General features: G+C 62.3%; 43 protein-coding genes (2 of these 43 cut by a window edge). 21 read left to right on the forward strand and 22 right to left on the reverse strand.

The genetic code is table 11. The features are described 5' to 3' along the window. Positions 1–121, reverse strand: partial view of an efflux RND transporter periplasmic adaptor subunit gene (locus ACR9Y2_RS00280; RefSeq protein ID WP_435039016.1) — the 5' end (the start) only. It extends 1142 nt beyond the left edge of the window; only the first 121 of its 1263 coding nucleotides appear in the window; the start codon lies at positions 119–121; the stop codon falls past the left edge of the window. Continuing rightward, positions 118–1353, reverse strand: a complete 1236-nt coding sequence (locus tag ACR9Y2_RS00285; protein WP_435039017.1) for a TolC family protein — start codon at positions 1351–1353, stop codon at positions 118–120. Before ACR9Y2_RS00285 ends, ACR9Y2_RS00280 begins: the two co-directional genes overlap by 4 nt. Positions 1354–1732: 379 nt before the next feature. On the opposite strand from ACR9Y2_RS00285, the gene ACR9Y2_RS00290 reads away from it, so the two are divergent. From ACR9Y2_RS00290 to ACR9Y2_RS00325, 8 genes are all read left to right on the forward strand, one after another. Next, entirely contained in the window at positions 1733–3904 is a 2172-nt protein-coding gene (locus ACR9Y2_RS00290; RefSeq protein WP_435039018.1) for an esterase/lipase family protein, read from the forward strand. Continuing rightward, positions 3901–5634, forward strand: a complete 1734-nt coding sequence (locus ACR9Y2_RS00295; RefSeq protein WP_435039019.1) for a choice-of-anchor D domain-containing protein — start codon at positions 3901–3903, stop codon at positions 5632–5634. The genes ACR9Y2_RS00290 and ACR9Y2_RS00295 overlap by 4 nt, the downstream gene beginning before the upstream one ends. Positions 5635–5715: 81 nt before the next feature. After that, complete coding sequence (locus tag ACR9Y2_RS00300) at positions 5716–7248, forward strand: acyl-CoA carboxylase subunit beta (protein WP_435039020.1); 1533 nt, start codon at positions 5716–5718, stop codon at positions 7246–7248. Between the two features lie 20 nt (positions 7249–7268). After that, complete coding sequence (accC, locus tag ACR9Y2_RS00305) at positions 7269–9257, forward strand: acetyl-CoA carboxylase biotin carboxylase subunit (protein WP_435039021.1); 1989 nt, start codon at positions 7269–7271, stop codon at positions 9255–9257. 124 nt (positions 9258–9381) lie between these two features. After that, positions 9382–12786: a carboxypeptidase regulatory-like domain-containing protein gene (locus tag ACR9Y2_RS00310; RefSeq protein WP_435039022.1), complete on the forward strand. Its 3405-nt coding sequence runs from the start codon at positions 9382–9384 to the stop codon at positions 12784–12786. Between the two features lie 200 nt (positions 12787–12986). Continuing rightward, on the forward strand, positions 12987–13337 hold the full coding sequence (locus ACR9Y2_RS00315; protein WP_435044806.1) for a PadR family transcriptional regulator: 351 nt from the start codon (positions 12987–12989) through the stop codon (positions 13335–13337). Then, complete coding sequence (locus tag ACR9Y2_RS00320; RefSeq protein WP_435039023.1) at positions 13337–15979, forward strand: ADOP family duplicated permease; 2643 nt, start codon at positions 13337–13339, stop codon at positions 15977–15979. Before ACR9Y2_RS00315 ends, ACR9Y2_RS00320 begins: the two co-directional genes overlap by 1 nt. A gap of 186 nt (positions 15980–16165) precedes the next feature. After that, on the forward strand, positions 16166–17170 hold the full coding sequence (locus ACR9Y2_RS00325) for a YncE family protein (protein ID WP_435039024.1): 1005 nt from the start codon (positions 16166–16168) through the stop codon (positions 17168–17170). Between the two features lie 3 nt (positions 17171–17173). On the opposite strand, the gene ACR9Y2_RS00330 is transcribed toward ACR9Y2_RS00325, so the two are convergent. The 5 genes from ACR9Y2_RS00330 to ACR9Y2_RS00350 form a co-directional block, all read right to left on the reverse strand. After that, positions 17174–17422, reverse strand: a complete 249-nt coding sequence (locus ACR9Y2_RS00330; protein WP_321476819.1) for a metal-sensitive transcriptional regulator — start codon at positions 17420–17422, stop codon at positions 17174–17176. Further along, positions 17419–19578 carry a heavy metal translocating P-type ATPase gene (locus tag ACR9Y2_RS00335; protein WP_435039025.1) on the reverse strand — a complete coding sequence of 720 codons (2160 nt, stop codon included), beginning with the start codon at positions 19576–19578 and terminating at the stop codon, positions 17419–17421. The genes ACR9Y2_RS00330 and ACR9Y2_RS00335 overlap by 4 nt, the downstream gene beginning before the upstream one ends. Position 19579: 1 nt before the next feature. Further along, complete coding sequence (locus ACR9Y2_RS00340) at positions 19580–19789, reverse strand: heavy-metal-associated domain-containing protein (protein ID WP_435039026.1); 210 nt, start codon at positions 19787–19789, stop codon at positions 19580–19582. A 136-nt stretch (positions 19790–19925) separates the two neighbouring features. Beyond that, the gene (locus ACR9Y2_RS00345) at positions 19926–23231 is read right to left on the reverse strand and encodes a TonB-dependent receptor (RefSeq protein ID WP_435039027.1); all 3306 of its coding nucleotides are present in this window, start codon (positions 23229–23231) and stop codon (positions 19926–19928) included. Positions 23232–23516: 285 nt separating this feature from the next. Next, positions 23517–24998, reverse strand: a complete 1482-nt coding sequence (locus tag ACR9Y2_RS00350; protein ID WP_435039028.1) for a tetratricopeptide repeat protein — start codon at positions 24996–24998, stop codon at positions 23517–23519. Between the two features lie 66 nt (positions 24999–25064). Here ACR9Y2_RS00350 and ACR9Y2_RS00355 point away from each other — a divergent pair, with 66 nt between their 5' ends. Genes ACR9Y2_RS00355 through rpiA form a run of 3 tightly spaced genes read left to right on the forward strand, consistent with a single transcriptional unit; the run spans position 25065 to position 30161 of the window. After that, the gene (locus ACR9Y2_RS00355) at positions 25065–26690 is read left to right on the forward strand and encodes a CRTAC1 family protein (protein WP_435039029.1); all 1626 of its coding nucleotides are present in this window, start codon (positions 25065–25067) and stop codon (positions 26688–26690) included. A gap of 41 nt (positions 26691–26731) precedes the next feature. Then, positions 26732–29425 carry a hypothetical protein gene (locus ACR9Y2_RS00360; RefSeq protein ID WP_435039030.1) on the forward strand — a complete coding sequence of 898 codons (2694 nt, stop codon included), beginning with the start codon at positions 26732–26734 and terminating at the stop codon, positions 29423–29425. Positions 29426–29456: 31 nt separating this feature from the next. Next, positions 29457–30161 carry a ribose 5-phosphate isomerase A gene (gene rpiA, locus ACR9Y2_RS00365; RefSeq protein WP_435039031.1) on the forward strand — a complete coding sequence of 235 codons (705 nt, stop codon included), beginning with the start codon at positions 29457–29459 and terminating at the stop codon, positions 30159–30161. On the opposite strand, the gene bshA is transcribed toward rpiA, so the two are convergent. The 5 genes from bshA to ACR9Y2_RS00390 all read right to left on the reverse strand — a co-directional run bounded on the left by bshA (position 30158) and on the right by ACR9Y2_RS00390 (position 35943). Then, positions 30158–31261 carry an N-acetyl-alpha-D-glucosaminyl L-malate synthase BshA gene (bshA, locus tag ACR9Y2_RS00370; RefSeq protein WP_435039032.1) on the reverse strand — a complete coding sequence of 368 codons (1104 nt, stop codon included), beginning with the start codon at positions 31259–31261 and terminating at the stop codon, positions 30158–30160. The two genes, rpiA and bshA, sit on opposite strands and share 4 nt — an antisense overlap. 10 nt (positions 31262–31271) lie before the next feature. Next, entirely contained in the window at positions 31272–32237 is a 966-nt protein-coding gene (locus ACR9Y2_RS00375; protein WP_435039033.1) for a hypothetical protein, read from the reverse strand. Further along, positions 32234–33391, reverse strand: coding sequence for a sensor histidine kinase (locus ACR9Y2_RS00380; protein WP_435039034.1), 1158 nt, complete (start codon positions 33389–33391; stop codon positions 32234–32236). The genes ACR9Y2_RS00375 and ACR9Y2_RS00380 overlap by 4 nt, the downstream gene beginning before the upstream one ends. A 22-nt stretch (positions 33392–33413) precedes the next feature. Beyond that, positions 33414–33962 carry an SAM-dependent methyltransferase gene (locus ACR9Y2_RS00385; RefSeq protein ID WP_435039035.1) on the reverse strand — a complete coding sequence of 183 codons (549 nt, stop codon included), beginning with the start codon at positions 33960–33962 and terminating at the stop codon, positions 33414–33416. A 61-nt stretch (positions 33963–34023) separates the two neighbouring features. After that, positions 34024–35943: a hypothetical protein gene (locus ACR9Y2_RS00390; protein ID WP_435039036.1), complete on the reverse strand. Its 1920-nt coding sequence runs from the start codon at positions 35941–35943 to the stop codon at positions 34024–34026. Between the two features lie 142 nt (positions 35944–36085). Here ACR9Y2_RS00390 and ACR9Y2_RS00395 point away from each other — a divergent pair, with 142 nt between their 5' ends. The 3 genes from ACR9Y2_RS00395 (at position 36086) to ACR9Y2_RS00405 (ending at position 38434) form a co-directional block, all read left to right on the forward strand. Beyond that, the gene (locus tag ACR9Y2_RS00395; protein ID WP_435039037.1) at positions 36086–36901 is read left to right on the forward strand and encodes a FecR family protein; all 816 of its coding nucleotides are present in this window, start codon (positions 36086–36088) and stop codon (positions 36899–36901) included. 101 nt (positions 36902–37002) lie between these two features. After that, on the forward strand, positions 37003–37482 hold the full coding sequence (locus ACR9Y2_RS00400) for a hypothetical protein (RefSeq protein WP_435039038.1): 480 nt from the start codon (positions 37003–37005) through the stop codon (positions 37480–37482). 181 nt (positions 37483–37663) lie between these two features. Beyond that, positions 37664–38434 carry a PIG-L deacetylase family protein gene (locus ACR9Y2_RS00405; protein ID WP_435039039.1) on the forward strand — a complete coding sequence of 257 codons (771 nt, stop codon included), beginning with the start codon at positions 37664–37666 and terminating at the stop codon, positions 38432–38434. A 10-nt stretch (positions 38435–38444) separates the two neighbouring features. Here the strand turns inward: ACR9Y2_RS00405 and ACR9Y2_RS00410 are convergent, their stop codons facing one another. Together ACR9Y2_RS00410 and ACR9Y2_RS00415 are read right to left on the reverse strand one after the other, a co-directional pair. Beyond that, complete coding sequence (locus ACR9Y2_RS00410) at positions 38445–41069, reverse strand: ADOP family duplicated permease (protein WP_435039040.1); 2625 nt, start codon at positions 41067–41069, stop codon at positions 38445–38447. A gap of 111 nt (positions 41070–41180) precedes the next feature. Next, a complete protein-coding gene (locus ACR9Y2_RS00415) occupies positions 41181–42440 on the reverse strand; it encodes an MFS transporter (protein WP_435039041.1) in 1260 nt (419 codons plus the stop codon). A 120-nt stretch (positions 42441–42560) separates the two neighbouring features. On the opposite strand from ACR9Y2_RS00415, the gene ACR9Y2_RS00420 reads away from it, so the two are divergent. From ACR9Y2_RS00420 to ACR9Y2_RS00430, 3 genes are read left to right on the forward strand one after another with little or no spacing between them, the layout of a single operon-like run. Beyond that, positions 42561–43265 carry a hypothetical protein gene (locus ACR9Y2_RS00420; RefSeq protein ID WP_435039042.1) on the forward strand — a complete coding sequence of 235 codons (705 nt, stop codon included), beginning with the start codon at positions 42561–42563 and terminating at the stop codon, positions 43263–43265. A 30-nt stretch (positions 43266–43295) separates the two neighbouring features. Beyond that, the gene (locus ACR9Y2_RS00425; RefSeq protein ID WP_435039043.1) at positions 43296–44378 is read left to right on the forward strand and encodes a sensor histidine kinase; all 1083 of its coding nucleotides are present in this window, start codon (positions 43296–43298) and stop codon (positions 44376–44378) included. Next, positions 44375–45145 carry a LytR/AlgR family response regulator transcription factor gene (locus tag ACR9Y2_RS00430; RefSeq protein WP_435039044.1) on the forward strand — a complete coding sequence of 257 codons (771 nt, stop codon included), beginning with the start codon at positions 44375–44377 and terminating at the stop codon, positions 45143–45145. The genes ACR9Y2_RS00425 and ACR9Y2_RS00430 overlap by 4 nt, the downstream gene beginning before the upstream one ends. A gap of 15 nt (positions 45146–45160) precedes the next feature. On the opposite strand, the gene ACR9Y2_RS00435 is transcribed toward ACR9Y2_RS00430, so the two are convergent. The 8 genes from ACR9Y2_RS00435 to ACR9Y2_RS00470 all read right to left on the reverse strand — a co-directional run bounded on the left by ACR9Y2_RS00435 (position 45161) and on the right by ACR9Y2_RS00470 (position 53354). Next, positions 45161–45880: a polysaccharide deacetylase family protein gene (locus ACR9Y2_RS00435; RefSeq protein WP_435039045.1), complete on the reverse strand. Its 720-nt coding sequence runs from the start codon at positions 45878–45880 to the stop codon at positions 45161–45163. Positions 45881–45905: 25 nt separating this feature from the next. Further along, entirely contained in the window at positions 45906–47153 is a 1248-nt protein-coding gene (locus ACR9Y2_RS00440; RefSeq protein WP_435039046.1) for a mandelate racemase/muconate lactonizing enzyme family protein, read from the reverse strand. Positions 47154–47291: 138 nt separating this feature from the next. Further along, complete coding sequence (locus ACR9Y2_RS00445) at positions 47292–48263, reverse strand: molybdopterin-binding protein (RefSeq protein ID WP_435039047.1); 972 nt, start codon at positions 48261–48263, stop codon at positions 47292–47294. 138 nt (positions 48264–48401) lie between these two features. Continuing rightward, positions 48402–48935 carry an N-acetyltransferase gene (locus tag ACR9Y2_RS00450; RefSeq protein WP_435039048.1) on the reverse strand — a complete coding sequence of 178 codons (534 nt, stop codon included), beginning with the start codon at positions 48933–48935 and terminating at the stop codon, positions 48402–48404. Beyond that, positions 48932–49714: an acetylglutamate kinase gene (argB, locus tag ACR9Y2_RS00455; protein WP_435039049.1), complete on the reverse strand. Its 783-nt coding sequence runs from the start codon at positions 49712–49714 to the stop codon at positions 48932–48934. The genes ACR9Y2_RS00450 and argB overlap by 4 nt, the downstream gene beginning before the upstream one ends. Then, positions 49711–50718: an N-acetyl-gamma-glutamyl-phosphate reductase gene (argC, locus tag ACR9Y2_RS00460; protein WP_435039050.1), complete on the reverse strand. Its 1008-nt coding sequence runs from the start codon at positions 50716–50718 to the stop codon at positions 49711–49713. The genes argB and argC overlap by 4 nt, the downstream gene beginning before the upstream one ends. A 108-nt stretch (positions 50719–50826) precedes the next feature. Continuing rightward, complete coding sequence (locus ACR9Y2_RS00465) at positions 50827–52719, reverse strand: hypothetical protein (protein WP_435039051.1); 1893 nt, start codon at positions 52717–52719, stop codon at positions 50827–50829. A gap of 134 nt (positions 52720–52853) precedes the next feature. Further along, on the reverse strand, positions 52854–53354 hold the full coding sequence (locus ACR9Y2_RS00470; protein WP_435039052.1) for a hypothetical protein: 501 nt from the start codon (positions 53352–53354) through the stop codon (positions 52854–52856). Positions 53355–53420: 66 nt separating this feature from the next. Between ACR9Y2_RS00470 and ACR9Y2_RS00475 the strand changes: the two genes are divergently transcribed. The 4 genes in view from ACR9Y2_RS00475 to ACR9Y2_RS00490 are tightly spaced (at most 54 nt apart) and all read left to right on the forward strand, a layout consistent with a single transcriptional unit that may run on beyond the window. After that, the gene (locus ACR9Y2_RS00475; protein WP_435039053.1) at positions 53421–54431 is read left to right on the forward strand and encodes a ComEC/Rec2 family competence protein; all 1011 of its coding nucleotides are present in this window, start codon (positions 53421–53423) and stop codon (positions 54429–54431) included. A gap of 54 nt (positions 54432–54485) precedes the next feature. Continuing rightward, positions 54486–55895 carry an MBOAT family O-acyltransferase gene (locus ACR9Y2_RS00480; protein WP_435039054.1) on the forward strand — a complete coding sequence of 470 codons (1410 nt, stop codon included), beginning with the start codon at positions 54486–54488 and terminating at the stop codon, positions 55893–55895. A 5-nt stretch (positions 55896–55900) separates the two neighbouring features. Next, positions 55901–57295, forward strand: coding sequence for a GDSL-type esterase/lipase family protein (locus tag ACR9Y2_RS00485; protein ID WP_435039055.1), 1395 nt, complete (start codon positions 55901–55903; stop codon positions 57293–57295). Further along, positions 57296–57671: the 5' portion of a GDSL-type esterase/lipase family protein gene (locus tag ACR9Y2_RS00490; protein ID WP_435039056.1), read on the forward strand. 989 nt of this gene lie beyond the right edge of the window; the window shows 376 of its 1365 coding nt (coding positions 1–376); its start codon is at positions 57296–57298; its stop codon lies off the right edge, out of view.

Below are 57671 nucleotides of genomic sequence, written 5' to 3' on the forward strand. Positions count from 1 at the left end.
GTGGGACTTCGCCTTTCCGCGCCAGGAGGATATACGCTGCCAGCGAGATCACCAGGGCAGTCAGCGCCACGGCGAGCATCTGCAGACGAGTTTTTTGCTCGACGAGTTCGTTTTCGGTCATGGATTCACTCCAGCGGCAACCTGCAAAGCTACGGTGCTCTGCTGGAAGTCGGTCAGCGAGCGGGTATACATCAACTGCGTCTCGATTCGGATTCGCTCGGCGTCGAGCAGGCGGAGCACGTCTACTCCACCCTCGCGAAACGCGAATTGAGCGATGCGAGCAGAGTCGCGGGCTCGCTGAACCATGCGGGGCAGGTCGCCACTCACCAGTTTTCGCTTCAGCTCGTAGTCGCGCAGCGCCGACTGCAGTTCGATGGCTACCTGCATTTCGACAGCGCGGGCGTTCTCTCGGGCGGCGCGCAATTCGGCTTCGGCAGCGGCTATATTGCCCTGGTTGCGATTCCGGACCGGCAGGTTCATTTGGACTCCAGCCACGATGGAGTCAAAGCCGGCGGTCCGCTTGTAGCCGAATATATAATCCGGATCGGGCTTGGCATTTGCTAGTTGGAGCTTCACTTGTGCCTCGGCCTGGGCTATCCCCCGACGGGCAAGAGTCACTTCCGGGCGCCGCTCCACCACATCGCCGGTATCGGGCGCGGCAACGTCTCGAAGGGCCTCAAGCTGGTCGCTGAATTCGACGGAAGGTGGCGGCCCCACGCCAATCTCACGGTACAGCTCAAGGCGGCTGCGGTCCACATCCTGCTGGGCGACGGCGAGCAACGCATCAACCCGCTGGGACTCCAATTGAATTCGCAGCAGGTCGGCGCCCGCAGCGGCGCCTTCCTTTACTCGCGCTTCCGTATATCGTACGACCTGGAGTAGATTTTGGCGCTCCTCGTTTAGCAAGTCGACGATTCGCACGGCTCCGGCAGCTGCCCAGTAGGCGGCGGCTACACGGGCGGCAACATGGCGTCTTAGCAGCGTCTGGTCGGCTTCGACACGAGCGGTGTTGGCCGCCGCATACTCTACGCGCTTCTCGCGCTTGCCGCCCCTCTCCACTGTGTAGCCCGCGTAGGCGAAAGTGTCGGTATCACGCCAGTAGACTAGGCCGGGGCTTTGCCAGAGACGGGCGTTTTCCTGCTGAAGATAGAGCCGCGGATTAGGCTTCAACCCAGCCTGCTGGCGAAGTCCCTGTGCCGCACCAATTAGTTCCTGCCCGGCTGAGAGGTGGGCGTTCCTGTCGAGCGCCAATCGGACCGCATCCTGCAGACCCAACCGGACCTGCGCGGCGGCCATCTGACAGGCGGCGGTAGCCAGCAGGACGGGCATTGTAAAGACTGTGGGCCATCTCATGATGTTGACCCTAGGATAGTTGAATCGAGTTAAACAGAAGATAAATGTTGGGGCGTGGCCCGACCCACCCATCACTTCGGCACGCCCTCTTCTAAATCATTGCCATTATTCGACTTACACCGCCAATCCTCCGACCCAGGCAACTCGATCGGCCGCGTGCTCGCGCCGGCCGCACGCCTTTGCGGCCGAAGTATGGTGGCGGGGCCATGCAACCGAGGGTCCGAATCGGGCAATTCGGAGCTACAATATGCGTGCCATGGGACGGCTCGGCCATCGCTCTGAACAAGAGAAATTCTTGCCAGTAAACATACTTTAGGGTCCGCTTGTCCCCTATATTGGAACACACAAGGGAGGAACCACTATGTCGTGGATCCCGATCGTGAGGCGAGTTGGAGCGCTTGTGTGGCTCTGCCTGCCGGCCTGGGCACAGGAGCCGGCAGGACGGCCAGCCCACCTCAAATTTGAGCGGTACATCATTAGTGTTTCCGGCAGCTGTTTCGATGCCGGCGGCAGTCTGAACTGGGGTTCGTTCTCGCGCAGCTACTCCCAGGTGACTACGGCATCCGGAGACTTCTCCGGAACGGCATCTACCTTCGTCGATTGCGGACACACCTCGATTGCATTGGACCGGTTCGTGTTGAATGCGATGCAGACAGAGGCCGAGGCTCGCATTCTGCCAGATAAGACCATCCAGGTGAAGAGTGTCCCACTGGTAACGGCGAGTTTCCGGGTGAAGTTTACCCATCCGGATTACGGCGATGATCGAATGGTCCAGGAGGATGCCACAGTCTTCACATCGCTGAACGGCGGAGGCGGATTCTGCGGCCAGAAGAATATCTCGGCGACTGGCAACATCAACAAACAGCCCCTGGATTACGAATGGACGACTTGCGGGGAGAATAGTCCCCAAGAAGTCTCGTCGACGATCCTGGCCGGGAGCTACCTCACCGCCAGCATGAACGCCATAACCGAGAAGAAGCATGGCGGCAGCGCCTCGTTCAGTGTGAGCGGATATGCGGTCTTCAATGTCACTGAGGACGATGAGCCGCCGCCGGATCCGTTCGATCCAGAGCCGGACACCGATTCGCGATTCAAAGGCGGCAGCCTGACGAAGTGCCTGAGAAGATCGGCTGGGCCGCACGTTGTGACCGTACCAATCGATCGTGTTGCCGGAGAGGTGGCGCCGAGCGGCGCCTTGCTGAGTGTGGCGGACCTGGTGAAGAACGGCGTGATCTCAGGCGAGGCCATTCTGCGGATCCCGGTGTTTTCCCGGGACTACAGCAACGGTGCGGCGCCCATTGAACACAAAATCCTGGTCAACGGCGAGGAGTTCCCGGACGCGGTAGTCGAAGGCGTTCCTGAGCAATGGCAGTTGCACGAGATCCGGATTCCGATCGCGCTGCTGCGCTTTGGAACAAGAGTGAAGGGCGGAAAGCCGCTTGCGGCGGATAACCTGATCGAATTGACGATCGACGCCGGAAGTCCAAAGGAGAGCGAGAACTCGTGCGCGGCGGTGGATTGGGCGCAACTGGAGTTTAAGGCGATGGCGCCAGTGCTATTGGTCCATGGGAACGGACAGGGGGACGACGGGCAAGGGGGAACATTCTGGGATGGCTTTGTGCTGGGGGAGAGCAACCGCCTGCAGATGGCAGGCGCGTTCACCCAGGAACTGAAAGACCAGTTCATCCCCCATAACAGCTCGATCAGCATGACGAGCGGGCCCACGAAGGAGCACGGCGACTACCTGGGCGGTGAGATTCCGAGGCTGGCCAGGGAGTTTGGGGCGCGGCACGTTCATCTCGTGGCGCACAGCAAGGGCGGTTTGGATTCGCGCGATTTCCTGGCGCGCACGGTGCCTGCCAATTTCGGCGTGCTGTCGTTGACCACGTTGAGCACGCCGCATCACGGATCCTCCGGTCCGGACTACCAGATCGACAGCGTGGGATCGAGCATTGTGCACAGCTCGGACAGCACACGTACAGCATTGGGAGGGATGGCGCCGCCCAATGCGGGCACATCCTCATTGCGGGTGTCGGCGGTGGAATCGTTCAATGCGGCGAATATGCCTCTGCTCCCGAAGTCGTTCCAGGTGGATGGCGAGGTGGCTCCGGTGGTGTACCAATCCATCTCGGCGGATGCCAATCTTGACGACAGCAACACGGTCTTCGGCAATCCGACGATCCAAATCGGGGAGACGAGAGGGATTCCGGGCCAGGGAGATCACTGGGATACGACCTGGGCCACAGTAATGGAGCAGATCTACCGGTTGATCGGGAACGTGGCCTCCACGCGCACGGAGGAAGTGGAGATCCCGGTGGGCAAGGATGGGCTGCAGACGGTGCGCGTGAAAGTTGTTCGAGAGGTGAATACATCGCGCTTTGAAGAGAACGACTTCGCCGTACAACGTGCGTCGGCGCGGCTGGACCCGGTGTTCACCGAGATCGGAGCCATCAAGGCGAACCACTCCACCGTGGCGTCGCCGGAGACAGCGAAGGTCGTACTGGACGCGATCAGAAAAGCACAGCCCGTGCAACTGGAGGAGGCACAATGAGCCGGCTGCTTGGCATCCTTATCATCTGCGGCGGTCTGCTGATTGCACAGATGCCGCTTTCGAACCGCGTATCGCAGGCAGTCACGGTGCCACCTGGGGCGACGGCAACCATTCCATTCACGGCCGATCCGTTGCCGGATGGCGGGGATCTCTTTGATGTGGCCTGCCAATACCCTGGTGCGGTGGTCAGCCTGCTATTGCCCAACGGGACGGAGATCAGCCCCGCGAACGCGGAGTCGCAGGGCATTGTCTATTCTGTACTAGGCAGTAGTACCGCCCTGCCAGGAATGTTCGCCGTCAGCGGGACACACACGCTGATCACGCTAGGCGCAGGTTCACTGCCGGGCGCATACGAAGTACGTGTGAACTCGGCCGGCGCCACGGCGGAGTTTGTGGTTGTCGCAACCTACCAATCCAGTTCGGCCGTGCGGGCTGGCGTGGCCGCCGGCGACCAGACAGTACAGGTGGGCCGCAGCGCGGTGTTCACCGGATTGGTGATAGATGGAACGAACCGGCTGATGGATGCCACGGTGGAACTGGCGCTGGTTCCAGAGGACGCGGGGATGACCATCGCCAAACTGCCTCTGATCGCGGACATCTTCGCGGATCAGGGAGCGGTTGGGATGTACGGCGCGGAATGGCTGCCTGACGCAATAGGACGATACACGGCAGTGCTCACGGCCAGCGGTGTCTCTCCGGCAGGTGTCCCTTATCTCCGGCAGGCTACGTCTTCGGTGCGGGTGATCCCGGCATTGGCGCAGCTGACGTCAATCTCGGATGCCGCCGTGGATGATACAGGCGACGGCATCCTGGAGCATTTGGACGTCAATGTGGGCCTGGATGTGACAACCGCGGGCCGGTACCGTGTGGCCGCCTCGCTGGTATCCACCTCGGGCAAGACGGTAACTTCGCAGAGGTCGCTGACCCTGAAGAGCGGCAGCCAGGTGGTAGCCTTGCCATTCCAGCCATCAACATTGGCTCTGCTTGGTGAAGACGGCCCATACTCGAGGAGCAATATTGCGGTCGTGTATGAGGACGATACCGAACCGCCCCTGGCTGATCGCAGGCTCAAGGGCGGAGATTCCGGCGGGTACGCATTGGCCATGTTCGCACCGGCAGGGAGCGATGCTTTCGTGCTGCCGGCGACCCGGCTGAGCTTCGGACCGGTTGCCGTGAATACCAGCAAGGATCTCGCCCTCCGCATTGCGAATCGGACGCCGGCTCCCATTACGCAGGGTCGCGCCAAGCCGAGTGATAGCGCCTTCTCCGTGGCCTCTCCGGCCGTACCCTTCACGGTACCGGCAGGTGGGGAACTGGAGCTGACAGTTCGGTTCAGTCCAACGTCTACTTCGGGCAGGAGCGGCGCGTTGGTGCTGGGCGGAAAGACTGTCTATCTGGATGGAGTGGGGGCCGCGGCGGCTCCCTCCATGAGGCTGGCGCCCACGTCGCTCGACTTCGGGACAGTGCCCTTGAATCAGGGTAAGGACCTTACATTCGTGATCCGCAATCTCGGTGGAAAAGTCCTGACAGTGAGTTCAGTAACATCGAACGCCACGCAGTTCACCTTACCGGCCCTGACGGCGCCCTTCACCGTCGAACCCGGCGCGCTGCGGAGCGTGACAGTGCGATTCTCGCCCACGGCCGCGGGGTCTCGCAGTGGGACGACCACCGTGAAAGGGGATGACCCCTCGACCGCGTCCGCCACCGTATCCCTCTCCGGCAAGAGCTGAGGACCACTTCGGAGCGCCCAGGGAATCTCCCGGTGAAAAGACGTGTGTGTGCCGCGTCTGTTTTTGGGGGAGAATTCCTGAATGGAAGATATCATTCGCCAGCTGGACCTGAAGCGGGCGGCGGCTCGACTGGGCGGCGGCGAGGCTCGGATTGCTGCGCAGCACGCAAAGGGCAAACTCACGGCCCGGGAGCGGATCGAACTGCTGCTGGATCCCGATTCCTTTGAGGAGTGGGATATGTTCGTGGAGCACCGCTGCACGGACTTCGGCATGGCCGAGCAGCGTGTGCCAGGCGATGGAGTGGTTACGGGCTACGGCACGGTCAACGGGCGCGTGGTATTCGTATTCAGCCAGGACTTTACGGTGTTTGGCGGATCGCTCTCGGAATCTCACGCGGAGAAGATCTGCAAGATCATGGACCACGCCATGAAGGCAGGGGCTCCAGTGATCGGCCTGAACGATTCCGGCGGGGCGCGCATCCAGGAAGGTGTGGCGGCGCTGGGCGGCTATGCGGATGTCTTTCAGAAAAATGTTTTGGCGTCAGGGGTGATCCCACAGATCTCGCTCATTATGGGACCTTGCGCGGGCGGTGCCGTGTATTCACCGGCGATCACGGACTTCCTGTTCATGGTGAAGGACAGCTCCTACATGTTCGTCACCGGCCCGGATGTGGTCAAGACGGTGACGCACGAAGAGGTGACGGCCGAGGAATTGGGCGGGGCGGTAACCCACACGTCCAAGTCTGGCGTGGCGGACCTGGCGTTCGAAAACGATGTCGAAGCCCTGATGATGGTGCGGAGGCTGATTGGGTTCATTCCGTCCAGCAACCGGGAGAAGCCCCCAACAGTCCCTCCCTTTGATCCGACAGATCGAGTGGACTACTCGCTGGATACGCTGGTGCCGGATAACCCAAACCAGCCGTACGACATGAAGGAACTGATTGAGAAGACCGTGGACGATGGGGACTTCTTCGAGCTGCAGCCGGATCACGCGAAGAACATCGTCATCTGCTTCGCGCGGATGGACGGGCAAACCGTGGGCATTGTCGCGAACCAGCCAATGGTGCTGGCGGGTTGCCTGGATATCAAGTCTTCGATCAAGGCGGCACGATTCATTCGCTTCTGCGATGCGTTCCAGATTCCGGTGATCACCTTTGTGGATGTGCCGGGATTCCTGCCGGGCACGGCGCAGGAGTTCGGCGGCATCATCAAGCACGGTGCGAAACTGCTCTATGCCTATGCGGAGTGCACTGTGCCCAAGGTGACGGTCATCACCAGGAAGGCCTATGGCGGCGCGTACGATGTGATGGCGTCGAAGCACCTGCGCGGCGACGTGAACTTCGCCTGGCCTTCAGCGGAGATCGCCGTGATGGGCCCCAAGGGAGCGGTTGAGATTATCTTCCGCAAGGACATCGGCGATACGGAAAAGATCGCGCGACGGACAGAGGAGTATCGCGAGAAGTTCGCAAACCCGTTCATCGCCGGCCGGCGCGGCTTCATCGACGACGTGATCATGCCGCATGAGACCAGGCGGCGCATCTGCCGCTCCCTGGCCATGTTGAAAGACAAGAAGCTGGAGAACCCGTGGCGGAAGCACGGCAACATTCCGCTGTAGTGAAAAGGACAACACCAGCCATGTTTCAAAAGATCCTGATTGCGAACCGCGGTGAGATTGCGTGCCGTGTGATGCGAACGGCGAAACGGATGGGCATCCGGACGGTGGCCGTGTACTCTGAGGCGGACCGGCGCGCCCTGCATGTCCGGATGGCCGACGAAGCCGTACTGATCGGGCCGGCGCCCTCCAAGCAGTCGTACTTGTGCATGGACCGGATCATTGCCGCCTGCAAGCAGACCGGCGCCGAGGCGGTGCACCCGGGTTATGGATTCCTATCTGAGAACGCGGAGTTCGCGCGCCGGCTGGAAGAAGAGGGCATCGTCTTCATCGGTCCGAAAGCGCCCTCGATCGAGGCGATGGGCGACAAGATTGCATCCAAGAAGCTGGCAATGAAGGCCGGCGTGAATACGATCCCAGGCTATGGGGGCGAGATCACGGATGAGAACGAGGCCGCGGAGATTGCGGAGCGGATCGGTTTTCCGGTGATGATCAAGGCCTCGGCCGGCGGCGGCGGCAAGGGACTGCGGGTGGCGTGGAACGCGAACGAGGCGCGAGATGGCTTCGTTTCGTGTACGACGGAAGCGCGCAATGCCTTTGGGGACGGCCGTGTGTTTCTCGAGAAGTTCATCGAAGATCCAAGGCATATCGAGATTCAGGTACTGGGCGACTCCAAGGGGCAACTCGTGTATCTGTGGGAGCGCGAGTGCTCCATTCAGAGAAGGCACCAGAAGCTGGTTGAGGAGGCTCCTTCGCCGTTCCTGGATGCGGCCACGCGGCAGGCTATGGGGGAGCAGGCCGTGGCACTGGCCAAGGCGGTGAACTACCAGAGTGCCGGGACGGTGGAGTTTGTCGTGGGGCGGGACAGGCAGTTCTATTTCCTGGAGATGAACACCCGCCTGCAGGTGGAGCACCCGGTGACGGAGAAACTAACTGGACTCGACCTGGTGGAATGGATGATCCGAATCGCCGCCGGGGAATCGTTGAGTTTTGGACAGGGCGAGATTCGGATGGATGGCTGGGCCATCGAGTGCCGGATCAACGCGGAGGATCCGTTCCGGAACTTCCTGCCATCGGCTGGACGGCTCGTCAAATACAGGCCCCCGGCGGATTCGGAAGGTGGTGTACGAGTGGACACCGGTGTCTATGAGGGTGGTGAGATACCGGTTCACTACGACTCGATGATCGCCAAACTCATCGTGCATGGCGCCACAAGGGACGAGGCCGTAGCGAAAATGCGGAATGCCCTCAACGCGTTCTATTTGCGGGGGGTCTCGACAAACATCGCGTTCCAGGCTGCCTTGATGCAGCATCCGCGGTTTCTCTCGGGCGAGTTCCACACGGGGTTTCTCGCCGAAGAGTATCCGCATGGCTTTCATCCGGCGGACGCCCGCCCGGAGGATCCCGCCTTCCTGGCGGTGATTGCGGCCGTGGCACGGCGACGCTACATTGACCGGGCGGTGCAGATCAGCGCTCAAACTCGTGGACTGCAGCGCCGGGTGGGTACGGACTGGGTGGTGCTCATCCAGAAGGAAAGCTATGCAATCCACCTGAAGCCAGTGGATGGTGGGTATGAAGGACGGCATCGGGACAAAACGTATGTCGTGCTCTCGGACTGGAGCTTCGGGAGTCCTCTCTTTCAGGGTGTCTGCAATGGCGTGGAGGTGTGCCTGCAACTGGAGCGGATCGGGCTCCGTTTTCACATTGCCTACAACGGGGCGGCAGTGGATGCGATCGTGATGACCGCGCGAGCGGCGCAACTGCTGTCGCTGATGCAGGCAAAACCCAAGCCCGACCTGTCGAAGTTTCTGATCTCGCCGATGCCGGGGCTGCTGACGCACCTGGCCGTGGAGGTGGGCCAGGAGGTGAAGGCAGGCGAGCGGCTCGCGGTGATCGAGGCGATGAAGATGGAGAACGTGATCAAGGCTGAACACGATGTAGTGGTAGATGAGATTCTGGCCCGCAACGGTGAAAGCGTGGCCGTGGACCAGCCCATCCTGAAGTTCCGCTGAGATTTTGCCTGGCGGCACCCACTCCATTGACACCGGCGTTGACTCCTGTTAGTTTCCGTGTCGGTTGAGTGGACCCGGCTCCACAATCCGGGGTTCGTACGGAGGCTCATCGCCCATGAGAATAATGAGCGCGCGTTTTCTCTTCTATTGGACACTGGCAGGCCTTGTTTTGCAGCCATCCACAGCGTCCGCACAAGTCACAGCGGGAACAGTCCTCGGCTCAGTCCGGGATGGGTCTGGTGCGGCCGTACCAGGAGCGACTGTCGTCGTGAAAGAGGTATCCAAGGGCACCAGCGTCGAGTACCAGACGAACGAAGATGGGGCCTACACCGCTCCATTCCTTTCTCCTGGCACCTACACCGTGAATGTACAAAAGGCGGGTTTCAAGCCCCAGGCCACACCGCCTTTCGAATTGCAGGTGGATCAGCGAGCCCGCATGGACTTTACCCTGAACGTGGGCGACGTCACGGCCACCGTTGAGGTGACGGCGGCGGCGCCGTTGGTGAAGTCAGATAGCGCCGAACTGGGCCAGGTGATCACGGAACGACCCATTAGGGAACTACCCTTGAATGGTCGCAATTTCGCGCAACTGGTGTATCTCGCCCCGAATGTAACGCCAGGACAGCAGGGAGAGAATCTCTCTGGCGCCAGTTCATTCAATCCGCGCGGAGCTTCGAATTTCAATGCCCTGGGTAGCCAGGCAAACATGAACGCCTGGTTGATCGATGGCATCGACAACAACGAGTACACGTTCAATACCGTAATCCTGCAGCCTTCTATTGAGTCCGTTCGGGAGTTTAAGGTCCTAACGGGTAGCTTCTCTGCGGAATTTGGCCGCGGCGCAGGTGTTGTATCGGTGTCGTCGAAGTCGGGCACCAATGAACTGCACGGCAACGCGTTCGAGTTCCTCAGAAACGACGTGTTGGACGCACGCAACTACTTCAACCCGAAATCGCAACTCAAGCCGCCGTACCGGCGCAATCAGTATGGCGTGGCCGCCGGCGGCCCCATCGTTCTGCCAAAAATCTATGACGGGAAGAATCGCAGCTTCTTCTACATGGACTACTTCGGAATGAAGGAGCGCAAGGGTCTTACCTTTGTGAACACCGTACCCACGGCGGCCAACCGCACGGGCGACTTCAGCGGCTTCACCGATACCAGCGGCAATCTCATCCGGATCTACGATCCGCTGACGACCCGCCTCAATCCTGCCTACGACTCAACGAAGCCCGTGAGCGCCACGAATTCGCAGTTTCTGCGCGATGCGTTCGCGGGGAACATCATTCCCTCGGCGCGAATCAATACAGTCAGCGCAAACGTGGCGAGCATATTCCCGCTCCCCAATGGCTCGGGCAACTTCAACAATTACACGTCCAGTGTGCCAAGATCGGTCAACGACGACGGCTTCAACGTTCGCGTCGACCATCAGATTACCGACAAAGACAATTTCTTCGCGCGGTACAGCTATGAGACATACCGCCTCAGCGCGCCACAAGGCCAGGCAAATTGCTGCCTCCCGACGCCCGCGGCCGCAGCCAGCAAATTTGAGCTCGGACCCTATGTGGCGGGCCTGCAGGTGACGGATCTCACCACGCAGGGTATGGCAATCAACGAGACGCACGTCTTCCGGCCTAACATCGTGAATGAGTTCAGGGGCGGGTTCGCGAAGACCAACCCGTTTACACGCCAGTCGGACTTCGGACGCAATGCGGCAACGTCGCTAGGCATCACGGGCGTGAATGTCAGTTCGTACAGCTCAGGTATCCCCAACATCAACATCACCGACTTCACAGGCCTCAGCGGCGGACCGTCCTTCCTGCCGGCCAATCCGCGGGAGACTCACTGGCAGGCCGAGGATGGCGTTTCGTGGACGCTCGGCCATCATCAGACGAAGTTCGGTTACCGCTATGTCCGGCGCATGACCTCCACTTATACGGGACCTCCCGGCGGCGGCCCGCGCGGCGACATGACTTTCGGTAAGAACTTTACAAACGATCCAGTTACCAATACGCAGGGTACGGGTCTGGCGACAATGCTGATTGGCTACATCAGCGGCGGCTCAGGCCGAAGCGTGCTATTGGAGCCGTATTATGCAACGGCCCAGGATCACAGCCTCTACTTCCAGGACGACTGGCGCATCAACTCTCGACTGACCGTCAACATGGGGCTCCGCTATGACGTATTTGTGCCGGATGTCGAGATCAGGAACCGGCTGGTGAACTTCGACTTCACCAATTTGAAACTGGCGTATGCAGGTGAAGATGGCATCTCTAAAGCCGTCGGCAAGGTAACACGCAAAGGCAACATCGGCCCGCGCGTCGGCGTGGCCTACAACCTGGGCGGAGGCAAAACGGTGATACGGGCGGGCTTTGGCCGCACTTACTTCCCCGTGAATCCGTCCGGCTCAAACATGCTGGGCGAGCAGGTGCCCTATACCATCTCGCAGGCGCCCTTCGGCAACATCGCCACCAATCCCGTGGATTACACAGTGATCCCGACAATCGCGAAGCCCTTCCCGGCAATCGCGGTAGTCAAGCCCAAGACCACGGCGGAACTGAATGCCGCGAATCCTGTGGTGCTCGGCCATGGCTTCGCCAATCAGACGCCTTCGATGAACACCTTCACCTTCAACATTGAGCGGCAGTTGACCAGCACGATGATGGCCGAGGTCGCCTATGCGGGCAGCGTCGGCTCACACATCACGTTCGGGTACAACGCCAACGAGATTCAGCCCGGCACGGGATCAAATGCGTCACGGCGGCTTCTGCAACCACTATCAAATGTGGCCACCATCAGCATGTTCGATCCTCGGAACTCGTCATCGTACAACGGACTTTCCGGCAAACTGGAGAAACATTTTTCCAGCGGGCTCCAGTTCCTGGCGGCTTACACGTTTGCCAAGAGCCTGGACTTCGGCGGGTCGGCTGCCAGTGGGGGAGGCTCGGTCGGCGGGCCGCAGACCATCACCAATATCAAAGCCGGTCACGGTCCTTCCGGCTTTGACGTCAAACACCGCCTCGTGGCGAACTACCTCTACGAGATGCCCTTCGGCAAAGGCAAGAAGTGGATCTCGAGCGGACCGCTGACGTGGCTGGTGGGCGGTTGGAACCTGGCCGGAATTACCACCATTTCGACGGGCCGGCCATTCTCTCTATCGCTGTCCAGCGGCGTGAACAATGGAGCACCCAGCTGGCCGAACCGCATCGGCAACGGCAAGCTCGACAACCCTGATCGTGCCAAGTGGTTCGACGCCACCGCCTTCGCCGCCCCATCGCCGAACACCTATGGCAATGCGGGCCGCGGCGCCTTGTATGCGCCCGGTCTCATCAACTGGGACATGTCGTTTATCAAACGCACCATGTTCAAGGAACGCTACGGCGTGACCTTCCAACTGGATGCGTTCAACCTCACCAATACGCCCGCCTTCGGTTTCCCGAACGCGAGCATCGGTTCGCCCACCGTGGCCCAGATCACGTCGACGAACTCCGACAACCGTGACCTGCAGTTTGGATTGAAGTTCCAGTTCTGACGTTCGACAGCCCGGCTCCGGGCACTGGACCGGAGCCGGGCGCCCTCGCTGCAGCCCGCCTGCGCCACATCTGTAAATTCTTGCCCGCCAGTCTGGATTCCCTGTTCACCTAGAGCGTCGAGTGGAGTATCCTCTCACATAGAACTTCTAGGTGAAGGAGAGCGCCATTGGGCCAAGGCAGGAAATCGGACAACCGGGAGATGGTGCAAGGGACGCTGGATATGCTGATCCTGCGCACGCTCATTGGTGGCCGCGCGCACGGGCACAGCATCGCCCAGATGATCGAGCAGTCGTCCGACGACGTACTGCAGGTGGAGCAGGGTTCCTTATACCCTGCCCTGCATCGCCTCGAAGATCGCGGCTGGGTCGCTTCATCCTGGGGCACGAGTGAGAACAATCGAACGGCTCGCTTTTACGAACTAACGAAGGCGGGGCGCGAGCAACTCTCGAAGGAAGCTGACCGCTGGCGCGCCATGGCCGATGCCATCGGCCGCGTTTTGGGGGATTTCGGCCAGCGGAACCGCAGGAAGCCGAAGGAGAGCGAAGGCTGATGTCACTCCGCAGGTTCATGCGTCGCGAGCGATGGGACGAGGAGCGGGCGCGGGAGCTTGCCGCTCACATCGACCATCTCACAGCCCTCAATGCCGCCAAGGGCATGAACCTCGACGAAGCAAGGCGGCAGGCGTACCTGCGGCTGGGCAATCCGACACGGATCCGGGAAGACCTTTACCAGATGAACACACTGACATTGATCGACTCCCTTTGGCGGGACCTCCGCTACGCGGTGCGCACCCTGGCGCGGACGCCGTTCTTCGCGGCGATCGCGATCCTGGTGATGGCCCTCGGCATCGGTGCCAACTCCTCTCTGTTCACGGTAGTCCGGTCTGTCCTCCTGAAGCCACTGCCCTTCCCTGATTCCGGGCGGCTCGTGTCGCTCTATGGCCGCAGTATCAAGGGAGAAACGATCTACAACGTCGTGGCATCCGGCGACTTCCGGTCGTGGCAGAAACAGACGCACGGCTTTGAGAGCATGGCGATCTGGAAAAACCAGCGCTTCAATCTCTCGAGCCAGGGGAACCAGATGCCGGAGGTGGTGGATGCCATCGCGAGTTCCTGGGAAATGCTGGGGACCCTGGGTGTGCAACCCGCGTTGGGGCGAAACTTCACGGCAGATGACGACCGGATGCAGGCGGCGCCGGCGGCCCTGCTCACCTGGAGCCTTTACGAGCGCCGCTTCGGCGCGGATCCGTCCATCCTCGGGCAGACCGTGCTGTTGGACGCGAAGCGGTACACGGTCATCGGTGTCCTGCCGAAGTGGCTTGCTTATCCGGACGCTCGCACACAGCTCTGGGTGCCCTACTACCACGTGGTCTCAGCGGAAGACGCGGAAAGCCACGGCAACCATATGTCCTCGGTAGTCGCGCGGCTGAAGCAGGGCGTTGCTCCGCAGGCAGCCATCCAGGAACTGAACGCACTGCAGGAACGAATCCACCAGCAGTACCTGACGATACCCGTGTCCAATGGCGCGGACATGCGTCCCCTGCTGGACGATCTCTCAGCGGACTTCAAGCAACCTCTCTATGTGCTGCTGGCGGCGGTGGGCTGTGTCCTCCTGATTGCTTGTCTGAACGTCGCCAGCCTGCTGGTGGCCCGAACAGCTTCACGACGACGGGAGGTGGCGATTCGGGCAGCGATGGGCGGCACGCGCTGGCGCCTGTTGCGGGAACACATGATGGAGAGCCTGGTGATCTGCGGAGCGGGCGGCGCCTTGGGACTCGTGCTCGGCAGTTGGGCGACAGCATGGCTTCAATCTGAAAGGAAGGACCTCCCGCGGATCAACGCCATTACTGTTGACGTTCCCGTGATCCTCTTTGTCCTGGGCATTACGGCCTTGACTGCCGTGATCGCAGGCCTGCTGCCGGCCCTTTCGGCCACCAGCGAGAAAGTGATGGATGCGCTGAAGGACGCTTCGCGATCAATGGGCGCCAGCCGTTCGCGAACCACGTTGCGCAAGTCGCTGCTCGCAATGGAGGTTGCGTTGACGGTGATACTACTGGTAGGCGCGGGCTTATTACTGAAGGGCTTTCTGCGGTTGCGTGGCGCCGAACTCGGCTGCGAAACGGACAACGTCCTGACGATGCGTTATGCCCTGCCAAAATCCGGCTATGCGGACCAGGACAGGTTGACGGCCTTTCATTCTTCCCTGGTGGAACGGGTACGGCAAGTGCCGGGCGTCGAGTCGGCCTCACTGGTTTCCGTTGTGCCGGGCGGTGGGTATTGGGGCGACAACATGTTCGAGATCCCCGAGCATCCTCCCTTGGCGCAAGGCGATCACGTCTTCGCACTCTTCCGCTCCATCGAGCCAACGTATTTTCAGACGATGCGGATTCCCTTGAAGAAGGGCCGTTTCTTCCGCGATGACGAACGTACCAGCCACACGCGGGTGGTGATCATCAGCGAGCAGATGGCCAGTCAACACTTCCCCGGGGAGAACCCACTGGGCAAGCACCTGCGCTTCCAGGAGGACTCAGAGCCTGGCGGCCACAAGGATTACGAGATCGTCGGCGTGGTGGGCAATACGCGGCACCGTCTCGGCGCCGATCCCAAATCCATGATGTTCTTCCCTGTCTACGCCGATACGCAGGGCGACAACCGGTCCCTTACCCTGGTGATCCGTGCCCGACATAACGTGGAAAGCCTGGCGTTGCCCGTGCAGAAAATCGTCACCCAGATCGACCCAAACCTGCCGGTGTCCGACGTACTGACCATGAAACAGATCATTGGTCAGTCGACGACGAGCGCCAGTTTCAACGCCATCCTGGTCCTGGCCTTCGCCGTGCTGTCGCTGCTCTTGGCAAGCGTCGGGCTATACGGCGTGCTGTCATACCTGGTGGCGCAGCGCAGTGGGGAAATTGGGATTCGGGTAGCCCTGGGCGCAGGCAGGCAGCAGGTGCTCGGCCTGGTGCTGCTGGATGGCTTGCGGCCCGCGGCCATGGGCCTGGCCATCGGGCTGGTAGGAAGCCTGGCCGGTGCACGACTTCTCCAATCGATGCTGTACGGCGTGAGCCCGTTTGATTCGGCCGTCTTCTCGGGAGTCGTACTGCTGCTCGCCGTAGTTTCCTTCGTGGCCAGTGCGGCTCCCGCCTGGCGAGCCTCGCGCCTGGATCCGCTCAGGGCCCTCCGTATGGAATAGCGCGGTCGCCACACGCGTGGTTTCTTCTTGCGATCGAAGAGGCAAGCCTGAAGCAATTCGACAGCGAGCACGGCGGCGCTGCCGGCAACCTTCCTCTTGATGGGATTGTCCCCGCTTGTCATTCCTGCCAAGGTCACTAAGGTGGCTGGCGTATGGAGCGCCCGCCGATCCAGAAGGGTGGTTCGCATGGGAGCAATGGCGATGCTGGCGTGCCTGGCAATGGCGGGTGGTTTGACCGCGGCCGACTATCGCATATTGGATCGGATTACGATCGGAGGCGAAGGCAGCTGGGACTACCTCACCGTTGACAGGGAGGGTCATCAGCTGTTCGTGTCGCATGGGACGCATGTGGCCGTCATCAACCTGGAAACCGGCAAGCCGGTAGCAGAGTTCCCGAATACGCCCGGAGTCCATGGGATCGCATTGGCCCAATCCCTACAGCGCGGCTTTATCAGTTGCGGCCGGGCGAATCACGTCCTGATCTTCGACCTAAAGACCCTCAAACCGCTGGGTGAAGTGGCCACGGGTGCAAATCCCGATGCGATCATCTTCGATGCGGCCTCGGGCCATGTGTTCACATTCAATGGCGGCTCGAAGAACTCCACGGTGATTGATGCGGCCAGCGGGAAGGTGATCGCGACCATTCCGCTGGGCGGTAAGCCCGAGTTCTCAGCAGTGGATGGACACGGCAGGTTGTGGGTGAATATCGAGGACACAAGCGAGATTGTGGAGTTGGATACAGCCAAGGCAACGGTCACCAGGCGCTATCCTCTCACTGGCTGCGAAGAGCCGTCGGGGCTCGCCCTCGATACTAAGAAGCGTCGGTTGTTCTCTGTGTGTGGCAATGAAGTGATGGTGGTATCCGATATCGCATCGGGTAAGGTAATCGCAAAACTGCCCATCGGGGAAGGGTCCGACGGCGTGGCGTTTGATGCCGTTCGCGGACTTGCCTTCAGCTCAAATGGAGCGGGCACGCTTACTATCGTCGCGGAGGCGGGCGCGGGCTATAAGGTGGCGGCCACGCTGCCCACTGAGCGCGGTGCTCGCACCATCACACTCGATCCCGACAGCCACAAGCTGTACACACCCACGGCCCGGTTCGGCCCCTTGCCGGCGGCAACTGCTCAGCAGCCGCATCCTCGGCCAACAGCCTTGCCGGGCTCGTTCCACTTACTGGTGATTGGCCGGTAGGCATCAGCGCCAGTGGCGCGTGATCAACTGGACCACATCATCAATGGCGTTGGGATCATGCTGCGCGCAATGCTGCAGATGGCTCGTCAACAGCACCTTGGAGACGCCCGAAAGGGCCTGCTCCACAGACGCCACCTGATTGATGATCTCCGCGCACGGCCGGTCTTCCTCCACCATTTTCTGGAGGCCGCGGACCTGGCCTTCGATACGGCGCAGACGCTGGATGGTGGACTTCTTCGTATCGCAATTCATGAGAGTTTTCTCCTGGTCAGGCGCAGGCTATTGGTGAGGACGCTCACAGAACTAAGGCTCATGGCGGCACTGGCCAGCACCGGATTCAACAGGCCCAAAGCAGCCACCGGGATTGAGACCGCATTATAGACCAGCGCCCAGAACAGGTTCTGGCGCATGGTTCGCACGGTGGCCCGGGCCAGCTTCAACGACGACGGGACCATCGACAGCCCTTCGCGCATGAGGGTGACATCGGCAGCCGCAATGGCCACATCGGCGCCCGACGCCATGGCGATGCCGGTCGCTGCGGCCAGGGCGGGTGCGTCGTTGATGCCGTCGCCAACCATGGCAACGTGGCGGCCCTCCGCACTGAGCCGCTGCAGTATTTCCAACTTACCGGCCGGTAGGACTCCTGCAATCACCTCGTCGATACCCAAGGCCGCCGCCACGGCGCGGGCGGCCGGCTCCTGATCGCCCGTCACCATCAGCAGGCGCAGCCCCATCTGCTTCAGCTCGCTCAGAACCGCCTTGGCTTCCGCGCGCGGCTTGTCGGCCAGAGCAAATCGCGCCGCGAACCGCCCATCGACAGCGGCCCATAACGTCGTATGCCCCTGCGACCCTTCCGTATCCTCGATGGGCACCTCGATGCCGCGCTCCGCCAAGAGCGACCGGCGCCCAATCAACACCGGATGACCCTCCACCGTTCCTTCGGCGCCCATGCCAGGCAGTGCCTGGAAGTTGACGACCGCAGCCGCTGACTCGCGGCCGGCGGAATATCGAACCAGCGCCTGCGCCAGCGGATGCTCGCTCGCGTGCTCCAACGCGGCGATCCAGGGCAAAGGGTCGGGCGAAACCGCGGGCTCGTACTTCACGACTTCCGGGTGGCCTTCCGTGAGTGTGCCGGTCTTGTCGAAAACAATAGTATCGACCTTGTCCAGCCGCTCAATCGCCTCGCCGCCCTTGAACAGCAGGCCCATGCCAGCGGCGCGTCCCGTGGCGACCATGATAGCGGCAGGCACAGCCAACCCCATGGCACAGGGGCACGCGATGATGAGCACCGCCACGGCGGCAGCGAACGAACTGGCAGCGGTCTGCCCGGCCGCGAAATACCAGGCAGCCATGGTGCATAGGGCGATCAGGACGACGACCGGAACGAAGACTGCGCTGACGCGGTCAGCCAATCTCTGCATGGGCGCCTTCTCCCCCTGCGCGTCGCGCAGCAGCCGCAGAACCTGTTCCAGTACGGTCTCTGCACCCAGGGCGCCGGCACGGTAACGGAGCAATCCCTGTTTGTTCAAAGTCCCACCGATGACCCTATCGCCTGTGGTCTTTTCCACAGGGATCGGCTCCCCGGTGAGCATCGATTCGTCCACGCTGCTCAGTCCGTCGAGGATCACACCGTCGGCCGCGATGCGTTCCCCAGGCCTGGCAATGAGAATGTCGCCCTGTTCCAGATCCTCCACCGGCAGGTCGAGTTCCTGGCCCAGGCGTTCGACGCGCGCCGTGGCCGGTTGGAGCTTCGCCAGTGCCTGCAGGGCAGCCGCGGTCTTCCGTTTAGCCCGGGCTTCCAGCGTGTTGCCGACCAGCACCAGGGCAAGGATGAAGACCACAGCTTCGTAGTAGACGTCGTGCGGCGAAAACGCGGAATAGAGGAACGCCGAGCCCGTGCCCAGCGCGATCAGCGTGTTCATGTCCGACGTCTTGTGGCGCAGCGCCGCCCAGGCCTTGCGGTAGAAGCGATGCCCCGCCCAGGTCATCACGAACAGGCTGGCGGCCATCTGGACCGCGTTCATCGCCGTGTGCGGCAGACTGTGCAGGAACGGCATGAGAGCCATCATCACGGCTCCGATGCCGAGACTCACACCGGCTCGCAGCCGCAGGCCGCGATACTCAGTCTCCGCCTCCCGATCGCGCTCCAACTGCTCGTCGGCAATCGATCGGCGCGCCACGGGCAAGGCCGCCTCGTAACCGGTATCGTTGACCGCATCCACCAAGGACTGGGGACTCACTGACGCGGGGTCGAACTCCACCGTCGCGTTGTGGAGCATCAGGTTGACGGTGGCATCACGCACGCCCGGCTGCGCCTGTAGTGTCTTCTGAACAAACGACTGGCAGGCAGCGCACGTCATGCCGCGTACCGGGAAGGTGAGCTTGTTCTCCACCGCCGTCGAAGCCATGTCAGTTCCTCCTGGCGCTGAAGCCGATCCGGTTCACTGATTCGACAATCTGCTCCGGATTCGCCTTCGCTTCGTCGTATTCGACCTCGGCGGAGCCGACGGAGACCTGTTTCACATCGACGCCCTCCACCTTTTTCAAAGCGTTGGTGACGCGGTTGACGCAGGAACCGCAGTGCATGCCGTCGATGGCGAGCTTGAGTGACTGGGACATGTTATATATACCCTCTGCCCCTATCATATATACCCCCACCCCCTATGTCAAGCCTGAAGAATCGATGCCCAGACGCACGAATGGCGGTGGAGCCTTGTGGGCCCCACCGCCATTCGATGTTCAATCTCGGATTCGATTAGAAGCCGAGGCGCAGGCCGAAGCGGATCTGGCGTTCGCCAGAGGAGCTCAGGATGCGCATGAAATTGCCGCTGGTCACGCTGCCGCTGGACACGCCACCAAAGTGGGACGTGTTCGGCAGGTTGTAGAACTCAGCGCGGAACGCCGTGGTGATCCGCTCAGTGATCTGGAAGGTCCGGTTGATCATCAAGTCGGTGTTCCACATGCCAGGAGCGCGCAGGATGTTGCGGCCCGAGGTGCCGAAGCGGTAGGCGCCGCCTGTGCGGGCCAGGGTGACGTCGGCGAAGGCGGCCGGATCGTAGTAGTACGAACCTGCGCCGATCGCGCCAATGCGGTTCACGGGACCAACCTGATCGGCGGTCGCCGTGTTGCTGGCGGCATTCAATGCGCCGCTGGAACCGGTGACGGTGAAAGGCGTGCCCGTGTAGTTGGACATGATGCCGTTGACCGACCATCCGCCCAGGATCTGGGCGCCGATGCCGCTGGTCACAAACTGCTTGCCCTTGCCCATCGGCAGTTCGTAGACCCAGCCCATCTGCAGGACGTGCGTGCGGTCATAGCCCGCCGCCGCACGGTTCCGGGAGAACGCCGGACCGTAGTTGAAGCCAACGCTGGCCCAGCCGTCTTCGTCGGTCATGTTGATGGCCTTGGACCAGGTGTAAGCACCCTGGATCATGAGGCCCTTGCTGAGCGACTTGCGAATGCTGGTCTGCAGCGAGTGGTAGTTGGAGCTCAGGTAACCGTCCCACATGTTGGTCGCCAGGTTGCGGCCGAACTTGTCGTAGTACGGGCGGCGCGAAGCGGCGCCGGCCGAAGGACCGGGCGTGCCAGAGTTGATGTCACGATCGGCCAGCAGGTGCACCGAGGAGGTGCCGACATAGGCGATCGTCGTCAGGATGTCCTGGGGCAGCTTGCGCTCGATCGTGAAGTTCCACGACTGGGTGTAGCCGCGGTGGATCTGGCCGAGGTAGGGACTGCGCATATCAGCGTTGCTGGGCAGGGTCAGCACGCCTGACGTCAGGTCGGGCAGCGGAGTGGCCGGGATGCCCTGGTCCAGAACGCCAGCGGTATCATACGTGCCCTTGCTGTTGTTGGCGATGTTGATCGTCAGCGGATAGAAGCCGCGCAGCGGACGCGAGAACGGCAGCGGATCGAAGTTGATGCCGTAGCCGGTGCGGATGACGGTCTTGTCGTCCAGGCGATAGGCGATACCCAGGGTGGGCGAGAAGAGCTTGTGGCTCACAGTCACACCAACGCCAGTGGGGTTGTTGCCGCGCCCACCGAGATACACCAGGTTGGTGTCGGGATCCAGCCGCTCGATGCCCTTGCCGGTGGCGCGGGTCATCAGCGGATACAACTCGTAACGCAGACCGAGGGTCATGGTCAGCTTGCGGCTGATCTGCCAGCGATCCTGCGCATACCAGCTGAACTGGAATTCGCGCGGCGTCATCGTGATGTACTGGAAGCTCTTCTGGATGCTGTTCGACTGGCCGAGCAGGAAAGCCGCATAGCCGTTGAACTGATTCACGGAAGCGCCCGTGATGGACGTGGGGCCGCCAGTGAAATCGAACGAACCGCGGGGACCGGCACCGAGTTCCGGCTGCCAGTGGGTCATGCGGTAGTTTACACCGTTGAACCCAAAGCGGAAGTTGTGCTTGCCCTTCGTCCAGGTCACGTTCGCACTGGCCGTGTAGTTTTCCTCAATGCGGGTCAAGGGCATCCAGCCAGGAACGCCAAAGCCGTTGTAGCCGTTGACGCTGATGTTCGGGAAGCCCTGCTGGCGCGGATCGGGACCGCCGATGCCGGGGATGCCCAGCGTCGTCGAGAAGTCCTTGCCGAAGTCAACACCGCGCACCGTCTGATCCTGGCGCTGGTAACCAATGACGCCGTCAAACAGCAGGTTGGTGGTGATGACACGGTTCGTGCCGATCGACATGTTCTGCACCTTGGTGTCGCCGGTGCCGGGGTCAGCGCCGGGAGCCGGGCCAACGCCATCGCCAAACAGCGCCTTGCCGACCACCAGGGCTTTCATGATGCCGTAGTGACCGAAGATCTGCTGCTTGTCGCTCATGTTGTAGTTGATCTTGATGTCGTTGTAGTCGCGGTTGAAGGCCGGGACTGCCGACGCGAAGTAGTTGCTCTGATAGCCGGTGAGATTGGTGTTCGGGCTCGGATAGTAGCCCTGAATCTTCTGCGCCGCCGAGCTCATCCGGGAGGTCGGGATCTTGTTCCCGGAAAAGGCCGTACGGCCGGTGCCATCAGCGGTGCCCGTCAGGGGGTCGTAAATGGTGGTGCCGGTGGCGCTAAAGTCGCCAGCCTTCATCGCGGCCGTCGGAACCGAATACAGGCCCTGCGCGCCATCACGCTGGCGGGTACCGTCAAAGCTATAGAAGTAGAACAGCTTGTTCTTCTTGATCGGTCCGCCAATGGTGCCGCCGTAGTTGTTGTAAATGCGCAACGGCTTCGTGATCGACGTCGGGCTGGAGGCAGTCGCCTTCGTGAAATAGTTGAAGGCCTTCAGGCGCTGATTGTCGTGGTATTCGAACAAGCTGCCATGGATCTGGTTCGTGCCCGACTTGGTGAGCACGGTGACGGCGGCGCCGCCTGCCATGCCCTGGTCGGAGTCGCCAGCAGCAGTGGTCACGTTAACGGTGTCAACCATTTCCGCGGGCATCACATAGCCGGCGTGGTGCGGCAGCCAGAGGTTCACGCTGGCCGCGCCGTCAATACGGGTGACGTTGTTGTTCTTGTTCGTGCCGTTGATATTGGTGGCCAGTGAACGGCCGGGCGAATCGGTGATCGAATTCTGGAAGCCGGCGGGCGTCGCGCCCGGGACCAGGTTGATCAGGCTCTGATAGTTGCGGAAACCGGGCAGCGGGAGATTGGCCACCTGCTTCGCGTTCAACTCAGTATGCGTATCGGCCTTGTCGGTCTGCAGCGCAGTGGCCGATGCTTCAACAGTGATCTGTTCGGCGATTGCGCCAACTTCCATGCGGAAGTCGGAACGGCTGACGGATGCGGCCGAAACGCGAATGTCAGTCCGGTTCTGGGTCCGGAAACCATTTGCGGTAACTTTCAAATCGTAGTCGCCGGGCAGGACGTTGGCGACCAGAAAACGGCCACCCTCATCTGCCTTGGCTTCGTAGATCTGTCCGGTACCTTTGTTTGTCAGGGTGATTGAGGCTTGAACGATCGCGGCGCCCGAAGGATCCTCGACCTGACCGACAACCGACCCATAAAGGGATTGAGCCCATGACGGCATGGACCAGCTGACGATCATGGCGATTACCAGGAGCGTCAACATAAATTTCGAAGAGTTTTTCATTCGTTACCCCCTGCTTGCCTGAACTAACTCGCCCAAGCCGGTCCCGGCAGGTATGCGCTCGGGTAAAAGCCGCTACTGCCATGGCCAGCAAATCTTTATCTATACGTAATTGGGCCGATAGTCCAAGACCCCACTTGGTTGAAACGGAGTAGGTTTAATCTAAAGCCATTAGGGGGCTCATGTCAAGAGGCCGGGGCATGCCCCCTGGAATCAGGCTTCCGGCGCAACCGCTTGCAAACAGGAAGGAAAATCGCTAATTCGCCCTCAAGGCTGCGGTGGCGCTATCTCAATCTCCCCTGTCGCAGTAGACTTTCGAATCGCCTGGTAGGCTTTCATCACTTCCGCCGCCTCCGACGCCTGCCCGGCGTCCTGGTAGGCTCGGCTCAAAAGAAAATGCAGGCTGCCATCCGTGTCTACCGGCAATGCGGAGCTGAGGTGCGAAATAGCGTCCTTCCCTCTCCCTAACTGCAACAAAATACGCCCCAGGACCGCATGTGCGGCGGCGTAGTCGGGTTTTAGCTCGACAGCCTTTTCCAGCGCCGGCAGCGCCTGTTCCAGGTGCTGCTGGTTCACCAGTGAGTCGCCCAGGATGAAGTGCAGTTCCGGCCACTCAGGGTGGCGGGCGAGCATTTCGCGAGCCTCGTGCTCCGCCGCCGGGTAATCGCGATTCACGTAAAGCGACGAGGTTACTTCCATCTCCAACCTTGGATCGCCAGGAGCCATAGCCAGTGCGGCCCGCCACTCGTTCAGCGAATCGGCGTTGCGCCCCTGGTTCCGGTAAAGTTCGGCCAGAACCTGGTGCGACTCGATGGACGGCGGCAGCTTCTCCAACTCCGCCAACGACATCCGGGCGAGTTCATTCGCCGCTTTCGACTGCCAGTACAGCGACTCGAGTGTCTTCCCCGCGGAAGCTAACGCGAGAGCCTGCTGGAAGCGCCCCTTGGCGAACTCACAGGCGCTCGAAGGCGCCGTACACGCTTGAGCAGGCAGGGCTTTCTCCTTCGCCAGCTCCGCCTCTGCCCAGTCGGCATGGTTCGTCCGCCGGTAAACTTCAGCCAGCCCCGCATGGGCGCCCCGGAACTGCGGTTGCTTCTCGATCACCGCCTTGTAGAGCGCATAGGCGGCCGTATTGCGGCCCAGCTTCAGCCGCACCTCAGCCGCCAGCATCAGCCACCAGGGCGAATCCAGCCCTTTCTTTTCAAGATCATCGAAGGCCTTCTGCGAGACGGCCTCGTACGCCTTGCCTAGGGCATACCAGGGCTTCGGATTCTGTGGAGCAGCCGTCGCCAACTTCCTCAGATGCGGGATCGCAGCACCGTACCGGTCAAGCATGATCAGCGCATCCGCCAGCATCGCCCGGCCCTCCAGGTCTTCCGGAGCCTGCGCCATCGCTTTCTCCAGTGGCCCCACCGCCTTTTCCGGATGGCCCAACCGCATCTGGGACGCGCCCAGCAGCATCAGGGCCGGCAGCGCGTTCGGTTGCTGTTTCAGCACCAACTCGAACTGCGGCACCGCCTTTTCGTCGTTGCCCGAGAGGTGCAGCGCCATCGCCAAGTTGAGGCGCAGCCCGGGGTTACCAGGCATCGCTTTCACCAGTTCTTCGTAGTAAGGCACAGCCGCCCCGTAACGTCCGGCGGCCATGTGATCCTTAGCTCGGCGCGAGAGTTCGGCGGGATCGGGCGGCTGGGCGAAGGCCAGGCCAGCCAGTAGGGCGGCCCACAACACGATGGCAGTCCTCGACGTCATCTCATCTACAGTCTGCCTCAGATCTCCTTCCAGCACCTACCGCCTGTCGTGCGCGATAGTAGAACCATGCGCCGTTCCGCCTGGGGCCTGCCGGCCTTCCTTCTGTTCGCCTCAGCGCAAACTCCGCCCATCCAGTTCCGGAACGTAGCCGAATCCGCCGGCCTCAGGTTCGTCCTCGAGAACGCCGTTTCGCCCGAGAAGCGGATGATCGAAACCATGGCCGGAGGGCTCGCTGCCTTCGACTACAACAGCGATGGCCGCACGGATATCTTCTTCACCAACGGCGCGGCGTACCCGTCGAACGAGAAAAACGGCCCCAAGTATCTCAACCGCATGTTCCGGAACGACGGCAACTTGAAATTTACGGATGTAACGGCGGAAACAGGTCTCGCGGGCGAGGGCTACGGCATGGGCGCCTCAGCCGCCGACTACGACAACGACGGGTTCGTCGACCTCTTTGTCGCCAGCGTGGGCACCAGCCGTCTCTACCGCAATCTCGGCAATGGCAAGTTTCAGGACGTCACCCGGGAGTCTGGCATTGTCGACAACGAGTGGGCCGTTGCCGCTGCCTGGTTCGACTATGACAATGACGGAAAGCTCGATCTGTGGGTCACGCACTACGCCAAGTGGCCGCCCTCCACCGACCGGTTCTGCGGCGACTCCCAGAAAAACATCCGCGTCTACTGTCATCCAAAATACTTTCAAGGGCTGCCCAACCGGCTCTTTCACAACCTGGGCAACGGGAAGTTTGAGGACGTCAGCAAAAGCGCCGGGCTCCTCGCTTCCCCCGGCCGCGGCATGGGCGTCGCCGTGGGTGATTACGATGCCGACGGTCGGCCCGATGTCTTTGTCACCAACGACAATGAGCCCAATTCTCTCTTCCACAATCTCGGCGGCGGCAAATTCGAGGAGGTCGCGCTCATCGCCGGTGTCGCCATGATGGATAGCGGTAAGCCCGTGGCCAGCATGGGCGCCGATTTCCGCGACTACGACAACGACGGCTGGCCTGATATCGTCGTGGTCGACCTCTACAACGAAACCTTCCCCCTGTTCCGCAATACCGGCAAAGGCGGTTTTCGCGACGCGACCTACGCCAGCGGACTAGCCCGCCTCAGCTCCAAATTCAGCGGTTGGGGCCCCGGCCTGGCCGACTTCAACCTCGACGGCTGGAAAGATCTCTTCGTCTCCAGTGCCCATGTCAACGATTTGGTGGAGCAGTTCGAGCGCACGGAATACCGGCAGCCAAACCGCATTCTGCTCAACGAAAAGGGCACGTTCCGCGATGTCTCCTCGACGGCCGGTCCGGACTTCCAGGTGGCCCGCGCACACCGCGGCCTCGCCTTCGCCGACTTCAACCAGGACGGCCTGCTGGATGCCGTCGTCTCTTCCCTCAACGATCCGGCGGAACTGTGGATCAACTCCACGGTCACCGACGGCGAATGGCTCATCGTCCAACTGGAGGGCGTCAAATCCAATCGCGACGGCATCGGCGCTCGCCTGCAGTGGGGCAGCCAATTCAATGTGATGACCACCGCCATGGGCTACTCTTCCTCCGCGCACTTCGGCGTCCATTTCGGAGCCCCCAGGGGGCAGGCGCCTGCAACGCTGGAGATCCTATGGCCGTCCGGCAAACGTCAGACCGTCGCCATTCCGAAAGCCCGGCAAGTGATCAAGGTGAAGGAAGAACAGTAACCACTCAGGGGGCAACCGACCCTTATACTGAGAGTTCTCCCTTGTCACGAATCAGAACCAATCTCCCCAGCCTTTTGCTTGCCCTGCCCCTTCTGTTGCCGGCGCAACAGCCTGCGCCAAAGCCGGAGGCACCCGGCAGCGCACAATCGGCCGCACCGGTAAATGGCGCCGCCCCGGCAGCAACCCCAGCGCCCGCGACATCCACCGCGACATCTACCGCACCGTCCCCGGCCGAGGACACGAAACGCGTCGAGCTCAATCTGCTGGGCAAAGTGAATAGCGCAGCAGGCGAAAGCCGCCGCAATGAAAACGTCCAGTTCAACCTCGTCGACAACAACGCCTTGAAGGAGCTGAATCTGCGCCTCGGCGTCGTCGCCACCATCGTCCAGGACTTTCGCGTCGACCGCGGCTACTTCGGCTCCGAGTTCGGCAATGCGCCCACCACGGTGCTGCACGTCGCTCCAGCTCGCTGGAACGGCTTCCACGGCAGCCTCTACTACACCCATCAGAACAGCATCTTCAGCGCCCGCTCGTTCTTCCAGGTAGGCGGAGTAAAGCCCGCCCGCGAGAACGATTACGGCTTCCGTTTCCAGGTGCGCCTGTGGCGCGGCGCTTTCCTGCAACTCGACGGCAGCCAGGACCGCATGCGCGGCAACGTGAACGGCAACGTGCTGGTGCCCAAGCCGGACGAACGCACTCCGCTGGCGACCGATCCAGCCGTGCGCGCCCTCGTCGCCCGCTTCCTCAGCGCCTACCCCACGGAACTGCCCAATCGCACCGACGTCAACGCCCGCGCGCTCAACACCAACTCACCGCAGGTGATCAACAACAACAACGGTGGCCTGCGGCTGGACCAGACCCTGGGCACCCGCGATCGCCTGGTGGCGCTCTATCAGTTCACCGCCCAGCACGTCGAGGCATTCGAATTGGTGGCCGGCCAGAATCCCAACACCGACACAAAGTCGCATCGCTCGCGCCTCACCTGGACTCGCACCTGGAACCCCTCCACCGTCAGCGAACTCTCCGGCGGCTTCGACCGCATCGGCTCCCTGCTGGTACCCGAGAAGAACGCCGTCGGCGTGATGGTTTCCATCTCGGGTCTCGAAACATTGGGTCCGCAAGGTTCCATCCCCATCGATCGCGGCAACAACATGTTTCGCTATGCGGGCGCACTCCGGCGGACCGCCGGCCAGCACCAGTGGTACACGGGTTTCGGAATTCTGCGGAGGCAGTTCAATGGCGTCGAATCCGACGCCCACCGCGGAGTCTTCTCCTTCGCCAACGACTTCGGCCGCGACGCCATCACGAACCTGCGGCTGGGCATCCCCACCCAGTACATTGTTTCCATCGGCGAAGTGAATCGCGGCTTCCGCAATTGGGATTTGCAGTTCTACGCCGGCGACAACTGGAAGGTCTCCAAGTCGCTGTCGCTGAACTACGGCCTGCGCTACACGCCCGCGCCAGCCCCCCACGAGGTCTTTCATCGCAACCCGGTGCCCTACTCCTGCGACTGCAACAATTTCGCGCCTGAGTTCGGTTTTGCCTGGAAGGCTCCGGGCCGCCTGGGCATCATCCGCAGCGCGTATGCGCTGCAATATGGCGAGATCTATCCAGTCACCTTCCAACAGACCCGCTTCAGCCCGCCGGGCAGCGAGAAGATCGTCGTCCCGTCACCGAACCTGCTCGATCCGCTCGGCGGCGTCACCTCCGTCGGCGGCCGGCCCAACGCCCTTGGCAACCTCTACCTGCTGGCCCCCGATCTCCGCACACCCTACTCGCATCAGTACAACTTCTCGTGGGAACCGGAGCTCAGCAGCAACTGGAAACTGCAGTTCGGCTATGTCGGCAGCCGTTCGCACAAGCTGCTCATCATGTGGTACCTCAACCGCGGGCAGGTGGTGCCGGGCATTCCCCAGACCTCCTCAACGTTGAACCAGCGCCGCGCCGACCCCACCCACGCCGAAATCCGCTATGTGACCAACGGCTCGCGCGGCTACTATGATGCCTTCCGCGCCTCGCTGTTTGCCCCGCGCTGGCATGGGCTCTCGATGGACATGCAGTATTGGTTCAGCAAGGCGATGGACCTGGGCGCCGCTTATTCCAACACCGCATACGACAACGATTCGCGCATCTCGCGCAGCCAGAATGAGCACGAGACGCACGCCGATATGCGCGGCCTCAGTGCGTTCGACCAGCCCCACGCGTTCCTGTGGCGCGGCTCCTACGCCCTGCCCGGCTGGAACCAGCGGCCGCTGCTCAAGAACACCGTAGCCGGCTGGAACCTCGCGGGCGTTGTGCTGATCAAGCAGGGTACCCCGTTCACCGTAATTACGGCCGACGGACCCGGTTTCGGCAATGTCGACGGCAATGGCAACGACCGTCCCAATCTGGTCGATCCCACCATCCTGGGCCGCACGGTCGGCAATCCGGATGAATCGCGCGCCCTCCTGCCGAAATCGGCGTTCTCGTTCATCCAGCCCACTGACCCCAGTGGCAACCTGGGCCGCAACACCTTCCGCAAAGGTGTAATTCACAACGTGAATGCATCCCTATGGCGCTCGTGGGTGGTCACCGGCGAAAAGCGCCTGACCCTGCGCGCCGAATCGGTGAATCTGTTCAACACGCCTCAGTTCGCTGACCCCGGCCTGGACGTCACAAATGCCAACTTCGCGCAGATCACCAACACGTTGAACGACGGCCGGACTTTCCGCTTCCAGTTGCAGTTCGGCTGGTAGCCGGGCGCATGATGGAAGCAAGGAGAGGGCCATGCAGCGCGAAAGCCAATTGCTGAAGCAGTTCCACTGGTCTGCGGAAATCGCCAACTACGACGCCAAACGCCGTACGGCGGAACGTATCGCCACCGAAGTGAAAGACGGCCAGGTGATCGGCGCCGGCAGCGGCTCCACCAGTTTCGTCGCGCTCACCACACTAGCCGAGCGTGCTCAGCGCGAAGGGCTCCGCTTCAGCGCCATTCCGACTTCCCACGAAGTCGCGATGGCTTGCGTCGCTTTGCGCATTCCCACCCTGCGCCCTGCAGATGCTGTCCCCGACTGGTATTTCGACGGCGCGGACGAAGTGGATCCGGCCGGCAACCTGATCAAGGGACGCGGCGGAGCCATGTATCAGGAGAAGCTCATCCTCCGCAGTAGCCCGAAGACGTTCATCCTGGTCGATCGCTCCAAACTCGTGGAGCGGCTGGGCACACGCTTCCCCGTGCCCGTGGAGGTGCATCCCATGTCGGTCCGGCTGGTGGAGGCGGAGTTGCTGCGCCTCGGCGCCACCGAGATCCGCATCCGCACTGGCTCCGGCAAGGACGGTCCGGTGATTACGGAAAACGGCAATATGATCTTCGACGTACGCTTCGCCGCCATCGGCGCGGGCCTCGAGAAGGAAATCAAGTCGATTACCGGAGTGCTGGAATCGGGCCTCTTCTGGGGTTACGGCGTCGAGATCGTCACCCCGGACACCTAACGCGCCAGTACCTCCCGGTAGAACGCCTCGTACCTCGGAATGATGTGCGAGGTGCAAAACCGTGATTCCGCCGCATCGCGTGCCGCCCACTTCATGCGGTTGCGCAGATCTGGATTGGTTAGCACTTCCACCACACGCTGCGCCTGCGAGGCAACGTCGGCCACCTCTTCCAGGAAGCCATCCACCCCGTGGGTGATCACCTCCGGCACTCCGCCCACCCGCGTAGCCACCGGAATGACGCCGCACGCCATGCCCTCCAGCGCCGCCAGTCCAAATGACTCCATCCGGCTGGGCAGAAGCATCATGTCGCACTGCGGGATCAGCCGCTCGATGTGGTCCTGTTTCCCCAGGAACTCGACATGCTCGTGGATGCCGAGCTCAAAGGCAAGCCGCTCCGCCGCACCCCGGTCGGGTCCGTCGCCGGCCATCCACAATTCGCAGTCCACATGCTCACGAACCAACTTCAAAACCCGCACACAATCCGTGATCCGCTTCACCTCCCGGAAATTCGAGATGTGCAGCAGCCTCGGCCGCCCCTCGTGCGGCGTCTTCGCCATGCGGTAGAGATCGCAGTTCACGAAGTTGTGGATGACTCGGACTTCATTCTTCACGCCGAACACATCCAGCGTCTGCTGCTTGAGGTGGTCGCTGATCGAGGTGACGCCGTCCGACTGCTCGATGGAGAACTTCGTGATGGGGAAGTAGGAACGATCCGTACCCACCAGCGTGATGTCGGTGCCATGCAGTGTCGTGATGTAGGGCAGCCTGCGCGTCGGCTGTGACATCGCTCGCGCCAGGTAGGCCGAAGCCGAATGCGGAATCGCATAGTGCACGTGCAGCAGGTCGAGGTTCTGCCATTCGGCAATCTCGGCCATGCGCGACGCCAGCGCCAGGTCGTAGGGCGGGTACTGGAAGAGCGGATAAGTCGACACTTCCACTTCGTGGTAGTGGATCCGCGGAGTGCCGGGGTCCAGCCGGATGGGATTCGCATAGGTGATGAAGTGGACTTCATGGCCGCGTACGGCCAGCTCCAGGCCCAACTCCGTGGCGACAATGCCCGACCCGCCGTAGGTGGGGTAGCAGGTGATTCCAATCCTCATGACGCTCCGTTCAGGGCTTCCAGATTAGTTCGCCATAGCCCAATTGGCCGTGGACATTCTCGGCCGGGTGGGCCACATCACCGCCACCGTACCAGACCCGGACGCGCTCCGGCTCGACGATCACCGTCGGGTCGCACACCACCTTGTTGTTCCAGGGCTCGGCGCCTTCGATGATCAGTCCAGTGCGTTTCCAATGCACCCCGTCGGCCGACCGGGCCAGCCCCAGGCGCCGCACCTCGTTCCGGGCGCGGCCGGTGTAAAGCATCCAGTAACTGCCGTGCGCCTGCCAGACCGCAGGCTCGCCCAGCCCGTTCTCATCAAATGCGTTTTCTTCGCCTAGCTCCAGAACTGGGCTGGAGCGCAGCTTGGTCCAGCGGGTACCGTCGTCACTCACCGCGACACCCAGCCGCTGGCGGCGCGCCCGATCCTCGCCGAGATAGTACAGATAGAGGCGGTCACCGGATACGAAGAGGTAAGGGTCGGCTGTGGCGCGCTCGTCCCAGGCGCCGCGTGGACCAAAGTCCACTACCGGAGCCGGCTCCTTTGTCCAGCGACTCGCATCGTCAGATCGCGATATGGCGATGCGTGGAGGGGATCCGGCCTGGTAGAGATACAGGAACTGGTTGCGCCAGGCGACTACCGCGCCGTTGGCGGCGATGTAGTCCCCTTCCCAGGTTTTGGGGTCGGGCGAGAGAATCCTTTGCGCACCCGTCCAGGCTAAACCATCAGAACTGTTGGCTTTAGCGGTATGCCAGGCTTTGCCGTCATACACCGAGTACAGATTCAGCAACGATCCATGCCACGCCAGGACACTGGGATTGAGTGTATCGACGGCTTGTTCACGATAGATCGGTCCAGAATGCGGAGCCCACTCGTAATGTCCTGTTTCCGGCGGTCCCACAGAGGTGAGTTGGAAATCGGAGTAGCGGCCGCAGGCGGCCAGGCCGAGGGCGGCCACAAGGAGGAGGCGCTTCATATCGGCAGTCGGATTTTGAGTTCCGAGCCGCGGCCCGGACGAGAGGAAAGCGCCAGGTCGCCGGACAATCCGCGGACCCTGCGCTGGATGCTAAGTGGCCCAATTCTAAGGAGTTCCAACTCCTCCAACGAAAACGTGCCGGCGAACGGGAAGCCCGTGCCGTCGTCTTCCACATCAATCAGCAGGGTGTTGTCGGCGCGGGCCAGGCCCACTGCAACCCGCGACGCTCCAGAGTGCTTCCGCACGTTGTTCAGCGCTTCCCGGACAATCTGTACGACTTCAGTGGAACTGTCGATGTCATCATGCATTGCGCCCGGGTCCACCTTAAACGTGGCGGGGATCCCGGAGTCTTTTTGGAAGAATCCAACCGTGGACCGCAGCGCGGCAGCCAACCCGGCCCCATCCACTTCCACGGGCCGCATACTGCGCACAAATGTCCGCACTTCCGTCACTTGTTGACCGCAGATTTCGCGCAGTTCTTTCAGCTCGGCCATGCCGGCGTCAAAGTTCCGCTCCAGCATCTTGCGGACGATTTCCAGACGCATCTGGATGCTGATGAAGCTCTGTAAGGGGCCGTCATGAAAGTCGGCGGCGATGCGCTCGCGCTCTGCCTCGCGCGCCTGCTGCGCTTCCTTACGGTAGAGTACGGCTTGCCGCGACGTGTTCGAAAGCCTGTCGATCAGGCTCTGTTTCTGGAGCGCCACCACGCACCCGAACATGCCTAGAATCAACAACAAAGGCTCCAGGGTGCCGGCATTGGGCGGCCGCGCGCTGATGACGAAAGCGAGTGAAAGGACCGTGGTCAGCAGGACATCCCGCCAATCCTGCAGTGTGGCCATGGCCAGGAACAGGTAAAGCGCAGCCACGGCGGCCAGCCACAAGCTATCGGCATCGCTGAGGGCGACACACAACAGGAACGTGACAACATCCAGGATCAGATTGAAGATGTCCAGCCGGTCGATGCGCTCCGGCCAACGCCAGAAGATCGACACCAGGCTGTAAATGGTGAGGACAACGACAAAGATGACCCAGGTGCCCGTCGCTACAGCTGTAGAAGCCAGCACGACCCAGAGACAGGCCGCCCCGACGAGCGCGCGCAGGAAACTCAGGTAGCGGCGCCAAAGGTACGGCAGGACAATCTGATCGGAAACCACGGTAGCGGACCTCGTCTACACCCTAGCGAATGTAGAGGTACAAAGTATGGCTGCGCCCTTCCCCGTCATCAGGGATGTGCTCTTCCTTGTCGGCCGTCCAGCCCTTGAACATGAAATCGTGCGCCACGACGCGCGTCCCCTTCTTGAGCTGCTTCTCCAGCATCGGCCGGATCTTCTCGTTCGAGTTCGGCAACAGATAGACCGTAAGGAGGTTAGCGCTGGAGAAGTCCTGCTGCGTAATGTCGCCGTTGATGATGCGGGCGTGTTTTTCCAGGCCCAGCGACTTGATGCGATCCGTCGACTGCTTGTAGAGATCCTGGTCGAGTTCGATGCCGACCGCCTCCGCCTTAAACTGCTGAGCCGCCATGATGACCACCCGCCCGTCGCCCGAGCCGAGATCGAAGATCTTCTCGCCCTTCTTCAGGCCGCCGAACTTCAGCATGCGGTCTACCACGCTTTCCGGCGTGGGGTAATAGGGCGCCAGCTTCTCACCCGACGGTTTGGGAGCGGGTTCCTGTGCCGAAACTGCCAGCATGAATAACGAGAGAACGAGGGGGAGTCGGCGGATCATGAGGGCTTCTCCTGATGCTATGGTACTTGCTTTCACGTGAGGCGCGCTTCGCATTTCAGCGTTACTGCGCAACGTATAAGCGCACTCGATTGCTGGCCTTACCGCCGGCTTCGATGGCCAGCTCGGAGGAGCCGGCGTCGACGAACTCAGGCAACTGCACCTCTACCAGGTAGTAGCCTATGTAGCCGGGCGCCAGTGTGGCCCGGACCACCTCAAGGGGTATGCCGTCCATGGAAGCCCGGATGCGGGCCACGACACGCGGAGCATCTTCCAGGGGCGCGGCCATGCCCGTCGGCCAGTCCGGCTGAACCCGGCCTAGGCCGCTCATCAGAATCTGTACCCGCATGCCTGGACGAGCCGGGTGCATCGCGTCCAGTTGGACACCGGAATCGGCATCGATCAGGACGGGCGTACCGTCACGGTCGATGAGCACGGCCGGAGCGGTGCTTTGCAGCGGGAGTCCAAAGACAACCGGGCCTTGCGCCGCGTTTAGAACGAGTTGCAGGGTGTCGCCGGAGACCTCATAGGGCACCTGGATCTGCGATTCGGCTTCGTTGGAGGAGAGTACGGGGACGGACGTCCGGTTGGCCGAAGCCGTGCCAACGCTGGCGCCAAGCACACTCAGCAGCGCACCTGGCGCGGCGGCCCGCTGGCCATAGTCAAACGTATGGACCACCCGCGGTTGCCGCAGCCGGTGCGGAGCTAAAGCCGCGTAGACACCGTAGCCATCCACGGCTGCAATCAGCAGGTTACCGTCGTCATCCAGGCGTACATCGCGCACCGCGGCGTCGGGCAACCCGGCGCTGAGCGGCTGCCACGCCGTGGGCATTGCTGGAGCACGTAAGTCCGCCATCGTGTAGAAGATACCGCGCGAGGTGGAGAGATAGAGGGCGCCGGTCGAGCGTTCTGCCGTCACACCATAGGCAGGGCCTTCAATCAGATTTGCGGAGAGGTCGTCCCAGTAGCCGCCGCCGTTCAAAGTCCTCAAAACACGGGGCCCGGAGCCTGCACTGGAGAGAGCGGCCAAGGCGAATGAGCGATCGGCCGGATCCAGCCAGAGCCGTTCGATGGCGCCTGAGCCCGGCAGCGCCGGAAAGAGCCGCCAGGAGCGGCCGGCATCGAGGCTCGACCAGAGGCGTCCGTCCGCGGCACCGGCGTAGACGGCATCGCCATAGGCGCTGGCGGCGGTGATTGTCGCATTCAAACTCGTGGAAAGACTGCGTTTGAGTTCGGTTTCCACCGTGGAAGCAGCATCCCTGACGGGCAGCCAGCCGCTGTTCTGGCCAGGCATCCACTCCAGGTCGCGGTGCGAGGAATCGGAGCCGGAGTCGACGGCGATACGAACACCGCGGCTGCCGGAAGCGGCCGAAAGGATGCGCCGCACAGGCAGGTTGGGCAGGGCTTCGTTCAATCCTTGCCACGAAAGTCCAGCATCAACCGAGTACCAGACGCCGGTCGCCGTGGCGGCCACCAGGCGCTGGTCATCAGACGGGTCGACGGCCAAATCGCGGACATCCGAGCCGAGCAGCGATTGAGTGCGGTACTGGGTGAGATTGTGCCAGTTCAGGCCGCCGTCTTCTGAGCGCCAGGCGTTGCGGCCGGCGGCGTAAACCACGGCGCGGTTGGAGTTTGCGGCGAGCAGGTGGGCGGAAACTTCCGGCGCGATGGCGCCCGCGGGAGGCGGCGTCAGCGCAGGTGGCTGGGCTGTGTCCAACTGCCACTGCTCCATGTCGGCTGTGGCATAGACGCGTCCGCTGGCCAGGCGGACCAGGATGCGGCCGTCCTGGCTGAACCACACACGGTCCGCCGCACCGCCGGCAGGTGAGGGCAAACCCAACAATTGACTGGAGTTACCAATCCTGCGCCAATCGAGAAGAGAACGGGAAGATTGAGCCGCGGCGGGCCAGGCAATGGCGGCACACGCCAGCACCGTGAAGGCGGTGGCGGTTCGCTTGGTGAGGATTGTGTACCGGCGACCCATGGCCTGCGTCTATTCTACCCTGAGAAGATCGACTACTCCTTGCAGTAAGTTCACGTACCCCACTGATTTTTCAACAGAATTCGCAATCGGGCCGCTACTTGCTTTGCATTTTTGGTGATAAAGTAGTGTTCTGTGGGTCTGTATGTTCGCTCGTAGTGGGTTTAGCTTCGGCAAGGTCATCACGGCGTTTCTGCTGGCAACCCTTTCTCTGCCTGTTCTCAGGGCACAATCCCTCTTCCAGACTGACACGGCCGCCAAGGCGATTACCGTACAGGGTAGCGTTTCGCTGGTTCGGGACACGGAACTCTGGGCAGTCAGCATGGGCGATTCCATACAGGCACGGCAAGTTATCGTGACTGGTCCAGACGGGTACGCGGCCTTCCGTGTGTCGGACGGCAGCACGTTCGAAGTCTTCTCCAATTCGCGAGTGACCTTCCGGGCCAATCCCGGCAACTGGCGCGACATGGTGGACGTTTGGCTGGGCCGCATCCGGGTTCACATCCAAAAGTTGGGCGGACAGCCGAATCCGAACCGGGTGCACACCCCCACGGCAGTCATCTCGGTGCGCGGCACGATTTTCGACATTAGTGTAGAAGACGACGACGAGACCACGCGGGTTGCCGTAGAAGAGGGATTGGTCGCCGTCGAACACCGGCTGATGCCGCGGGACGGTGATCCCCGGCTGGTAGCTGCCGGCGAGGAACTGGTGGTCTACCGCAACGCTCCGCTGGCGGCGGAGAAGCGGCTGGATCGCGGTCGCATGATGCAATATGTTGCGGACGCCCTATATCAGATCCTGATGCGCACGCCTCGACTGGGTGGCAGCGGCACTGGTGGTGTTCCCGGCGGGACCACCCCGCCCCCGACCTCTGGTGGTGGTGTACCTGGCGATACCGGCGCAACGCCGCCGCCGCCCCCTCCTCCTCCGCCGCCTCCGCCCGCCCCTCCGGGCGATTAACTTCGCTTATTCCCACGCCAACAGGCTGCTCCAGTTAAACTGTGTGTAGAGTGTCTCACGGCATAATCACACTGCTACTTGCGCTCCAGGCTGCTGCTCCCGTGCCGAGCATCGCACCGGATTGGGATTTGAAGCCGAAAGTGCAGAAAATCGGTCCCGAAGTAGAGAAACTGCGGCCCGTCCTGGTGCAGTTGCAACCCGAGAAGTGGACCGCTGCCGGGGCACCCGTCGCGTATGAGAAGCAGTACAAAGACTGCCTGACGGCGATCGGGTATGTGCAGAGCACCGCGGGGCGATTGGCTGAGCAACCGGCCAAGCTTTCCCTGGCCGTGGAAACCCTCGTGCGCCTGGAGAGCCTGGTGCAGATGGCGTCCAGTGTGAGCCAGGCAGTGCGGCGTTACCAGAATCCAGCCATTGCCGACCTTCTGGATGGCGAGATCAGTGCGGCCGGGGCCAGCCGGGACTGGCTGAGGCAGCACGTCTCCGATCTGTCCATACTGCGGGAAAAGGAGCTATTCGTGGCCGAACAAGAGGCGCAGAAGTGCCGCGCGCAGACGTTGCACCAAGGGAGCCGGAAGTGAGTCCACAGAGCCCGACGACGACGGCCAAAGCGCTCGTCTGCAACATTTGCCGGGAACCCTCCCAGCGGATATGTGTCTGGTGCACCAAGGACACCTGCAATAATCACCTGTGCGCCAAGTGCGGCCGGTGCAGCGACTGCTGCGAGTGTGAACAGATCAGGGAGCGCGGTACAAGCGAATCATGAAGAAGCGGATTCTTTGCCTTCACGCCCATCCGGATGATGCGGAATTGCTGGCTGGGGGCACCTTGGCGCTGCTTGCAGCGCGCGGCCACGATGTGGTGATTGCGACGATGACGGCAGGCGACTGCGGATCAGTGGAGTACGGCCCACAGGAGATCGCCAGCATTCGGCAGGTTGAGGCCGCCAACGCGGCGGCGATCATCGACGCAGAGTATCACTGGGTGGGCTTCGACGATCTGGCCATCTTTTCCGACGATGGGTCGCGACGGCGGGTGACGGCTGCGTTGCGGCGCCTGCGTCCTCACATTGTATTGACCTCGTCGCCGCGCGACTATCATTGCGACCATGAGGCCACCTCGAAGCTCGTCACCGATGCGTGTTTTGGTGCCTCGGCCCCAAACTATCTGACGCAGGCCTACGACCAATCCCCCGCCCTACCAGCGATTCCGCACCTTTATTATGTAGATCCGGCGGAAGGGATCGATCGGGAAGGCAACACGATCGCTCCGCAGTTCGCGATCGACGTGGCCAGCGTTATGGACGTGAAGCGCCGCATGCTGGAAGCGCACGAAAGCCAGCGGAACTGGCTGCGCAAGCAGCATGGGATGGACAATTTCGTGGAAACGATGGAGACCTGGTGCCGCTCGCGCGGGGCGCTGGCCGGAGTCGAGTTCGCGGAAGGCTTCCGGCAATATGGCGGCCACGCCTACCCGCGCACGCCGCTGCTGCAGGAACTGCTAGCCGACCTTGTGCTGACCGTGCGCCGCTAGACGGGGCCTTTCATTCCTGCCGCAGCACGACCAGGGGGTCGATGTGGGCCGCTACCCATGCGGGCCGCAGAACAGCAAGCAGACCTGCGGCCGACAGGACCACGCACGCTACAACCAGCACGGGCCAATCCAGAGGCAAGGGTGAGAAGACCATGGCACGCAGCGAGCGCATGAACGCATGGGCGCCCAGGAGCCCGCTCGCCAGCCCCAATAACAACAGACGGCCCGCCTGCCACAAGACGCCGGAGGCCGCCCGGCGCGAGGTTGCACCCAGAGCGAGGCGGATGCCCAACTCCCGCCGGCGTTGTTCGACCGAATAGGCGATAGCGCCATACAGACCCAGGCTCGCCAGCAACAGAGCCAGCACGCCGAACGCAGCCAGCAACGAGGCTCGGAACCTGGGCGTGGCCACGGAGCGCGCCAGCACTTCTTCGAACGTGGCGATCCTGTCCACCGCGATGTCGCGGTCGACGCCATTCACGGCTCGGCGCACCGCTCCGGTCAAGGTCAGCGGGTGTTCGGCGCGCACCACCAGAAAGGCGAAGGGCGGCGGCATGGACGGGTACATCTGGTAAACCTGCGGTTCGTCCTTGTCGTCCAGTCCACCATGACGCACATCGCCCACTACGGCGAGCACGGTTTGCCAGAGGCCATCGCCAGCTACCGAACCGAAGCGAAGACGTTTGCCAATGGCACTCTCTCCCGGCCACTGGCTCCGAGCCAACTGGCGATTCACGACGACGAACTGGTTGCCTTGCGCCAGATCCGCGGCCTCGGGCAACCGGCCCTCCAGCAAAGGGATTTCCAGAGTGCGGAAATACGCCGGACTCACTACATTCCAATTCGCGGTGGGCCGCTGGGCATCTGTGGCGGGCGGCCGATCCTGCAATATGAACGCATCGGAGAATCCGCTACCGCCCAACGGCAACGCCGTTACCAGAGCCGCCGAGCGCACGCCGGGCAGCAGGCTCACTTCCCGCAAGGCTCTCTCGTAAAAGGCGCTGCGCCGCTCCGGTTGCTGATAGCGTGCCATGGGCAGGCGCACCTGCGCGGTGAGCACGTGGCGCGGCTCAAACCCGGGGGCGACGCTGGTGAGGAGGGCGAAGCTCTTGAGCAGCAGGCCCGCCCCGGCCACAAGCACGAGACTGAGGGCGACCTGGGCAACCACGGCCAGCGACGACAGGCGACCCCGCGCGCGGTCCCCCGACAAGCCGCCGGCACCGGCTCGGATGTAGCTGCTGAGCTGGAGTTGTGAGTTCCTGAGGGCAGGCCATAGGCCGCACAACAGCGCGCTGGCGGTCGAGATGGAGAGGGTGAAGACCGCTATGCGCCAATCCAGCCGGATCTCGGCGAGGCGCGGAATCTCCGCCGGCAGCAGCGGCACAGCGGCGTGCAGCAGCAGGGCCGCCAGCACCCATCCAGCCAGCGCAGCCAGGACCGCGAGCAAACCGGTCTCGGTGAACAACTGTCCGGTGATGCGCCAGCGGCTTGCGCCCAGCGCCAGTCGAAGTGCGATTTCCGGACGTTGGGTCGAACCCCGCGCCAGCAGAAGCCCACCCACATTGACGCAGGCAATCAACAGGACCAGCAACACGGCGCCCAATAACAGCAGAAGCTGTCCTCTGACGGGCTGCGCGACCAGGTCGCCCCAACGTACGGCGCGGACAGCCAGGCCGCGCTCCGGCGGCATGGCCGACAGCCGTTGCCAGACCGAGTGCGGGGATCCGGAGTCCGACATCCGGCCTGACAGCGTGTAGAGACGGGCGTCGGCAAAACGTTCCTGCGATCGCACCAAAGGCAGCCATACGTCGATGGGCACGTGGCGCCGTAACCCTTCCGGATCGCGAAAATCCTCCGTCAACACACCCAGCACGGTGTAGGGCTTCAAGTTCAGTCGGACCACGCTTCCGACGACAGCCGGGTCGCCGGCGAAACGCCGCTTCCACAACGAGTAACTGAGGCAGGCCGCCGGCGGGGCTGAAGGCTCATCGTCGCCCGCCTGCAGGAGTCGTCCAAGGAGTGGCCTCGCCTGGAATAGTTGGAAATATCGGGCGCCGACGGCGACGGCGTCCAATCGCTCCGGCTCGCCGCCGGCCATCAAGGTGACACTTTCCCAACGGGACAGGCTCAGGTGGTCCAGGCCCGAATGGGATCTGGCGATGTGCGTGGCGTCGGCGAAAGAGACCCGTGGGCGCTGCGCGTCGCCGCCTTCCTCGACATACCCCACCAGGCACAAGCGATCCGGCTGAGGGTAAGGCAACGGCCGGAGCAGTGCCCAGTCGGCTACGGCGAAGGTGGCCGTTACCCCGCCAATAGCCAAGGCGAGCACGCTGACGACACTGGCCGCGAAGCCAGGGCGGCGGACACAGCCGCGCACGGTGAAGCGCAGGTTCTGACCAGCGAGCTCAAAGAATCCGAGGCCACAGGCGTCGCGGCACTCCTCCTTCACCTGCTCTACTCCACCCAACTGCAGCCGGGCGACCCGCTCCGCTTCTGCGCGGCTCATCCCGCCGTGCTGTAAGGACCGAGCCTGCTGCTCCAAATGGAAGCGCAATTCGTCGTCCAGTTCACGCTCCACCTGCCGCCGAAGCACGAGCGCGCGAATCCGGAAAACCAAATCTCTCCATACTGCCATGCGTCCACCTTCCGCCGTGGGCGGGCGCCCCCCCTACAGCTTCTACAGGAAAGTCTAACGGCACTTATGTCGAAGTGCAAGGGAAGGAGCACGCCGCTGCTGCAGGAACTGCTAGCCGACCTTGTGCTGACCGTGCGCCGCTAACGCCGCGTCGTTGGAGGCTCGATTGACCCACAACCAGCAGGAATAGCCCACCAGCGGAACCAGCGTGGCGCCGACGAAGGCCGCTTCCCATGAGCGGGCGTCCATCAGCCGCCCGAACCAGGGCATGGACAGCGCCACGAAAGCCGACCAGGAACCGGCGCCCAAGCCTGCGATCAGCCCGGCATTCGCCGTGGTGAAGGTGTGCGTCGCATAGCTGATGGCGACGATGACATTGCCGCCGGCGACGAACATCGTCCAGAACAACAGGAACAGCAGCACGGGGAACGACTGGATCCGCGCCCCGAGGGCAAGCGGCAGCGTCATGAGGAGGGCGGCCAGGGTGAGGGCGCGATAGACGGGCATGGGATCGGGCCTGTTCCGGCGCAGGCGGTCGGCAAACCAGCCCCACAGGAAGTAGCCGCACTCCCAACCAAGCGGCGGGATCCACAGCACATGGCCGATCTCGACCTGCGACTTGCCCAGCGCCCGGACGAAATAGATGGGCGCTTCGTAGAGAACGAACGCCAGCGGCAGGCAGCCCAGGGCGTAGGAAGCCATGAAACTCCAGAGGCGGGGATCGGTCCATTTCATAGCGGGCCGCGGCGCCGTGGACAAAGCGTGGGTGCCGGGCTGGACGGGCACAGGATGAGTTGCGCGGAGTTCGGGCCGGCGGCTGATGAGCAGCCAACTGGCCAGCCAGAGTGCTCCAGCAAAACCGGTAAAGAGGAAGGCCGCTCGCCAGCCATAGGCCTGGTAGATGGGTGTGACGATGAGCGGAGTGAGCACGGCGCCCAGCGAGCCGCCGCTATAGGCGAGAGCCACGCCTCGAGAACGCAGCCGGTCGGGCAGTGTCTGAACGACGGTCCGCAGGCCGCCCGGAAACGTGGCACCTTCGCCGAAGCCCAGGGCGGCGCGCGCTACGGCAAACCCGAGGAAGCCGGAGACGAAAGCATGGGCGGTGGAAGAGAGCGTCCAGAAAGCCACCGCGACGAACATGCCGACGCGGACGCCCCACCGATCGAGCCAGCGGCCCCAAAGCGGATTGCCCAGCATATAAGCGATGGAGAAGGAAGAGATGATCCAGCCGTACTGCTCCGCTGAGAGCTGGTTGTCGCGCAATATGGTGGGCGCCAGCAGGGCCAGCGTGTTGCGGTCGATGTAGCTGATGAGGGAGACCAGCAGCATCGAGACGGCGGGGACCCAGTGTCGCCAGGGCGTCGAAGGCATTCCCCGTAGTGTATCGACTCGTCCCACCGCAGCGCCGCTCTATCCGGTCATTCGCCGTTTCGTCCGATTCCGGGCAACCAGCCCCCGGCGCGGCCGCACACTGGCCTCATGAAGAAAACAATGTTGCTGGCATTCGCGGCGGGCTCATTTGTACTGGGGCTGATGACGGCGCCCGGCCGCGGGCAGGACACCAAACAGCATGGCAAGAAGATCCGCTTCGATCACATCGTGCGGAACGACTTCTTTGCCGGCCTTACCGGCGACCGGGAAGCGTTCGCGCGCGCCATGCGGGCGGCCGAGGAGACACTCAAGGAAGATCCGAAGCACGCCGAGGCACTGGTATGGCATGGCGCGGGGCTCTTCTCGCAGTCGGGCCAGGCATTTCAATCCGGCGACCTGCAGAGGGGGCAGGAGATGTGGGAGCAGGGACTGGCTGAAATGGACGAAGCCGTGAAGCTGCGCCCGGATACGCCGGCGACACGGATCCCGAGAGGCTCCTCGATGCTGGTTGCGTCGCGTTTCGTACCGCAGGAACGCAAAGCCGCCCTGCTGGAGCGGGCTGTGGCCGATTTCTCGCACATGTACGAGTTGCAGAAGGACTCGCTGGACAAGCTGGGCACACATCCGCGCGGCGAGCTGCTGATGGGACTGGCCGACGGTTACGACCGCACAGGCGATAAGGAGAAGGCGAAGGCGCTGCTGGCGAAAGTGGTGAGCGAGATGGGCGACACCGTATATGGCAAGCGCGCGCAGAAGTGGCTGGATACGGGTGAGCTGCCGCCGGCGCAGCGCAACTGTATCGGCTGCCATACGCCCGGTCATTGACCGGCGCCGTGAGTACACTGGAGATCTGAGATGCAGTGGGTTTATTCCGACAAACCGGGCCTGACGTGGCGGCATGTGGGTATGGTGCTGCTGTTCAACGCGGCGATCGGCCTGGTGCTGTGCCTGTTGAACTTCGCCTACAACCCCGGCGCGCGCAGTTCGCAGTTCGGACTCTACCTGCTGGCCAACATGATCTACGCGCAGCTCATCGGCTGCACCGCGGCGTTTAGCATTCCGTGGCTGGCTGTCCGCATCTGGCGGCTGCCGAAAGTGACGATGTGGCTCGTCTACATTGCTTCGCTGGTGGCGGTCGCAGCCATAGGCACCCTGCTGGCCGTGGGCGGGCTGTTGGCGGTGGGCATTATTTCCAGCCGTGAGTTCTGGCCGCAGTTTGTCGGCAGCGTGCGCACGGCTACCCTGATCACAATCATCGTGGGCATTGCCAGCTTTGTCATCGAGACCCTGCGGCACCGCGTGGAGCACACCACCCTGGAGTTGAAGCAGCAGCAACTGGAACGCGAGAGAGCGCAGAAGCTGATGCTGGAGGCGCGGCTGAGCTCACTGCAGTCCCGCCTGCAGCCCCACTTTCTCTTCAACACGATCAATTCCATCCTGTCGATGATCCGCGACGAACCAAAGGGTGCGGAGGAGATGCTGCAGCGCCTGGCGCGGCTGCTGCGGTTCGCCCTGGACTCGCAGGAGCGGAGCACTGTCTCGCTGGGCGAAGAGATGAAGCTGGTGAGCGACTACCTGGAGATCGAACGCACCCGGTTTGGCCAGCGCCTGACGTTCTCGATTGATATGGATCACGAGGCGATGAATTGCGAGCTGCCGCCCTATGCGCTGCAGACACTGGTGGAGAACTCGATGAAATATGCCATAGCACCGAAGCGCGAGGGCGGCCGCATCGGCATTATTGTGCAGCGGGAGAATGGCTGGCTGGAAGTAATCGTGGAAGACGACGGGCCGGGCTTCAGCCGTGACGAATTGAGCGAGGGACATGGCCTGGACACGCTGGAAAAGAGGCTGGCGCTGCTCTATGGCGGGTCCGGCCTGCTCTCGATCGAGGGCAACAAGGTGAGGCTGCGACTGCCGGTGGGGGTGCCGGCATGAGCTTGCGGGTCTATCTGGTCGACGATGAAGAACTGGCTGTACGACGCCTGGACCGGATGCTGCGGGAGACGGGCCGGGTGGAGGTGGTGGGCAGCTCCACGGATGCCGTTCGGGCCCAGCAGGAGATCGAGCTACTGGTGCCGGATGCGTTGTTTCTGGATATCCAGATGCCGGGCATGACGGGCTTCGACCTGCTTGCCAGCCTGAGCTTCCAGCCGCTGGTGGTGTTTGCCACAGCCTACGACCAGTATGCTTTGCGAGCCTTTGAGGTGAATTCGCTCGATTACCTTTTGAAGCCGGTGGAAGAGGCTCAGCTCGACCGTGCGTTGGGGAGGCTGGAGCGGCTGGCGGGAGGCGAAATGCCGCGGCCGGCGCTGAAATCGCTGATCGACCAGGTGCAGGCGGCGCTGCTGGGGCAGTCCCGCCAGGAGAGCCTGCGGCGCATCCCTTCGCGCATCGGAGAACGCGTCCACTTCATTGAACTTTCCCGGGTGACGCACTTCTTCGCGGAAGACAAGCTGACGTACGCCGCCACTCCGGAGAAGAATTGGGTGGTGGACAAGACCATTGCTGAGCTGGAGCAGAAGCTGGACGCGCAGCAGTTCGTGCGGGTGCACCGTTCGACGCTGGTCAACCTCAGCTTCGCCGACGAACTCTATCCCTGGTTTGGCGGCAAGATGATCCTGCGGTTGAAGGACCCGAAGAAGACGGAGATTACCGTGGCGCGGGACCGGCTGAAGGATCTCAAGGACCGCCTGGGGATCTGATGAGGCGGACTTGGCTCACTCCGGGCGCGGCGCGGCGGGCCGGTTCAACAGCTCACTGACCGTGACAAACTCATAACCGGCCTCGGCCCACTTGGGCAACAGCAGGCGGAGCGACTCCAGGGTCGATTCGATGTTGGGATGGTGAGTGAGTTCGCGGCCGTCGTGGAAGCAGAGGATCGCGCCGGGATGGGCGCTGGTTTCCATTCGGGCGGTAATGCCCTCGGCGGAGAGCCGCCAGTCGCGGGCCAGGCTCGTCCACATGACGCCAAGCAGGTTGAGCCGTTTCTGCGCGGGCCGCAGTCCGAACCAGCGGGCGCCGAAGGTGGGGCGCACGAGGGTGGGTGTCACGCCGCAGGTGTCGGCGATGGCCTGCTGGGCGCGCTCCAACTGATCGTAAATAAACTGCGAAGAGCGCAGGTACAGCGCGGGGTGTGTGTCGGTGTGATTGCCGATCTCGTGTCCATCGGAGGCGCAGCGGACGGCGACGCGCGGCAGGCGGCGGACGTGGTGGCCGCACTGGAAGAAGGTCGCACGGGCGCCGTAGTCGTACAGCAGGCTCAACAGGTCAGGTGTCGATTCGCTGGGTCCGTCGTCGAAGGTCAGGGCGATGGCGCGCCGGTGGACGGGGCCTTTCCAGACCGAAGGTCCAAACAACTGCGCCGAGCGGCCGCGCACACCATAAGCAGTGACGCCGGCCGCCGCCAGACCAGCGGCGCCGAGAACTTCGAGGACCATTGAAGGGGAGTGTATCAAAATAGGGTCAGGCGCCGGTGGGCGCCCAACGCTGGCTATGATCCCCGGTGACGGCCCAGGTCTCGGCGGGCGAATGGAACTTGAAGAAGGACCACGGGCCCGGGATCCACGGAAAGCGGTCGAGGACTGAGAGATTCACTTCAATGCCGAAGCCGGGGCGAGTCAAGTCCATCTCCAGGACGCCCTTACGGATGGGCAGCGGCTCCGACAGAATCTCTTCCGCCAGCGGGAAGGGGTACATCCCGGGCTGGGTGATGGAGCGGTAGCAGGGGTATTCCAGCCAGGGCACCACGGTATCCGGCCAGCAGATGCCCAGATGGGCGGCGGCGAGGATTTCGAGGTTGGTGCCCCAGGAATGGAAAGCGAAGGAGAGCCCGGCGCGGGCGAGTGAAGCGAGCAGGCGCCGGCCCAGGTAATAGCCGCCCTGGCAGACGAGATCGGCTTGCACGTAGTCGACGCAGCGGGTGGCGATGAGGTCGTCGAAACCGTCTTCGTTGGGCTCGTGTTCGCCGGTCGCGAGAGGAACCTCGTCGAGGTCTTTCAAACGCGAATAGGCGGCATGGTCGTGCGGCGGCAGGGGCTCTTCCAGCCAGGTGACCTGCAGGCGGCCCATCTCGCGGGCCAGGCGGTGGACGGTCTCTTCGGAGTAGCTCTGATCCCCCATACGCCACCAGGTATGGGCGTCGACCATGATTTCGAAGCCGGGGCCGGTGGCCTCGCGAATGCGGCGGATGGTTTCGAGATCGGCTTCCGGACCCAGCGCGGGACGGAACTTGTAGGCGGAAAAGCCGTGGGCTGCCAGTTGGGCAGCTTCATCAGCGTAGCCCTGTGGACTCTGGTACATACCGGCGCTGGCGTAGAGGCGGATCTCGTCCCGCACATGTCCGCCGAGGAGGGCACAGACCGGGACGTCGAAAGAGCAGGCGGTGAGGTCAAAGAGGGCAATCTCGACGGCGTCGTAATACCGCGACAGCGCAGGGGTGACGCCGGGCAACTGATGGAACAGGATGCGCACGGCGTCGGGGTCGAGCAGGTTGCGTCCAACCAGAAAGGGCGCGATGAAATCGCGAATACCCGCCAATGCTTCCTCATGGGCCGGTCCTGGCGCGTAGCCGCGGATTCCGTGTTCGCCTTCGACACAGATCAACATGGCGTCGCGCTTGACGATGGTGCGTTCGCCGCCCAGATAAGGGAGGACGAGCGGCTCTGCTAGTGGCGAGGACAGCAGGAAAGCCTGCACGGAACGAATCTGCATTCGACCTTCAGGGTTCCGCAATTGCCGGGCGAAGTCAACTCACAAGGTGGGCAGTGGAAAAAGAGGGCCGGCGCTGGTCATGCGTCCGGCCCTGAGTATTGCGTACCCGATGATGGGTAGCGTTTGGAGGAGATCAAATCAGCCCAAAAGTCCGCCGTGCCCGAGGCAGGCGATCTCCCAGCCGGAGACCCGGTAACGGGCCAGCATCGGGGGGAGTACCAGATCGACAACATTGCGCTTGGCCGAACGGAAGCAGCCTGGCGCCGAGACGACAGGGACGTCGTCCTTGTACCCGAGCAGGAGGAGGTTGCCGGGTTCGACTGGCGCCAGAAAGCGCTCGAGGTGGCAGCCGCAGTCCATCATGGCGCGGCCGATGACGTCATCAGGGCCGGCCGGCGCTGTGGTGGAAGCCACGAGGATCGCGGTCGGCTTGGCGCGCAACAGGTGGCCCAGCGCCTTGGTCACGGTCGCTTCATCTTCCACGCAGGCCAATGAGAAGCGGCAACTGAGCCCGAACTGGTCGAGCCGCTGGCGCATAACGCTCTCGAAAAGCTGGCGAGCGCGGTCGCCGGAACACGGATCGGTATAGAGGACAGCGACCGCGGGGTCGCGAATGGGGCGCGCCTGGAGGATGGGGCCGCGTTCGTTCAGGATGGACAGGACGGCATCGAGCTGTTGCTGGGTGACCGCAAACGGCGAGCTCTTCACTGTCGCGACACGGTCGCCGGTGCGGGCGAAGCTGAAGTTCTGCGCCGTGGCAATTACGACGCTGGCGGTACAGTTGATCTGCTTGAGCAACTCGTCATCCACCAGGATGCTGGTGTTTTCAGTGGCTATGAGGTTCGCACGGCCGCCGGCCGCCAGCCGGATCTCCAGGGAACCGCAACCGATGAGGGAACCGACCTGCGCCACCGCATCGTCTTCGCCCACCTCACCTTCGTCCAGTTGAGTGACCCAGACTTTGCGCATGCCCTCGGTTTCCAGCAGGCGCACGTCTTCTTCACTGATCAGATGACCTTTGGCGAGCAGTTTCTTACCGCCGGGCCGGAAGATGGTGCAGCAAAGCACTCGGCCGTTGGCTTCTTGTACGTCGATGGTCAGGGCGCGCATGGGACTCCTATGCCAGGGAGACTTCAGACTGGAGTTCGCAGCCCGCGGGCGACCGGTTCGGCTCACCCGGCTGCGATCTTCACAGGAGTAGTGCGCGGCCAGTGGAGAATCTCTCCACCGAATATTGGGATAAAAGAATCAGTTGTGCCGAAAAACCGGAATCTGAATCAGCGTCTCGTCGACCACCGAACGGCTGATGGAAGGGAGTGTCGTTTCCGGCTTGAGTCCCTTGAAGACGGCGATTTCGTCGCATGCCTGGAACTTGGGACAGCGCAGGCAGTCCTTCCAGGCCTTCAGCGGGAGGTCTCCGCGATCCACTTCGTGGTAGCCCATCTTGTCGAAGAAGCGTGGGACGTAAGTGAATGCAAATAAAGCGTCCAGATCATATTCGCGGGCTTCGTTCTCGAGCGCATCCATCAACGCGCGGCCGGCACCGGTGCCCTTGGATTCGGGCGAGACGGCAAGCGAACGGACCTCGGCCATGGTGGGGCCGTAGAAATGGAGCGCGGCGCAGCCCAGCAGGCCCTCGCCCTCGTAGAGAACCGTGAAATCGCGGATGCCTTCCGAGAGTTCGAATTCGTTACGCGGCAGCATAATGCCTTGCCGGGCGTAGTCATTAATGAGCTTCAATATGGCGGGAATATCCACCATTCTGGCTTTACGGAGAGTCATTGTTGAGCCTCCTTCACGATCCGCGTTCCGAGCACTTCCCCGTTCAACAGCCGCTCAATCACCCGCGGCGCCGAACCCGGCGCGATGATAACTTCACCGACACCCTGGGCCAGCGCGGCGCAGGCGGAGTTCAGTTTGGCCTGCATGCCGCCGGTGGCCACGCCCTGGGCGATTAATTCCTGGCAACCGGGCACATCCAGGACGGGCACGGTGGTGCCATCGGCCACCCTCACGCCGTCGACATCGGTCAGGAATAGCAACCGGGCCGCCTGGTAGCCGGCAGCGCAGGCGACGGCCATCTGGTCTGCGTTCACGTTGTAAATGGCCCCCGCGCGGTCGCCCGCCACACAGGCGACGACGGGGATAAATCCATGCTCCACCAAGGCGTTGAGCACCGCTGGGTTCGTTTGGAAAATCTCGCCCACCGCACCCAGTTCCGGGTTGAGCTGGCGCGCTTCGGCCAAGGCTCCGTCGATGCCGCTCAAACCGACAGCGGGAGCTCCGGCGGCAATGAGCGACGACACCAGTTCTTTATTGACGCTGCCGGCAAAGACCTTCAGGACGGCGTCGATGACGTCCGGAGAAGTCACGCGCAGTCCATTCACAAAGCGGCTTTCGACGCCTCGTTCCTTCAGAAACCGGGTCATCTGCTTTCCGCCGCCATGAACGACGACCAATTCCACACCGGTGGAGGGCAGGGCCGCGATCTGGGCCGCCAGGCCGGCGCGCGAATCCGGACTGTCGAGCAAGGTACCGCCCAGCTTGACGAGGACTCTCATAGCAAACCTTCGGTTTCCTGGAACCCGAGCATCAGGTTCATGTTTTGAATGGCTTGGCCAGCTGCGCCCTTGCCGAGATTATCGATGCAGGACACCACCACGGCGCGGCCGGTCTTCGAATCCAGCTTCACGCCGATGTCGCAGAAGTTCGTGCGGTTGACCCCGCGCAGATCGGGCACTGCCCCAGCCGGGTAGAGCCGCACAAAGGGCTCATTCCGGTAGGCATTCAGGTAAATATCGAGCAGTTCGGCGGACGTGGTCACGCCCTTTGCGCGGAAGTAGATCGTCTCCAGGATGCCGCGATGGATCGGGATCAGCTGGGCAGTGAAGCTGAAATCCTCATCCTGGAGTCCGGAGTTCATCAGGACCTCGGGTACGTGCCGGTGGTCGAGCAGGGAATAGGCCGAGAAGTTCTCAGTCACTTCGGAGAAGGACGTCTTGAGGCTGGCTTTGCGGCCGGCACCACTGACTCCACTCTTCGCGTCGCAGACGATGCCGCGGGCCGTGTCGACTACACGGGCCTGGACCAGCGGGCGCAGGGCGAGATTGGCGGCCGTCGGATAGCAACCGGGGTTCGACAGCAGGCGGGCCTGGGGCACCGCCGCACGGTTGAACTCGGGCAGCCCATAAACTGCTTCCCGCAGAAGTTCCGGCTGCGTGTGGTCCGACTTATACCAATGCTTATAGTTCTCGGGGGTGACCAGACGGAAGGCGCCGCTGAGGTCCACAACACGGATGCCGGCCGGCAAAAAGGCCGCGGCCAATTCCATGGAAACTTCAGGCGGCGTGGCGAGAAAGACAATTTGAAGGCCGGCCTCGCGAGCGGCTTCGGCGGTGCACGGAATGCGCTGCGGTCCCGAGTGGCCGATCGGCTGGGGATCCTGCGTCGAATCGGCGCGGTGCTCCAGCAGCCACGGGGTCACACCTGTGTGCGCCGTGAGAATCCGTTCCAACTCCATTCCGCTGTAGCCGCGGAAACCGACAATACCGACATTCGTGGTCATGAGTCTGTCCTGGCCTCGGCGATGGTTAATTATGCATCGCTATGTATAAATATACCAAATCGAGCAGGGCGTGGGGTGCCGGCGCTGACTGGACTTCCAAGTGTAGTTTCAATCGTCCGCAGGCTTCAAGGTAAGGAACTGCACATGGGCGGAAGGGCGGTAGTAGGCAAGTCCGGGCCCTGTGAGGGTGAACCGGGTCAGTTGGGGAATCTCCGCGGGCTGGCCGTCGAAGAGCTTGGCCGCGGCGGCTAAGTTCGTGGGTAAGTTGCTGATCAGAAGGGGCGTAGCGAGCGATTCGGGGATGACACGGTAGTCGGCTTCGGGGGCAGCGGCAGGCGTGACGGCCATCCGCACCTCGGGCACGTGGTAGAGCAGCTTAGCCAGTTTGCCCATGGTGGTGAGTTCCAGCTCAGCACGGACAAAGACGGGCCGGGAGGCCGCGGGAATGGGGACGCCTGATGCGAGCTCGAGCGATGCGGCGCTCAGTGGTTCCAGTTTCACGGTGCGGGCCGCGGTCCGGCGGCGCAGCAGCAGGTGCCGCGATTCCAGCAGTTCGGGCTCATACCATTGGTACAGGGCGAGCAAGGTCGCCGGGTTCTCGCCCAGGGGGTGGCGGCCATCGACACCAAACCACTCCAGCAGGACCTTCTCCGTGCCCTGGCTGGACAGCCACGCGGCGTTGAACTCGTCGAGCTTACGTGAACATTGATAGCCCTGCGGAACGGGCATGGGGCGGAACTCCAGGTTGTACCAGGCGGCCTGGATCAACACGGGACTGACGATGGTGACGGTGTGGCGGCCGATCGCCTGGAGCAACGGGGGGTCGAATGGGAAGTCGCGGATATAGCGGGGCGGTTGCTCGTGCGCCAGTTCCTGGCGGGTGCGTGGCAGGTCCAGTACACCGGCGAGGGTCCGTAAATTGCTCCAGCCCGAGACATCCTCGAGGTAGGACCAACCCAGACGCCACTGGACAGATTGGAACGAGATCACAACCAGGAGCATGAGCAGGATGGGCAGGTTCCGGTTGAACCGCCACGATTCCGTGAAGAGCAGCAGCAGGCCGAGTAGCAGCAAGGCCATGCAGAAGAAGTTGATGACGTGAGCGTCCTGGCGGACGAACCCGTGCTTCACCGAAACCAGTAGCGGCAGGGCGAATGGAAGTGCTAGAATCCATTGCTTTTGTCGGCCTAGATAGGTCATCAGGAAGATGCCGGCGAGGCAGGCAAACACAGCCGCGGCGCGCATCTTCTCGTCCCAGAGACCATCGGAGGCCAGCAGGATGCTGTACTCCGACGAAACATCCACCAGCCCCTGGAGATAGGGGCCAATCGACCAACTGCCGGTGGTGAGCCGGAAGGCGAGCAGGGTCAGGGTGGGAAGCAACAGGGTCGCGAGTGCGGCCGCGGTGATGGCCCGTCGCCAGTCGCGGCGAAGGGCCAAGGCGGCGAGCATCCCGCCAAGAATGCCTACGGCGATCGCCGCCCCGGTACCCTTGATCAGGACAATGGGCGGCGTCAAACAGACGATCAAAGCGAAGCGGCGCCACAGGAAAGGCCTGAGCAGGAGCAGGGCGGCCTGGAGCAGGATCGCCAGCAGCAGCAGGTTCTCGACGCCTACGAAATTGAAGTGGAACAACGGAGCGGCCAGCGCGGTGCAAGCCGCGAATGCGACGAGGTTCCGAATGGAAACGTCCGCGAAGTAGCAGAGGTCCACCAATACCGACAGCAGAACCAGCCACACCAGCGCCTGCGCGGCGAGCCCGTGGATGAGGTTTTGGCCCATGTCGAACGGCTGGAACAGGTAAGCGAGCGGCCCGGTGGTCCAAATCATGTCGACACCGAAGCGCAGGCCGTGGACGGCGGCCAGATTCATGGCGTAGACCCACGAGGTGTCGAGTACGTTGTCGTGGGCGAGGGAGAAATAGCGGAGCGGGCACACCAGCAGCGCCAGGAACAGGAAGGCCAGCAGGCGCGGCAAAGCGCGGAGTGTACCGGATGGCATCAAAAGGACCCGAGGGGCGGCTCCGAACTGGTACCGGGGGCGATCCCCCGTGCGTGTTCTCGCATTTCCAGCTATCGACGGAAGGGCGAGGCGCGCTTTAGGCCCCAGGGCAGGCCTGCTGCTCCATGGCGGGGTTATTTCTGTTCGGAAACGCTGCGGTCGGCCAGTTCGCCAAGGATCGGGAGACGGAAGTTATCACCCTGATTGGTCTTTATCATCATAAAGATCCAGGCGCCGAAGACGACGGCCTTCAAGGCCTTGGCGATGTAGTGCGGGGCTTCGATGGAGTCCGAGAACGGACCGAACACCCAGTCGACAAATAACCACAGGACAAAGAGATACAGTCCCTGGAAGGCGTGGAAGCGGACCTCCCGTTCAGCCCGGAAGCGGTCGGAGGCGAGAATGATGATCGACACAATCCAGCCGGCCACCGGGATGTAGCACATCAGGGAGGCGTTCCGGGCGGTCATGGTCTTCAGGAAGTCGTTGGCCGGGTTGGGCGGGGGCGGAGGGGCGGTGAAAGGGCGCGCCGTGGAGTCGGATGTTCCGGCGGCCTGCGCCTGCCGGGCTCCGCAGGAACCGCAGAAGATATCGGCCGGTTGGACTACCGTGCCGCATTGAGTGCAAAAAGGCATTGCTGACTTCCCCGTAGTTTACTACGACGGTTCAACACCTTCTGTTCCCTATGATAGGATCACGCCATGCGCTGGACGCTTGTCTTCCTCATGGCTGGAGCTTTGTCGCTGCCGGCGGCGAACCGCAAGAACCTGGAAATCTCATTCATCGACACCGAGGGCGGACAGGCGACCCTGTTGGTGACGCCTTCCGGCGAGTCGCTGCTGGTGGATGCGGGCTGGCCTGGGAATAACGGCCGTGACGCCGACCGCATCATCGCGGCGGCGAAGAAAGCGGGCCTGAAGAAGATCGACTACCTGCTGGTCACCCACTACCACCTGGATCACGTGGGTGGGGTCCCGGATCTGGCTGCGAAGTTTCCGGTAGGCACCGTAGTCGACCACGGCGCCAACATTGAGACGGGCCGCGGCGCCGAAGCACTCAATGCCGGCTACCAGAAGGTAATCGCGGCGGGCTCCAAGCAGTTATCGGTCAAGCCGGGCGATGTACTGCCGATGAAAGACCTGCGTGTGGAAGTGGTTACGGCCAACGGGGAGAGGATCCCCAAGGCCCTGAAAGGTGGGGGCCAGAAGAACGCGGTGTGCGCGACCGAGCAGCGCCGGGCGGATGACCCATCTGAGAATGCCCGGTCGATCGGCGTGCTGATCAGCTTCGGGAAATTCCGCTTCGTCGATCTGGGCGATCTCACCTGGAATAAGGAGTTGGACGCGGCCTGCCCTGAACACCTGATTGGACCAATCGACCTGTTCCTCACGACGCACCATGGCCTGGACCAGTCGAACTCAGCTTCGATGGTGCACGGTCTGCGCCCGCGGGTGGCGATCATGAACAACGGCGCCAAGAAAGGCGGTTCACCTGCCGCGTGGACTACCATTTCGGCTTCGCCGGGTTTGCAGGATCTGTGGCAGATTCACTACGCCGTGGCCGGCGGCAAGGACCACAACGTGGCGGAGGACCGGATCGCGAATCCGGAGGAGAAGTGCCAGGGTGTTGGGCTGGAGGTATCCGCTACCAAAGGCGGTAGTTTCACGGTCACGAATCCGCGCAACGGCTTCAATAAATCGTACAAACCCTGAGGGCGGACCCGCGCGCGGCAAGTATAATGGACTTTTCGTTCCGCGTGCGCCTGCATGCTCCTCTCCAGTTCTGTTTATTACTTATTCCTGACGGGCAACTTTCTGCTCTACTGGCCGCTCCAGCGCTGGCGCCTGGCCGGTCTCTCGGTATTGCTGTTCGCGAACTACTACTTCTACGCGAAGTGGGATCTGTTCTACCTCGTGCTCATTCCAGGCGCCTCCCTGATCGACTACCTGATCGGCCGGGGGCTGGGGGCCTGGAGCGATAAACGACTCCGGCAGTTGCTGGTATCCACCAGCGTTCTCATGAACTTGGGCATCCTGGCGACGTTCAAGTACATGCCGTTCTTCCTATCCTCCTGGGCCGACTTCAGGCACGTGAAACCGGCCGAATGGCACTGGACCTTCCCGTTGGGGATCTCGTTCTACTGTTTCCAGTCGCTGACGTACACGATCGACCTGTACAGAAAAGACGGCAAACCCGTGAAGAGCCTGCTGACGCACATGACGGCCGTCAGCTTCTTCCCAACGACGTTGAGCGGGCCCATCACGCGAGTGCTGTCCCTGGCTCCGCAACTGGAGAAGAAAGACAAGCAGCTCTCCATCGACGATAGCGGCAAGGCCTTGTTCCGCATTGCTTTAGGGTTGATGAAGAAGTTTCTCATCGCCGATTACCTGGCTGAGAATCTGGTCAACCGGGTGTTTGACACCCCGAATCTATACACAGGCGTCGAAGTGCTGATCGGGGTGTACGCCTACGGTCTGCAGCTCTACTACGACTTCTCCGGCTATTCAGACCTGGCCATCGGCAGCGCCCAGTTGCTGGGCCTGAAGCTGCCCGAGAACTTCAACCGGCCATACCAGGCGTTGAACATCAGCGAATTCTGGCGGCGCTGGCACATTTCGCTGTCCAACTGGCTGCGTGACTATCTGTACTTTTCCCTCCCCGGACTGCGGTCGAAGTGGAAGATCTTCACGTACACCAACCTGTTCCTGACCATGCTGCTGGGCGGACTGTGGCACGGGGCAAGCTGGAACTACATCATTTGGGGCGCTTTGCACGGCGGCGCCCTGGCTGTACACCACGGGTTCCGGACCTGGCGCGGCAACCCGAAGCCCTCGACAAATCCCTGGATCAGGATTGCTTCGCAGTTGGCAACCGCCCATTTCGTTGTCTTTGCCTGGGTATTCTTCCGGGCCACGACGTTGAGCAACGCCTGGGAAGTGCTGGGGCGCATCGCGTCGTTGACTGCCAGCCTGGCCAACATTTCGATGCCGATCGCGGTGGTCCTGCTGATCGCGGTGACCATGCACTACCTGCCACGCAAAGTGTACGACCTGTCCACAAAGACATTCATCAGGGCGCCGTTCTACGCCCAGGCAACCGCCTTGGTTCTGCTGGTGCTGGCCATTGAATACATTGCGGTGACAGGCGCCGCGCCGTTCCTGTACACGAAATTCTGAGAGTCATGATGAAGTCGCCCTGGCCATTGAAACCGTTCCTCGTCATCGCGACGTTCGCGCTGGGTATTACGCTGCCTCAATACATTCCGCAGTGGTACAACTGGCGGATCTATGAGTGGAGTGCGGCACCGGCGGTTCTGGACTTTCAGCCAAGGTCGCGGGCAGCGGCGCCGATACAGGAAGAGATGGAGCGGCTGCGCCCGGATACTGTACCGGTCAAGGCAGATGACTCAAAAATCCACGACCCGAACGGAGCGATGGACAACTTCTACGCTGCATTGCTGAAGACGGAGCGCAAGCAGGGCAACGCAGTGACGCGGATCCTGCATTACGGCGATTCGCCCACCACAGCCGACCTGATCACGGCCGATGTCCGGAATTTCCTGCAAACCCGCTTTGGCGACGCCGGACACGGCACCTACCTGATTGCGAAGCCCTGGGCCTGGTATGCGCATCGCGGGTTGGACGTCAGCGCATCGGGCTGGAAGATGGATCCGGCGACGCTGCACGGGCAGAGGGACGGCCGGTACGGCCTGGGCGGAGTGAGTTTCACCGGCGGTGTGGGGGCCGAAAGCAAGATCACGCTGCGCAACTCCGGCCACACGAAGCTGTCGCTTTCCTATTTCGCGCAGCCGGATGGCGGCGAAGTCTCCATCGACGCCGATGATGTGCACATTGCGACGCTGGACACCTCGTCTCCGGACGCGGCGGCGGTGGAACAGACCTGGCCGATTCCGGCAGAGGCGCAGAAATTCCAGATCAAAGTGACGCGAGGGACGGCGCGACTGTTCGGCGTCACGTTCCGCAAGGACGCTCCGGGAGTCATGTACGACAGCATCGGCCTGAACGGCACCTGGGCGGGCGTGCTGGCCTCGCATGTGAACGGCCAGCATTGGATCGAGGAATTGCGGATGGCGAAGCCGAATCTGGTGGTGATCAATTACGGCACCAACGAGAGCGGCTACAGGAACTATGTCGACACCACGTATCCCAAAGATGTGAAAGAGATTCTGCGCCGGGTGAAGACGGCAGTACCCGAGGCGTCGATTTTGATGATGAGTCCAATGGATCGTGGTGCGCGGGAACAGGGCGGCACGATTGGCACGATGCCGACGCTGCCGCAACTCGTCTCAGTCCAGGCCAGGCTGGCGGCCGAGAACGGCTGTGCCTTCTTCAATACTTTCCAGGCCATGGGCGGACCCGGGACTATGGGAAAGTGGTATATGGCGGAACCGAGACTGGTGAGTGCGGATTTCATTCATCCCCTGCCCTCGGGGGCGCGCATCGTAGGAACCCTGCTGTATCAGGCACTTGTGGACGGCTACAACAGTTACAAGCTGAAGCAACTGCGGCAGAATCTGGCGGCAGTGCCAAAGCAAACGTTGGGTTCGAAACCATAAATGAGGACTTGGGAACTTATCTTCGCGGCGGTGCTGGTGTTCGTACCCGCACTGACGGCTGTGGCACCGGCGCCGACGGCCAGCGCGAAAAAGAAAGCCAAGACGCCCACGAAAAAGAGCGCCGCCAGGCGCCGCGCGGTTCCCAAGCCGCCTCCGGCCACGGCCGAGCAGAAGGCGGAAGCGACCGAATCCGTCCAAACCCACATGTCCGAAGCGATGGAACTGGGCATCCAGAATGCCGCGGCCATGGTCCCGTTCTATGAGTTGTTGTTCCGCCAACAGCAGCAACCCGCTGGCGAACCGTTGAGGGTGCTGCACTTCGGAGATTCCCACACTGCTTCGGACGATTGGGCCGGCGAATTGCGGGTTCGGTTCC

Source organism: Paludibaculum fermentans, from assembly GCF_051172195.1.
Taxonomy (GTDB): Bacteria; Acidobacteriota; Terriglobia; order Bryobacterales; family Bryobacteraceae; genus Paludibaculum; species Paludibaculum fermentans_A.

Excerpts from the sequence above, each read along its gene's own strand:
- ACR9Y2_RS00300 (WP_435039020.1), top strand. The coding sequence starts at position 5,716 with ATGGAAGATATCATTCGCCAGCTGGACCTGAAGCGGGCGGCGGCTCGA.
- ACR9Y2_RS00465 (WP_435039051.1), bottom strand. The coding sequence starts at position 52,719 with ATGCCATCCGGTACACTCCGCGCTTTGCCGCGCCTGCTGGCCTTCCTG.
- ACR9Y2_RS00435 (WP_435039045.1), bottom strand. The coding sequence starts at position 45,880 with ATGGTCCTCGAAGTTCTCGGCGCCGCTGGTCTGGCGGCGGCCGGCGTC.
- ACR9Y2_RS00410 (WP_435039040.1), bottom strand. The coding sequence starts at position 41,069 with ATGGCAGTATGGAGAGATTTGGTTTTCCGGATTCGCGCGCTCGTGCTT.
- ACR9Y2_RS00415 (WP_435039041.1), bottom strand. The coding sequence starts at position 42,440 with ATGCCTTCGACGCCCTGGCGACACTGGGTCCCCGCCGTCTCGATGCTG.
- ACR9Y2_RS00340 (WP_435039026.1), bottom strand. The coding sequence starts at position 19,789 with ATGTCCCAGTCACTCAAGCTCGCCATCGACGGCATGCACTGCGGTTCC.
- ACR9Y2_RS00325 (WP_435039024.1), top strand. The coding sequence starts at position 16,166 with ATGGGAGCAATGGCGATGCTGGCGTGCCTGGCAATGGCGGGTGGTTTG.
- ACR9Y2_RS00295 (WP_435039019.1), top strand. The coding sequence starts at position 3,901 with ATGAGCCGGCTGCTTGGCATCCTTATCATCTGCGGCGGTCTGCTGATT.
- accC (WP_435039021.1), top strand. The coding sequence starts at position 7,269 with ATGTTTCAAAAGATCCTGATTGCGAACCGCGGTGAGATTGCGTGCCGT.
- ACR9Y2_RS00285 (WP_435039017.1), bottom strand. The coding sequence starts at position 1,353 with ATGAGATGGCCCACAGTCTTTACAATGCCCGTCCTGCTGGCTACCGCC.
- ACR9Y2_RS00310 (WP_435039022.1), top strand. The coding sequence starts at position 9,382 with ATGAGCGCGCGTTTTCTCTTCTATTGGACACTGGCAGGCCTTGTTTTG.
- rpiA (WP_435039031.1), top strand. The coding sequence starts at position 29,457 with ATGCAGCGCGAAAGCCAATTGCTGAAGCAGTTCCACTGGTCTGCGGAA.
- ACR9Y2_RS00315 (WP_435044806.1), top strand. The coding sequence starts at position 12,987 with ATGGTGCAAGGGACGCTGGATATGCTGATCCTGCGCACGCTCATTGGT.
- ACR9Y2_RS00450 (WP_435039048.1), bottom strand. The coding sequence starts at position 48,935 with ATGACTCTCCGTAAAGCCAGAATGGTGGATATTCCCGCCATATTGAAG.
- ACR9Y2_RS00385 (WP_435039035.1), bottom strand. The coding sequence starts at position 33,962 with ATGATCCGCCGACTCCCCCTCGTTCTCTCGTTATTCATGCTGGCAGTT.
- ACR9Y2_RS00440 (WP_435039046.1), bottom strand. The coding sequence starts at position 47,153 with ATGCAGATTCGTTCCGTGCAGGCTTTCCTGCTGTCCTCGCCACTAGCA.
- ACR9Y2_RS00480 (WP_435039054.1), top strand. The coding sequence starts at position 54,486 with ATGCTCCTCTCCAGTTCTGTTTATTACTTATTCCTGACGGGCAACTTT.
- ACR9Y2_RS00420 (WP_435039042.1), top strand. The coding sequence starts at position 42,561 with ATGTTGCTGGCATTCGCGGCGGGCTCATTTGTACTGGGGCTGATGACG.
- ACR9Y2_RS00395 (WP_435039037.1), top strand. The coding sequence starts at position 36,086 with ATGTTCGCTCGTAGTGGGTTTAGCTTCGGCAAGGTCATCACGGCGTTT.
- ACR9Y2_RS00355 (WP_435039029.1), top strand. The coding sequence starts at position 25,065 with ATGCGCCGTTCCGCCTGGGGCCTGCCGGCCTTCCTTCTGTTCGCCTCA.
- ACR9Y2_RS00405 (WP_435039039.1), top strand. The coding sequence starts at position 37,664 with ATGAAGAAGCGGATTCTTTGCCTTCACGCCCATCCGGATGATGCGGAA.
- ACR9Y2_RS00320 (WP_435039023.1), top strand. The coding sequence starts at position 13,337 with ATGTCACTCCGCAGGTTCATGCGTCGCGAGCGATGGGACGAGGAGCGG.
- ACR9Y2_RS00390 (WP_435039036.1), bottom strand. The coding sequence starts at position 35,943 with ATGGGTCGCCGGTACACAATCCTCACCAAGCGAACCGCCACCGCCTTC.
- argC (WP_435039050.1), bottom strand. The coding sequence starts at position 50,718 with ATGACCACGAATGTCGGTATTGTCGGTTTCCGCGGCTACAGCGGAATG.
- ACR9Y2_RS00350 (WP_435039028.1), bottom strand. The coding sequence starts at position 24,998 with ATGACGTCGAGGACTGCCATCGTGTTGTGGGCCGCCCTACTGGCTGGC.
- ACR9Y2_RS00345 (WP_435039027.1), bottom strand. The coding sequence starts at position 23,231 with ATGTTGACGCTCCTGGTAATCGCCATGATCGTCAGCTGGTCCATGCCG.
- ACR9Y2_RS00335 (WP_435039025.1), bottom strand. The coding sequence starts at position 19,578 with ATGGCTTCGACGGCGGTGGAGAACAAGCTCACCTTCCCGGTACGCGGC.
- argB (WP_435039049.1), bottom strand. The coding sequence starts at position 49,714 with ATGAGAGTCCTCGTCAAGCTGGGCGGTACCTTGCTCGACAGTCCGGAT.
- ACR9Y2_RS00475 (WP_435039053.1), top strand. The coding sequence starts at position 53,421 with ATGCGCTGGACGCTTGTCTTCCTCATGGCTGGAGCTTTGTCGCTGCCG.
- ACR9Y2_RS00485 (WP_435039055.1), top strand. The coding sequence starts at position 55,901 with ATGATGAAGTCGCCCTGGCCATTGAAACCGTTCCTCGTCATCGCGACG.
- ACR9Y2_RS00375 (WP_435039033.1), bottom strand. The coding sequence starts at position 32,237 with ATGAAGCGCCTCCTCCTTGTGGCCGCCCTCGGCCTGGCCGCCTGCGGC.
- ACR9Y2_RS00470 (WP_435039052.1), bottom strand. The coding sequence starts at position 53,354 with ATGCCTTTTTGCACTCAATGCGGCACGGTAGTCCAACCGGCCGATATC.
- ACR9Y2_RS00425 (WP_435039043.1), top strand. The coding sequence starts at position 43,296 with ATGCAGTGGGTTTATTCCGACAAACCGGGCCTGACGTGGCGGCATGTG.
- ACR9Y2_RS00445 (WP_435039047.1), bottom strand. The coding sequence starts at position 48,263 with ATGCGCGCCCTGACCATCGACGTACAAGAAGCCAACGGCCGAGTGCTT.
- bshA (WP_435039032.1), bottom strand. The coding sequence starts at position 31,261 with ATGAGGATTGGAATCACCTGCTACCCCACCTACGGCGGGTCGGGCATT.
- ACR9Y2_RS00330 (WP_321476819.1), bottom strand. The coding sequence starts at position 17,422 with ATGAATTGCGATACGAAGAAGTCCACCATCCAGCGTCTGCGCCGTATC.
- ACR9Y2_RS00430 (WP_435039044.1), top strand. The coding sequence starts at position 44,375 with ATGAGCTTGCGGGTCTATCTGGTCGACGATGAAGAACTGGCTGTACGA.